At 62.2% G+C, this 57671-nt stretch carries 48 protein-coding genes and 3 pseudogenes (2 of these 51 only partly in view); 30 read left to right on the top strand and 21 right to left on the bottom strand.

Annotation, left to right across the window (positions count from 1 at the left end):
- From ACFXN1_RS21225 to ACFXN1_RS21210, 4 genes are all read left to right on the top strand, one after another.
- On the top strand, window positions 1–189 hold the 3' portion of the coding sequence (locus tag ACFXN1_RS21225) for an HAD-IIIC family phosphatase (protein ID WP_379442307.1). It extends 1737 nt beyond the left edge of the window; the window shows 189 of its 1926 coding nt (coding positions 1738–1926); its start codon lies beyond the left edge, outside the window; the stop codon is at window positions 187–189.
- Complete coding sequence (locus tag ACFXN1_RS21220; protein WP_379442306.1) at window positions 176–421, top strand: acyl carrier protein; 246 nt, start codon at window positions 176–178, stop codon at window positions 419–421. Before ACFXN1_RS21225 ends, ACFXN1_RS21220 begins: the two co-directional genes overlap by 14 nt.
- A 342-nt stretch (window positions 422–763) precedes the next feature.
- Window positions 764–1135, top strand: coding sequence for a hypothetical protein (locus ACFXN1_RS21215; protein ID WP_379442305.1), 372 nt, complete (start codon window positions 764–766; stop codon window positions 1133–1135).
- Between the two features lie 1058 nt (window positions 1136–2193).
- Window positions 2194–2454 (top strand): hypothetical protein, encoded by a 261-nt coding sequence (locus ACFXN1_RS21210; protein ID WP_379442303.1) that lies wholly within the window; start codon window positions 2194–2196, stop codon window positions 2452–2454.
- A gap of 167 nt (window positions 2455–2621) precedes the next feature.
- On the opposite strand, the gene ACFXN1_RS21205 is transcribed toward ACFXN1_RS21210, so the two are convergent.
- The 4 genes from ACFXN1_RS21205 to ACFXN1_RS21190 all read right to left on the bottom strand — a co-directional run bounded on the left by ACFXN1_RS21205 (window position 2622) and on the right by ACFXN1_RS21190 (window position 10336).
- Window positions 2622–3986 (bottom strand): flavin monoamine oxidase family protein, encoded by a 1365-nt coding sequence (locus ACFXN1_RS21205; RefSeq protein WP_379442302.1) that lies wholly within the window; start codon window positions 3984–3986, stop codon window positions 2622–2624.
- Window positions 3983–4459, bottom strand: a complete 477-nt coding sequence (locus ACFXN1_RS21200) for a TetR/AcrR family transcriptional regulator (RefSeq protein ID WP_379442301.1) — start codon at window positions 4457–4459, stop codon at window positions 3983–3985. Before ACFXN1_RS21200 ends, ACFXN1_RS21205 begins: the two co-directional genes overlap by 4 nt.
- A gap of 2159 nt (window positions 4460–6618) precedes the next feature.
- Entirely contained in the window at window positions 6619–7659 is a 1041-nt protein-coding gene (locus tag ACFXN1_RS21195; RefSeq protein WP_379442299.1) for an AraC family transcriptional regulator ligand-binding domain-containing protein, read from the bottom strand.
- A 2395-nt stretch (window positions 7660–10054) separates the two neighbouring features.
- Window positions 10055–10336 carry a hypothetical protein gene (locus tag ACFXN1_RS21190; RefSeq protein WP_379442298.1) on the bottom strand — a complete coding sequence of 94 codons (282 nt, stop codon included), beginning with the start codon at window positions 10334–10336 and terminating at the stop codon, window positions 10055–10057.
- 128 nt (window positions 10337–10464) lie between these two features.
- On the opposite strand from ACFXN1_RS21190, the gene ACFXN1_RS21185 reads away from it, so the two are divergent.
- Entirely contained in the window at window positions 10465–10755 is a 291-nt protein-coding gene (locus tag ACFXN1_RS21185; RefSeq protein WP_379442297.1) for a hypothetical protein, read from the top strand.
- A gap of 312 nt (window positions 10756–11067) precedes the next feature.
- Here the strand turns inward: ACFXN1_RS21185 and ACFXN1_RS21180 are convergent, their stop codons facing one another.
- From ACFXN1_RS21180 to ACFXN1_RS21140, 9 genes are read right to left on the bottom strand one after another with little or no spacing between them, the layout of a single operon-like run.
- Complete coding sequence (locus tag ACFXN1_RS21180) at window positions 11068–12030, bottom strand: NADPH:quinone oxidoreductase family protein (protein ID WP_379442295.1); 963 nt, start codon at window positions 12028–12030, stop codon at window positions 11068–11070.
- 57 nt (window positions 12031–12087) lie between these two features.
- The gene (locus tag ACFXN1_RS21175) at window positions 12088–12891 is read right to left on the bottom strand and encodes a maleylpyruvate isomerase N-terminal domain-containing protein (RefSeq protein ID WP_379442294.1); all 804 of its coding nucleotides are present in this window, start codon (window positions 12889–12891) and stop codon (window positions 12088–12090) included.
- Between the two features lie 41 nt (window positions 12892–12932).
- Complete coding sequence (locus ACFXN1_RS21170; protein WP_379442293.1) at window positions 12933–14327, bottom strand: aldehyde dehydrogenase family protein; 1395 nt, start codon at window positions 14325–14327, stop codon at window positions 12933–12935.
- Window positions 14324–15655, bottom strand: a complete 1332-nt coding sequence (locus ACFXN1_RS21165; RefSeq protein ID WP_379442291.1) for an acyl-CoA dehydrogenase family protein — start codon at window positions 15653–15655, stop codon at window positions 14324–14326. The genes ACFXN1_RS21170 and ACFXN1_RS21165 overlap by 4 nt, the downstream gene beginning before the upstream one ends.
- A 33-nt stretch (window positions 15656–15688) precedes the next feature.
- On the bottom strand, window positions 15689–16486 hold the full coding sequence (locus ACFXN1_RS21160) for an SDR family NAD(P)-dependent oxidoreductase (RefSeq protein WP_379442290.1): 798 nt from the start codon (window positions 16484–16486) through the stop codon (window positions 15689–15691).
- Window positions 16483–17529 carry a phosphotransferase family protein gene (locus ACFXN1_RS21155; protein ID WP_379442289.1) on the bottom strand — a complete coding sequence of 349 codons (1047 nt, stop codon included), beginning with the start codon at window positions 17527–17529 and terminating at the stop codon, window positions 16483–16485. The genes ACFXN1_RS21160 and ACFXN1_RS21155 overlap by 4 nt, the downstream gene beginning before the upstream one ends.
- Entirely contained in the window at window positions 17526–19196 is a 1671-nt protein-coding gene (locus tag ACFXN1_RS21150) for an acyl-CoA synthetase (protein ID WP_379442287.1), read from the bottom strand. The genes ACFXN1_RS21155 and ACFXN1_RS21150 overlap by 4 nt, the downstream gene beginning before the upstream one ends.
- A gap of 44 nt (window positions 19197–19240) precedes the next feature.
- On the bottom strand, window positions 19241–21139 hold the full coding sequence (locus tag ACFXN1_RS21145; protein ID WP_379442286.1) for a nitrilase-related carbon-nitrogen hydrolase: 1899 nt from the start codon (window positions 21137–21139) through the stop codon (window positions 19241–19243).
- Window positions 21136–22533 (bottom strand): NAD(P)/FAD-dependent oxidoreductase, encoded by a 1398-nt coding sequence (locus tag ACFXN1_RS21140; protein WP_379442285.1) that lies wholly within the window; start codon window positions 22531–22533, stop codon window positions 21136–21138. Before ACFXN1_RS21140 ends, ACFXN1_RS21145 begins: the two co-directional genes overlap by 4 nt.
- A 197-nt stretch (window positions 22534–22730) precedes the next feature.
- On the opposite strand from ACFXN1_RS21140, the gene ACFXN1_RS21135 reads away from it, so the two are divergent.
- Entirely contained in the window at window positions 22731–23963 is a 1233-nt protein-coding gene (locus ACFXN1_RS21135; protein ID WP_379442283.1) for a PucR family transcriptional regulator, read from the top strand.
- Window positions 23964–24018: 55 nt separating this feature from the next.
- On the opposite strand, the gene ACFXN1_RS21130 is transcribed toward ACFXN1_RS21135, so the two are convergent.
- Window positions 24019–25002 (bottom strand): winged helix-turn-helix transcriptional regulator, encoded by a 984-nt coding sequence (locus ACFXN1_RS21130; protein WP_379442282.1) that lies wholly within the window; start codon window positions 25000–25002, stop codon window positions 24019–24021.
- A 133-nt stretch (window positions 25003–25135) separates the two neighbouring features.
- On the opposite strand from ACFXN1_RS21130, the gene ACFXN1_RS21125 reads away from it, so the two are divergent.
- From ACFXN1_RS21125 to ACFXN1_RS21100, 6 genes and pseudogenes are all read left to right on the top strand, one after another.
- Window positions 25136–25930, top strand: coding sequence for an enoyl-CoA hydratase/isomerase family protein (locus ACFXN1_RS21125; protein WP_379442280.1), 795 nt, complete (start codon window positions 25136–25138; stop codon window positions 25928–25930).
- A 483-nt stretch (window positions 25931–26413) separates the two neighbouring features.
- A complete protein-coding gene (locus tag ACFXN1_RS21120; protein WP_379442279.1) occupies window positions 26414–27427 on the top strand; it encodes an SDR family oxidoreductase in 1014 nt (337 codons plus the stop codon).
- A 540-nt stretch (window positions 27428–27967) separates the two neighbouring features.
- A pseudogene (locus ACFXN1_RS21115) lies at window positions 27968–29142 on the top strand (acetyl-CoA C-acetyltransferase).
- Window positions 29143–29252: 110 nt separating this feature from the next.
- Window positions 29253–31586, top strand: a complete 2334-nt coding sequence (locus ACFXN1_RS21110) for a nitrate- and nitrite sensing domain-containing protein (RefSeq protein WP_379442277.1) — start codon at window positions 29253–29255, stop codon at window positions 31584–31586.
- Window positions 31587–31627: 41 nt separating this feature from the next.
- Window positions 31628–32032 (top strand): roadblock/LC7 domain-containing protein, encoded by a 405-nt coding sequence (locus tag ACFXN1_RS21105; protein ID WP_379442276.1) that lies wholly within the window; start codon window positions 31628–31630, stop codon window positions 32030–32032.
- Between the two features lie 269 nt (window positions 32033–32301).
- Window positions 32302–32940 carry a TetR/AcrR family transcriptional regulator gene (locus ACFXN1_RS21100; protein ID WP_379442275.1) on the top strand — a complete coding sequence of 213 codons (639 nt, stop codon included), beginning with the start codon at window positions 32302–32304 and terminating at the stop codon, window positions 32938–32940.
- Window positions 32941–33004: 64 nt separating this feature from the next.
- Here ACFXN1_RS21100 and ACFXN1_RS21095 read toward each other — a convergent pair whose 3' ends face one another.
- The gene (locus ACFXN1_RS21095) at window positions 33005–34552 is read right to left on the bottom strand and encodes a long-chain fatty acid--CoA ligase (protein ID WP_379442273.1); all 1548 of its coding nucleotides are present in this window, start codon (window positions 34550–34552) and stop codon (window positions 33005–33007) included.
- A gap of 367 nt (window positions 34553–34919) precedes the next feature.
- On the opposite strand from ACFXN1_RS21095, the gene ACFXN1_RS21090 reads away from it, so the two are divergent.
- The 12 genes and pseudogenes from ACFXN1_RS21090 to ACFXN1_RS21035 form a co-directional block, all read left to right on the top strand.
- Window positions 34920–35327 carry an SCP2 sterol-binding domain-containing protein gene (locus tag ACFXN1_RS21090; RefSeq protein ID WP_379442272.1) on the top strand — a complete coding sequence of 136 codons (408 nt, stop codon included), beginning with the start codon at window positions 34920–34922 and terminating at the stop codon, window positions 35325–35327.
- A 662-nt stretch (window positions 35328–35989) separates the two neighbouring features.
- Complete coding sequence (locus tag ACFXN1_RS21085) at window positions 35990–36670, top strand: MlaE family ABC transporter permease (RefSeq protein ID WP_379446138.1); 681 nt, start codon at window positions 35990–35992, stop codon at window positions 36668–36670.
- Between the two features lie 13 nt (window positions 36671–36683).
- Window positions 36684–37571 (top strand): MlaE family ABC transporter permease, encoded by an 888-nt coding sequence (locus ACFXN1_RS21080; protein WP_379446128.1) that lies wholly within the window; start codon window positions 36684–36686, stop codon window positions 37569–37571.
- Window positions 37568–38734: an MCE family protein gene (locus ACFXN1_RS21075; protein WP_379446129.1), complete on the top strand. Its 1167-nt coding sequence runs from the start codon at window positions 37568–37570 to the stop codon at window positions 38732–38734. Before ACFXN1_RS21080 ends, ACFXN1_RS21075 begins: the two co-directional genes overlap by 4 nt.
- A complete protein-coding gene (locus ACFXN1_RS21070; RefSeq protein ID WP_379446130.1) occupies window positions 38731–39753 on the top strand; it encodes an MCE family protein in 1023 nt (340 codons plus the stop codon). Before ACFXN1_RS21075 ends, ACFXN1_RS21070 begins: the two co-directional genes overlap by 4 nt.
- On the top strand, window positions 39662–40747 hold the full coding sequence (locus ACFXN1_RS21065) for an MCE family protein (RefSeq protein ID WP_379446132.1): 1086 nt from the start codon (window positions 39662–39664) through the stop codon (window positions 40745–40747). The genes ACFXN1_RS21070 and ACFXN1_RS21065 overlap by 92 nt, the downstream gene beginning before the upstream one ends.
- Window positions 40747–41952: an MCE family protein gene (locus ACFXN1_RS21060; protein WP_379446133.1), complete on the top strand. Its 1206-nt coding sequence runs from the start codon at window positions 40747–40749 to the stop codon at window positions 41950–41952. The genes ACFXN1_RS21065 and ACFXN1_RS21060 overlap by 1 nt, the downstream gene beginning before the upstream one ends.
- Entirely contained in the window at window positions 41949–43079 is a 1131-nt protein-coding gene (locus ACFXN1_RS21055) for an MCE family protein (protein ID WP_379446134.1), read from the top strand. Before ACFXN1_RS21060 ends, ACFXN1_RS21055 begins: the two co-directional genes overlap by 4 nt.
- Window positions 43076–44533, top strand: coding sequence for an MCE family protein (locus ACFXN1_RS21050; RefSeq protein WP_379446135.1), 1458 nt, complete (start codon window positions 43076–43078; stop codon window positions 44531–44533). The genes ACFXN1_RS21055 and ACFXN1_RS21050 overlap by 4 nt, the downstream gene beginning before the upstream one ends.
- Window positions 44509–45072 (top strand): hypothetical protein, encoded by a 564-nt coding sequence (locus ACFXN1_RS21045; protein ID WP_379446136.1) that lies wholly within the window; start codon window positions 44509–44511, stop codon window positions 45070–45072. Before ACFXN1_RS21050 ends, ACFXN1_RS21045 begins: the two co-directional genes overlap by 25 nt.
- Entirely contained in the window at window positions 45069–45710 is a 642-nt protein-coding gene (locus tag ACFXN1_RS21040; protein ID WP_379446137.1) for a hypothetical protein, read from the top strand. Before ACFXN1_RS21045 ends, ACFXN1_RS21040 begins: the two co-directional genes overlap by 4 nt.
- A 151-nt stretch (window positions 45711–45861) precedes the next feature.
- Window positions 45862–46053, top strand: a pseudogene (locus ACFXN1_RS21035) (AAA family ATPase); the annotation flags it as partial.
- Between the two features lie 142 nt (window positions 46054–46195).
- Here the strand turns inward: ACFXN1_RS21035 and ACFXN1_RS21030 are convergent.
- Complete coding sequence (locus tag ACFXN1_RS21030) at window positions 46196–46390, bottom strand: hypothetical protein (protein ID WP_379438048.1); 195 nt, start codon at window positions 46388–46390, stop codon at window positions 46196–46198.
- A 290-nt stretch (window positions 46391–46680) separates the two neighbouring features.
- On the opposite strand from ACFXN1_RS21030, the gene ACFXN1_RS21025 reads away from it, so the two are divergent.
- Complete coding sequence (locus ACFXN1_RS21025) at window positions 46681–48063, top strand: wax ester/triacylglycerol synthase family O-acyltransferase (protein WP_379437957.1); 1383 nt, start codon at window positions 46681–46683, stop codon at window positions 48061–48063.
- Here the strand turns inward: ACFXN1_RS21025 and ACFXN1_RS21020 are convergent.
- Together ACFXN1_RS21020 and ACFXN1_RS21015 are read right to left on the bottom strand one after the other, a co-directional pair.
- Complete coding sequence (locus ACFXN1_RS21020) at window positions 48057–48608, bottom strand: TetR/AcrR family transcriptional regulator (RefSeq protein WP_379437958.1); 552 nt, start codon at window positions 48606–48608, stop codon at window positions 48057–48059. The genes ACFXN1_RS21025 and ACFXN1_RS21020 overlap by 7 nt on opposite strands.
- 169 nt (window positions 48609–48777) lie before the next feature.
- Window positions 48778–50211 carry an aldehyde dehydrogenase family protein gene (locus ACFXN1_RS21015; protein WP_379437960.1) on the bottom strand — a complete coding sequence of 478 codons (1434 nt, stop codon included), beginning with the start codon at window positions 50209–50211 and terminating at the stop codon, window positions 48778–48780.
- 281 nt (window positions 50212–50492) lie between these two features.
- Here ACFXN1_RS21015 and ACFXN1_RS21010 point away from each other — a divergent pair, with 281 nt between their 5' ends.
- A complete protein-coding gene (locus tag ACFXN1_RS21010; RefSeq protein WP_379438039.1) occupies window positions 50493–51254 on the top strand; it encodes a 3-hydroxyacyl-CoA dehydrogenase in 762 nt (253 codons plus the stop codon).
- Between the two features lie 138 nt (window positions 51255–51392).
- A pseudogene (locus tag ACFXN1_RS21005) lies at window positions 51393–52043 on the top strand (thiolase family protein); the annotation flags it as partial.
- A gap of 317 nt (window positions 52044–52360) precedes the next feature.
- On the opposite strand, the gene ACFXN1_RS21000 reads toward ACFXN1_RS21005, so the two are convergent.
- Both ACFXN1_RS21000 and ACFXN1_RS20995 read right to left on the bottom strand, forming a co-directional pair.
- A complete protein-coding gene (locus ACFXN1_RS21000; protein WP_379437961.1) occupies window positions 52361–52720 on the bottom strand; it encodes a hypothetical protein in 360 nt (119 codons plus the stop codon).
- Between the two features lie 576 nt (window positions 52721–53296).
- The gene (locus ACFXN1_RS20995) at window positions 53297–54559 is read right to left on the bottom strand and encodes a cytochrome P450 (protein WP_379463653.1); all 1263 of its coding nucleotides are present in this window, start codon (window positions 54557–54559) and stop codon (window positions 53297–53299) included.
- A 126-nt stretch (window positions 54560–54685) separates the two neighbouring features.
- Here ACFXN1_RS20995 and ACFXN1_RS20990 point away from each other — a divergent pair, with 126 nt between their 5' ends.
- Both ACFXN1_RS20990 and ACFXN1_RS20985 read left to right on the top strand, forming a co-directional pair.
- The gene (locus ACFXN1_RS20990) at window positions 54686–55654 is read left to right on the top strand and encodes a PDR/VanB family oxidoreductase (protein ID WP_379437964.1); all 969 of its coding nucleotides are present in this window, start codon (window positions 54686–54688) and stop codon (window positions 55652–55654) included.
- 85 nt (window positions 55655–55739) lie between these two features.
- Window positions 55740–56567 (top strand): SDR family oxidoreductase, encoded by an 828-nt coding sequence (locus ACFXN1_RS20985; RefSeq protein WP_379437965.1) that lies wholly within the window; start codon window positions 55740–55742, stop codon window positions 56565–56567.
- 53 nt (window positions 56568–56620) lie between these two features.
- On the opposite strand, the gene ACFXN1_RS20980 is transcribed toward ACFXN1_RS20985, so the two are convergent.
- On the bottom strand, window positions 56621–57139 hold the full coding sequence (locus tag ACFXN1_RS20980; RefSeq protein WP_379438040.1) for a TetR/AcrR family transcriptional regulator: 519 nt from the start codon (window positions 57137–57139) through the stop codon (window positions 56621–56623).
- A gap of 315 nt (window positions 57140–57454) precedes the next feature.
- Here ACFXN1_RS20980 and ACFXN1_RS20975 point away from each other — a divergent pair, with 315 nt between their 5' ends.
- Window positions 57455–57671: the 5' end (the start) of an AraC family transcriptional regulator gene (locus ACFXN1_RS20975; RefSeq protein WP_379437967.1), read on the top strand. It continues 827 nt past the right edge of the window; the window shows 217 of its 1044 coding nt (coding positions 1–217); the start codon lies at window positions 57455–57457; the stop codon falls past the right edge of the window.

Raw genomic sequence — 57671 nt, 5'->3', positions numbered from 1 at the left:
GCCCGCTTCGTTCCCACCGCCAAGAACCGGGCGTTCCGGGACTTCTTCGGCAGCAACGGCTTCCAGCTCGTCGCCACCGACGACGATTCGGAGGCAACAACATGGCGGATTTCCGCGGCATCGGCCCTCGCCGTGCCCGCATGGATCGCAGTAACTCATACCAAGGAGGTTTTCGATGTCCGTCAATGATCTGGTGACCGAACTCGTATTACTACTTCTCGAGGTCGATGCCGACGACCTGGGTCCGGATACCATCCTCGAAGAGGTGGGCAACTGGGATTCGATCAATCAGCTGCGGCTGCTGACACGATTGGAGCAAAAGCTCAGCGCCACAATCGATATCGAGGAGTTCGCGGCCGTGGTGACCTTCGCGGATCTGGTGCGATTGGCCTCCCGCACGGCAGATGCGGCGGGTCGATAGCGCCGGTGTTCACCGCGCTGAACCGACCGGCCACCGAATCCTGAAGGTACCCGCACCCGCCTTTGGCGACTGCCCCAGTGGTGCGGCAGGATCTCCACACCGAGTCGTGCAGTACCACAGTTCTTTCTGTCATCGGACTCTTGGTTAGGACCCACAGTGCGCTTGTCCGCCATTCGCTCGCACCTCGTGACTCTCGGCACGTGCTCCGCGCTGAGTCTCGCCGTCACAGCGTCCGCGTCGGCGGACCTGCCGTCGATCACCGTTTCGGCCACTTTCGCTGCGCCGGAACAGTTTCGGGCGCAGCCGCTGGACACCGCCGCGGTGACGTACGATCCGGATGCGGTGCCGACCGCGAGTCGAATCGAGGTGACCGAATCACTCAACAAGTGGGGAGGGATGAGCGTCGGTCTCGATATCTGGGGAGTGCGGCCCGACCAGCACTATCGTGGCTACGTTCATGTCGGGCGGTGCACCGATCATCCGGCCGATGCCGGTGCTCGCTTGCAGAACGGGCCGTCGCATGACAGCTACGAAGCGAACGAGATCTGGCTCGACTTCACCACGGATCACAATGGGGATGCCACCACCATCACGAACAAGTACTGGGGAATAGGCGCCGGGCAGCAGGCGAACCTGGTCGTTCTCCACGTCGATGGAGTCACAGATCCGGCAGCATGCGTTGCGGTGCCATTCCAGCGGTTCGGCGGTTGGTAGGGGAGGCAAGCCGCCCAACTCCGCCCTTTGCGGTAGCGCATTTCCCAACGTACGGCCGACGGGCATGCCGAGTCAGTGGCCGATCGCCATGGTGCAAATCGTAGTGAGGCGTCCACGGTTTCTTTGATGGCAATCGCTCCGGTGAATCCGGCGAGCGCCTTCGACCAATTTTTCTGATTGACGCAGATAGGGTTTGCAAGTGTACGAAAACATGCCGATCGGGACGGATGTCCAGATGGCTAATGGCTTGTTTCCTTTTCGTTTCCAATGGCCGATCATTCGGCTACTCGTGCTATTCCTGAGCCTGTCTACTATCTGGACGGTAGGCGTGTCCGGTCGAGTACGGATTGTGGAAATACGTGGCGACTGTGCAGGCTCCGCCAGGTGGAAGCATGTACGCAAATGACGACGATCTTCTGGATCCGAACGGTGCCGGTGTTCCGAAGGCTAACCTGAGATTGCCTCCGCTGCCGGAGATCGCGAGCGTGCCGAGTGGTTCGAGCTGAGTAGCCAAAGGACCGTGATGAGATTTCTTCGAAAATTTATATCGAGAGAACAGATGGCCTGATACCCGCGGTCTGTAACTGCTTCGCTGCGAGAGTAGTCGCCGTTGGCGTGTGTTGGCAAAGAAGTTCGGTCTTGGTGATAAGGGGGGCTTTTCGGACATCTGCCAAGCGCGTGGCGGACAATTGGACGGGTCGTCTTGAAGACGGCGTCTTCCGATGGAAAGCTCATTTCCGGCCGGGTGACGCACTATCGATTCTGATCAAATCCATACTGCGTCCACCCGGCTGCTGAGACTTCGGTCCCGTGAGCGGACACGCGGGACCGAAGAGGCGCAACACTCCTCATCATGTGAGCGCCGAAGTGTCATTCGTTGTTGTGTAGTCAGCGGGACAGCGGATGCCTTGAAAGGTCGGCACCACCGGGCAGCGGCGCTCAATTTGTCGCACTCTGTTCGGTGGTGTCGGTTCGCTATCGCGCCGCCCTCTGTTACCACGCTGGGGTACGCCGCCTACCTGATCGAGGGCATAGTCGGTTTAGCATCCGGTTCTCTCGTGCCGATTGCCTTCGGCGCGGCGGGTCAGGTTCTGTCCGATCGCAGCGACGAGATCATCTCGCGAGTGGACCTGTTCAACTGCGGAGGCGGCGTCGTGGTCGCGGTGACGCTGGGTCTGGTCGCCAAGGGACCGACACTGGGCCTTGCCTTCTCGATCCCGGCGATAGTGCTTGACGCTACGGTGCCGTTGGTACAGCAGCTCGGCAGCATACGATCCGTATCTGTCGGGGCGGAGCACTTGGCTGTGTCCCCCCAATAATCTGGCCATTCGACGATGAGGGTCACGATGAAGTCGGCACGGTAGGTCGTTTGTAGCGGCCGGCGACCGCCTTCCAGTGAGCTGAGGGCTCGGTCGGTGTTCTCCAACGGAGGAACGCTCTGTAACCGGAAACTCGAGACCTCACTCTGATTGCGCACCAACCCGATTCAGAGGTAGGCGATCACCTGTCGGGCGGCATCTTCACCCGATCGCACAGCACCGTCCATGAATCCGTTCCAGTAGGGTGACAGCTCGGCACCTGCCCAGAACACCTGGCCGAATCGGCGGCCCAACCATCCGCCGTACTCACTCAGGACCCCGGGGGCCGCGACCGCGGTCGGTCCGCCCAGTGTCCAAGGTTCGGAAGTCCAGTCCTGCTCAAAGTAGATGTCCGGGCGGAGCGCGCGTCGACCGACGGCAGTCGCAAAAGCACGTAGCACCGCGTCTCGGCGTTCCCGATCCGGGCGATTTGACCACTGGGTCCACGCTCGCCCGCCGAGAAAGCCCATCAGGATTCCTGGCCGACCGGATGGGGGAGTGTTGTCGAACATCGAACATATGGGAGAACCATTGCGGAACACCGCGCAACCGTTGAGGTCGTTGTCCCGCCAGAACGGTTCGGGATATACCGCCTCGCACTTCATCAGCGTGCCGAACGGTAGTCGTTGAAGCAGTGCATGCTGTGGGGCAGGAAGTGCCGGCTCCCAATTGATTCGGGACGCGAGCACCGGTGGCACTGTGACGACGACGGCCTCGGACGTCCACTGTCGATCATTTGATGCGACGGTAACCTTCCCTGCGTCTTGCCGGATGTTTGTCACCGGAGCGGAGAGAACGACGCGTTCCTCGAGTTGTACTGCAAGCCGGTTGGAAAGTTCCTGCGACCCGCCGACGAACCGCAATTCCCGCGCACCGCCGGTGACGCCGATGCCACGCTTCAGGGTGCCCTGGTTGGCCTCGTTGCCGAATGTTGCGATGTACCACAGGCTGAACAGCAACGAGGCATCGCGTGCTGTGCCGCCGTAGGCGGATCCGAGGAAGGCATTGACCAGGTCGAGTGCACCGGAAGTGAGTGTGGTTGCACGCAGCCAGCTTTCGAAGGTCATGCTGTCCCACTCGGCGGCCTTGGGCGCAGTCCATGGCGCCTGAACAGGGATCTGTGCCGACAGCTTGTCTATCCGACGTATGGTCAGACCCAGATCGGGCAAGGCAAGCAGATCAGGTGGGACGTCCCCGTCGTATCGGCGTGCCTTGTCGTTCTTGACATAGACGCTATCGCCGATTGTGTTGGCAGGGAAGGTCTGTACGCCGAGGTCCGCGGCGAGGCGCAACACGTGACTCTGGGTAGGCCCGACGAACTGACCGCCCGCCTCCACAACCTGCCCATCCGGCAGCTGGTGGTTGAGCGTGCGCCCACCCACGCGGTCACGTGCTTCCAACACCACCACGTCCAGGCACGCTCTCGTCAACTCACGTGCAGCGGTGAGGCCGGCCAGGCCGGCGCCGACGATGATCACATCATGATCAGTCAATTCCCTGCCTCCGTAACGTATGTGTTCAGGTAGCCGCGCAATGCGGTTTTGGCTTCTTGCAGCAGGTTTCGATCACCGGAAGGGGCGATCTGGAAAGCCTCCCGCAACAGCGCATCTGTCATCAACTGTGCAGTCCTGGAAACCGCATCCACGCGGGCCGCCTCTTGGGAAGCCAGAAGCTGCGCGCACAGCACCGTCTTCCAATCTGCGGCAATCCACAGTTTGTGTGTGCGAGTCGCCTGCCGGACCGATTCGTCGTGGAAGCGGTTGTGCCACAGAGCGCGAAATCCCGGCTCGGAACGGTAAATATCGCCGATCGCCTCCACCAGGTGACTGATGGGGTCGTGCCAGCGCTCGGCATCCGACGCTGCAACGAGTTTGGACATCGAATTTTCGAACGTCTCGAGATACATAATCGTCAGAGCATGCATGATGGTTGCATGATCGGGCAGGTGCCGGCGCAGCGAACCCACCGAAATTCCCGCGGCCGCAGCGACTCTGGTGACCGTGAGAGCCTCGATCCGGAAACGGGTCAGGAGATGGTCTGCCGCAGCGAGGGCGCGGTCCAGTCCCTCTTCTCTGCAGGTGCGGGGGAGAACTCCCCGAAGCGTAGGCAATGCTGCGGGTGCATGTGCGAGCATAGGCATACCTCCAATTACGAACGCGAATTCGATTCAGGCGACGATATCTGCCCTTCTCGTTCATTGCTCTCTAGCGATCTGCGCGGACCGGTGCCGAGCGATGGCTTGATTTGTAGTGTCTGAAGCCTGGCTGATTCCATTGCGGGGGAATGTCGGACGGAGATCGGCGGACTGGCGGTCAATGTCACACGATCGGAGCAGTATGGACGGAATCGCTTAGTACACTGGTTGACCGCCGAGATGGCTTTCGTGGGATTCGGCGAATTGCTGTAGCCCACTGTGACTTCCCTGACAATGTGTTGGTTGTTATCGATCAGCCGCTTGCGAAAACCGAAGCGCAGCTCGTCGCTTGATCGCCGGCGGGCGTCCTGTCGACCCAGGATGCTCCTGAGCGTTGACTTCCTCGGTGCGCCAGTCGGCCGCTACATCGATCTGACTGGTGACCGGCAGCATCGATCTCATGTAAGCGTGTCAGCAGCACTTTGCCAGCCGTGTTGGATGGCAAAGGGTGTCGCTGGTCGAAGCGATTCTGATGGCGTGTGCCGCCAGCGGTGAATCCCGACCGGTGGCCCGAATCTGTAGTCCTACCGCGGGTGGATCATCCAAGGACCGTCAGGCGACGTACCTCACGGGTTCGGCGCGGACGCTTCCGCCCGAATCTCTGTGTGGCTCAGAAGATCTGGCCCGCAACAATCTGCGGCAACGGCTGTCTCGACAGGCGCGGGTTCGTCATACCCCAGTCGGCTGCTATTTCGGTTCGGTTGGAGGGAGGGCTGTAATCCGTTTGGCGACAGGAGCTTCACAGCAAGCTCTTAACTTCCGCCAATCGTCGACAGAGGTTCGGAGCCGATGATTGCGCGGTCGTCCCGATGGGCCGACGTTTGCGGATGGTGATTCGGTGACGAGGGGTCGTGTATGTGGCTGATGTCGAGATGGGCGGCATGATCGCTGCCTGCGGCGTTTCCCTGGGGCTGTTGGAGGCCGGTGCCGCGGTTGCGGTCGCTGATTCTGGGCAGCCGACAGTGAACGAGCCCAGTACCCGGTGCCTGGGAACGCGTCACAGTGTCCGCCGGCACTGCCTGCCCGTTGATCGAAACGAGGCGATCGAACTGGATCGGGACTGTCTCCGGCGTCGGAGACAGGGCGCCGGTATATCCGTAAGACCAAGTACGACAGGAGGGTTCGCATGTTCCGCTACTTGCTGCCGTTGACAGGCAGCTGGCTTCCGCCGGTCGGCCAATGGCTGCCACCACTGGTCGCATTACTGACAGCCAACAACAACAGCTAGGACTGCTAACCAGCGTGGCCCGGATGCCATCGCACGAAAGTGATGACTGAGCTGGTCGGCGGTGCGGGTATGCCGGGTGAACCGCTGGCTGCGGTTGACGTCCCTGAGATCAAGAGCCACCGAAGGCTGCGGCAAAGATGCTGAGGGTCACTTCGGATCGAGTGAGTCGGAGTCTGTGCGGGAAGCCGGGCTTGTGCAGTCTCCGACTCGTGCCCGATGGGTCCAAGGTAACCGGCTCGCTCAATTCGCTATGCCCCAAACATGTTTCGAGTGTAGTCGGAAGTGAACCCGTGGCTGGAAGGAGTTGACACAGTGTCTGCAGCTGCTCTGATGACAGGAACCTCGTCTGGATCGGCCGTGCGATTGCTCGCCGCTCAGAAGCCGAGCCCGCTCTCATGGTGTAAGACTCGTGATCCGTGGAGGATCACTGATCTCGGAGCGCTCGTGGTGCAGGTATTGAGCCGCGCTGTGACGGACGAGCGACCGACGCGAGCCGCAGCCGGAACGATATGTAGTCGGCATGGATCTGCTGGCATTCTCGTAAACAGTGCCTAACGATGACACCGAGTAGCTATCCCACTGAACGGTCGGGGTCCGGTCCCGGCACGTGATTCCAGCGTCCTCGGCGACGCCCGCGGGTCGTGTACCTAAGCACTGACCTTCCCACGTGCCGGTACGTGGGAAGGTCAGTGGGAAGATTGGTCTACCGGTTCCCGGCGAAGGCCCGCCGAACACTACTGGGTGTCATGCCAGTCCATCTGACATATGCACGTCGAAAGTCGCGCACCTCGTTGAAACCAACTTCGCGTGCAATGGAATCTATTTTTAGTGCCGATTCTTGAAGAAGGAATGTTGCACGTCGTTCGCGTGCTCGATCTCGAATTGTGCTGAAGCTTTCACCTGCATCGGAAAGTTGACGGCGCAGGGTGCGTTCGGTCATATGTAGGCATTGCGCGACTGATTCCATTGTTATTGAATTTCGAAGGTTTTTCAGGAGAAGCATCTCGACCGTCGTGACCACGTCCGATTTTCGGCTATCGAGGTTGAGTAGTCGCTGACACGCATCGATTGCGACTGCGCGAGTCTGTTCATTATGGTTTGGAAGAGCCCTCTTCTGCAGGTTGCTATGAAAAACAATACGGCAGGCGTTTGACTCGAACAGTATTGGGCAGCGAAAGAATCGCCTGTATTCTTCGCTATATGGTGGAGGTGTAAAGGGGAGCTCGACTCTGACTGGGGACTGTTCGGCTCCGAAAATTGAGCGTACAAATACCAGTGTAGTGCTAAGCGCTTCTTCGAATAGGAAGACTTCCAATTCTGGATCGGGTGCGCGTTCACTCAGCAGCAAAGAGATCTCATCTTCGTATTCTTCGAATTCGACATCCACCAGACTGCCCGAGGCCTGATGGAATTCCAGCGCGACGGCGACTGCATCCTGCAGGGTCGCGCAGGTACTCATCGCAACGCCGAGAATACCCATCGATAGCAGGATATCTCGCCCACCAACTTGCATTCCTAATGGCCGGCGTGGCATCGACCGGATCGCTCGCCGTAGTATTGTTGCCGTCTGCCCATATGAGACAAATACCGACTGTGAGGTCATCAGTTCCGCTGGATCCAGCCCTGTTCCCATGAACCATGACGTAATAGCTAGGCCATCGCGCAAACCTATTTCGACGAGGCCGGATAGTACTGTCGGAGGTATTGCTGCGCTCCTCAGTTCCGGATTCTTGATGGCGGTCATGAAACGCTCTGCAAAGGGTTGTCCGACACGCCACTCATTCTAGTCCTAATTTGCCCTCGTGCAACCTGGTGGCAAGCTGTTCTAATGGATATCCGAGATGAGTAGATCACACTGCGCGTACGTCGGATTCGCAGCTCGGATTCAAGAGAAGTTCATTCTTGGTTTGTACGCGATGTGATGTTCGGCACGGCTGCGAGGTGAAGGTGTGGAATTGGTGGATTTTGCTGCTGCAGGAGGGCTCCGAGAAGTGTCGGGCCCGGCGATAGGGTGTTACGTGTGTGTAATGTGCGGAAACGCCTATGCCACATTGAGAGAGTCGGGATTGAAGGGATTCGGAGTCGTTGAGTTTCATCCCATGGATGCAGAACCGGGTAATCTCCGCCCTTGTGTTGCGGTTGGGACTTGGGTGCGGATCGCTGACATGCGATGAGATGCAGCTCTCGGTTCCACGGCAAGCCAGAGGCTTGACATTCTCTGGTTCCAGTGGTCGTTCTACCGGAAATTGATGCACCTGATCCGCAGGCTGCAAAATTACTGGCCGTTTGATGGGTGGGCAACGTGCTCTTTGCGTCGGGCGCGAAAATGTAGGGGGGATATCCGGACGGAAATGACAGCAAAAGCGGTCGATTTTGCTGTCGGCCGTCCCGAGGCGGTCGAGTATCTGTAGATTGTCAGTCGTCCAGGAATGTGCTGGCTGGTTCTCACGCAAGCTTGGATGTGTTGAGCGCTACGCTGTATTTGAAATAGAATTCTCGAACCCGCTACCACAGTCCCGGTGGGTTCGAGGTGGTGCCGTCTTGAGCGGTGCCGAGTGGCTGTCTGTGTTCCTGCGCGCGGGCAGCGTATGCAGACGGCTGCGATGGTCGGCACCGTCGGTAAGCGTCCCCTCTTCGCTTTCCGGCGGTGCCGACCATTTCGATTCAACGAAGTGTGGGAGGGAGCCTTCAAGATAGCTAACGCATGAAATCGCTAATATATAAGTTGATTCGCGTTATTGAGACGAACTGACTCGATTTCGACTTTCATTTTCGGCTGGAATTACTATCGGATCCACAAGATGCGCAATCGGAAATGTTCCAATCCCGTGCTATTGGTCTGGAGTGCGGCCGAATACTCCCAGCAATCTATGCTTGGGCATGATTCTTTACTCCGTCACACGACTTTCTCGTGGTTCTTCAGCGGATTTCAGCGATCTTGATGTGCTCGGCTGTTCCGATTTGTCGGAGTGAATACTCGATGACCGCTTGGAGGCATAGCTAATTATTAGCTGCGGCTGGTTTTGGGAAAATTTACATGATCGATGACCATGGCTACCATGTCGAATGTGGTGGATGCGGTGTCGTTGCGCATTGTCGACACCGCATCCACTGTTTGGCCATCAGGCGACGAGCGCGGCGATTACGGTAATCAGTGCGGGTAGGGCGGCGATGAAGGCGACGAGGACGGCGGTGAGTAGTTGTTCTGAACCCATGTGTGTAACTCCTATGTTCTTCGAACTTTCGGTTGCATCGGGCCCCGCTTATGGCGAACGGCCCGCAACCTATTTAGGCACAACTCTGCTCCGAAGGTCACCCATACCCTGATGAATGACCGTTATTGCCCCGAAGTTCGCCGCGGTGCCCCCCTTGTCCGCTCATTCCGATGGCTATAGCCATTTAGTCCTGTTGTGATGTATTCAACCCCGCCTGGGTGGTATGGCCCGTTCCGGGGAGATTTTGTTCGGGATCACAGCATTGTAGCCTGTTCCCGCCAGCAGCGGCGTCGACCAGATCTTAATAGCTGCCCTTCAGCGGGCTTTGTCAACATAGATGATCGGGTCAGACAGCGTGGTTGGCGACTGGCCCAAGGCGAAAGGTAATCACGACTTTTAGACGGTCCATCTTCGACATACTTGATGGTAATCGGCTTCGAACTCGTCCGGTGATCGCCAACCAAGCTTCTTCTGGATGCGCTGGGAGTTGTACCAGCCGTCGATGTCGGCGAACGGGGCGTTCTCGGCTCCGCCAGGTCCGCCAGATACACCGGTAGACCAGTTCGTTCTTGAGTGTGGAGAAGAAATTCTCCATCAGCGCATTGTCGTAGTCACCGACCGACCCCATCGATTGCGCTATTCCATTGTCGGCCAACCGGTTTGCGAATCGGATAGCCGTGTAGGTCGCCCCGCGGTCGGAGCGGTGGATTAGCTCGCCATCACGGATACCTGGCCATCGAGAGGACAGTGTCCAAACGCCAGACCGTCCCCCCTGGGCTAAACAGAACGGGCTCATCGACGCCGAACACGGAGTCAGATGGACTACCGAATTCCACTGAGGTGGCCCGTCTTGGTGCGGCGGTTCGAGATCGTTCGCAAATCAGCGACAACGCGCAGCCATCTACACCACTCGGTGGCGGTGACTCACCAACTCACCGAGCGTGCATACGCGATACGCGACATGACCTCTGCGAATGTGCCGGGCCCGTTCACGGGAAGCGTTGTTTGGTGGTAGCGGCGTGCATTGGCGACGCTGACCTCGACATAGCCCGAAATGTCGGTCTCGGTGACCACCAGGAACAGCAGGCTGAAACCACATGTAAACGGGAACACTTTGCCGGTGCGCTTGGAACGACCGACCTTGCGGGCCCTGTCAGTCCATGCCACCTTGTCGACACCGGGATGCGCGACCAGGTAGGCGCCCACCTCACGGCCGTCCGGGACTACGCCACCCCGAGGTAATCGAACGCCTGCGCCACTACGACCGGACCACCCGGAACTGGCTGACCGCGGCGGTCACAGCGCACCTCGACCAAGCAAATCTTCGCCTGCCCGTGCCGCCCGACCAGGTCGGACTGCTGGTCCTCGCACTCGAAACCGGCTTCCCCACCCTGGCGCACACGGATCCGGACACCATCCCGGAGGAAGCCTTCCTCAACTCCCTCGACCTCCTCAACCAAGCCCGCACAGCCCTGGCACAACAGACGATGGTCCCGACTAGCCTCGGCGCCGACCAATCCCCATCTGGCGCCGCTGATTTCGCGGTGGTCGGCGCCGAGTTGGCGGGCCGAGTCTTCGATGACTCGGTGGCGACCGGCCAGCCCTGGGTCAAAGCCATTTCGTAACAGAGGAAACCGAGGTCAACGCGAACCGGACCGTCCGCCGCCCACCCGACACTTTTGCCGCAACGCTCGTTTCGATGTGACCACATGCGCATCCTGGCGGGCGGCCGCAACCAGATCGACCCTGGACAATGTCCGGCATCGGCCCTCCTCGACAGCGCCGGCATCTCGCCAGCGCTCCGTCACAGTGACGTTAACATTGGCAATGGTCTCGCCCCGCCGGACACTCTCGGGGACTCCTCGGCGACTACTCTCACGAGTGGCGCTTTCCCAAGCCAGCCACGCCGAGCACTGTCCAGAAGACCGGAATGGGCGCTATCGAACAGTGATAACAACCTTCCCGAGGACTCCTCCTGCCTCGAGCAGTTCGACGGCGGCGCGCCCCTTTGCGAGAGGGAACGTCTGTGTTACTGGTGGCCTCAGCCCGGCCTCGACGAGAAGATCGAGGGCGCCCGCGACCTGCGGGAGTACGGTGGGCTCGGCTGTGAAGTAGGCGCCCCACGCCGCGCCGATTGCCGACACATTGCGCAGGAGCAGGCGGTTCGCCGCGATAGTGGGGATGCCGCCGGCCGCGAATCCCACGATCACAAGGCGCCCCCCGATCCGCAATGACCGTAGAGCCGGCTCGAACTGCGGACCACCGACCGGATCAATGAGCAGATTCGCACCGCCATTCGACAGATCGTGGACTTCCTGGGCCCACCCCTCAGTCATCCGAACGACCGCGTAAGCACCGAGAGACCTCACGAAGTCGTCGGCACCTTCTCGATGCACCACCGCGATGACCCGTGCCCCCAGCGCGGATGCCACCTGTACGGCCGCGGATCCAACGCCTCCAGCGGCACCCAGCACGACCACGGTCTCACCAGGTTGCAGGCCTCCACGTGTGACGAGCGAGAAGTACGCCGTCTGGTGGTTGATCAGCAGGGCGGCCGCCTCGGTGTCTGACAGCTGCCACGGCGTGGGCAGGACCAGACCAGCTGGCACAGCTACCTGCTCGGCGTACCCACCGACGGTGGCGAGTGCTGAGACCCGATCACCGGGCGCCCAGCCACTGCCTTCCGGAGCGTGCATGACAGTGCCGCACACCTCGGAACCGGGAATGAAAGGTGGACGCTGCTTGTGCTGGTACTGCCCCTTCATCGTCAGAAGGTCGGGGAAGTTCACGCCGGCCGCGTGCACTTCGATGTGGACGAGCCCTTCGCCCACAGGGGCGGGGACGTCGACGTAGTCCAGCGCACCCGGGCCGTTGAGGTCCTCGAGAACAAGCGCCTTCACAGGTCCTCCTGCGGCTCCACCGCGAGTCTCGAACTGCCGTGCTCTGGAACACGAGCTTCAGACAACATTGATGCCATCCAGAATTCGTTGCGCGAGGTCGGAAGAGCCCTCGAGTGTGATGTCGTTGTCCCGCCATGCCGTCCGCTTAGTCGCCCATGAGACGAACGATTCGGCACTGGCCGAGATCGTGGCCGCATGCGACCACGACGATCCGTAACCGAGCAGCCCGCCCGAGCCGATGTGCCACGCCCCTCCGCCGGGGCCCGTCAGCTCGAGGTTCACCGGCGCGTCGACCCAGACCATGGGAGCACTGCGCAGCTGGTTCGCCAGCACCGCGATCATCCATGCGACCGTGACTTCCATCTGAGCGGCGCCGGCCTGCGGAGCCGGAATGCCCACCACAGGTGCGATGTCATGGTGCAGATGCGTGTGCTGGTCGAAGACCGGGCCGCAAGCCATGAGCGCACCAACGGCGAACCACCCGAGTTCCCCCACCGGCATACGTGCATGGCCGAGCGGTGTCGCCGAGAGAACCTTTCCCAACGTGATCGCGCGGCGGCTCCACGTCTCGAACTCATCGAGCACTTGCCAGGTCGGCCAGTCCCTTCGCTGCTCGACGCCCTTCTCGTTCCAGTGCTCGATGTCGTTGGTCGTGATCATCGAGACAGACGCTGGGGTGAAGATCACGCGACAGCAAGCTCCCAGGTGCGCGACGACATCCCTGACCAGCCAGCCTTCAGCCTTACTCGGCATCAACCAGTGCTCGGCGTCGAGAGAACGGCAGTATGTGATCAGGTCGGCCCGGGCGGTCCGGAGCGCTTCCTGCCGGACAGTCTTATCGGGGAAATGCTTCTGGCTCATCGTGGATCACCTTCGATTGAGTCGTGGGTGTAGGTCATGGCTCAAAAGAGCTTCCGGAGGAGACGCAGATCGCTGCGTGAGTACGGGGGGTACACCACACGTGGGTCCGGCTGCGTCCCTTTACGAAGGACAGCCTTTCGATGGCTGAATGTCTGGAAGCCCCACTCTCCGTGGTAGGCGCCCATGCCGCTGTCACCGACGCCTCCGAAGGGCAGCTGCGGCGCCAGACAGTGCATCGCAACATGATTGATGACGGCTCCGCCTGCGGGGATCCGGTCGATCAGCGACTGCTGGGTGGATGAAGACTCCGAGAACACGTACAGCGCCAACGGCTTTGGTCTCGAGGTCACGAAGGAGACCGCCTCGTCCAAGTTCCGGTACGACAGGACGGGAAGGATCGGTCCGAAGATCTCGTCGGTCATCACCGGGTCGGAGGGATCCGGATCGACGACGATGGAAGGCGCCATGCTGATCGAGGCACGATCGCTCTCCCCGCCGGTCACCGAACCCGTTGTCGTGGCAAGGTATCCGCACAGCCGATCGAAGTGCCGCTCGTTGACGATACGCATGAGCGATTCGCCAGGGTTACGGAGCTCGTCCATGGCATCGAGTAGCAGGTCGACGAGGGTGTCCTTGACCGTCTCGTCCACGAGCACGTAGTCCGGCGCCACGCATGTCTGGCCGGAGTTCATCAGCTTCGTCCAGGCGATGCGCCGGGCGGCTACCTCGAGTGACGCGTCCGATGTCACGAGCACCGGGCTTTTGCCGCCGAGCTCGAGCGTCACCGGCGTCAGCGTCCTGGCCGCGCCCGCCATCACATGCCGTCCGACCTCCGTCCCTCCCGTGAAGAGAGCGTGGTCGAATCCGAGAGACAACAGGTCCTGGGTTGTTTCGCCATCTCCCTCGACGACCTTCACGGCCTCAGGATCGACGTACCTGCCGAGCAGGTTCGCGAGCAACCGGGATGTCGCAGGCGCCAGCTCCGACGGTTTCACCACAGCGCAGTTACCCGCGGCGATGGCCGAGATCAACGGGGCAAGATTCAGCAGCACAGGATAGTTCCATGGCCCGATAACCAGCACCACGCCGAGAGGTTCGTACTGGATCCAGCCCGATCCTGGCATCTGAGTCAGTGGGAGGTTCATTCGACGGTGGCGGGTCCAGGACCGAAGGTGCTTGCGGGCGTACACGGCCTCGGTCTTGGCGCCGGCGAGATCCCCGAGCCAGGCATCCGTGGGGTTGCGGCCCAAGTCGGTCGCCAACGCCTCGGCGAAGTCCGCCTCGTGATCCGTGACAAGCGCCGCGATTCCGTCCAGCTGCTGAGCCCTCCAGGCGAGACTGCGAGTCCGCCCCGAGTTGTACACCCGCCGAAGATCAGCCATGACTGCCTGAAGAGCGTCACTGTTCCCAATCTCGACCTGGTATTCGACCGTCATCGCAGGCCTCCTGCCAATGCCCCGGCCGCGGTCGATTCGGAGAGAGCACCGTGGCGCAGAAGCACGTCTCGGTGCGTGAGCTCGGCCTGCTCGCGGAGCAGCGGAAGGTGGTAGTCCGGGAACACACCTTCGTAGGGCTCATAATTCCGGAGAACGGCTCTGGCGACGACACCCTCGTGGACCTCCGTGGGGCCATCCACCAAGCCCATGGTGAATGCCTCATAGATGTACTCCAGGAAGGGCAGCTCCGACGAGACGCCGATCGAGCCGTGCAGATGAAGAGCTCGCGAAGCAACGTCGTTCAGGAGCTTCGGCATCATCGCCTTGACTGCCGAGATGTCACCCCGGACCTGGTCGTAGTTCTGGAACCGATCGATCTTCCATGCGGTGCGCAACACCAGCAGCCGAAACGACTCCAACTCGGCCCACGACTGGGCGATTGCGTGCTGAGCGCTCTGCTTGTCGGCCAGCCGCTCTCCCTTCGTGACCCGGGAGAGTACGCGCCGGCACATGAGGTCGAGGCTGCGCTGGACCAGACCGACGGTCCGCATCGCGTGATGGATGCGTCCTCCACCCAGGCGCGTCTGCGCGATGGCGAACGCCTCTCCCTCCCCGCCGAGCACATGGTCGGCCGGGACGCGGACATCGGTGTACCGCACGTACCCGTGGCTTCCCTCGGTGCCCGGAGTATGACCCACGTGACGGACGATCTCGATCCCCGGCGTCTCTGCAGGGACGATGAACATCGAGAACCGACGATGCGAGTCCGCTTCTGGATTGGTGAGTGCCATCACGATCAAGAACGCCGCATGGCGTGCGTTGGACGAGTACCACTTCTCACCGTTGATCACCCAGCTGTCGCCATCCTTGACGGCGGTCGTGGTGAAGACCTGCGGGTCAGCGCCTCCTTGTGGTTCGGTCATCGAGAAGCACGACACAATGCGGCCGTCCAGCAGCGGTTCGAGGTAGCGTTCCTTCTGGGCGGCGGTACCGAAATGGGCCAAGATCTCCGCGTTGCCCGTGTCCGGGGCCTGCGTCCCGAACACCGTGGGGGCCGTGCGAGACCGACCGAGAATCTCGTTAAGGAGTGCGAGCTTCAGCTGTCCGTATCCGGGTCCGCCGAGCTCAGGCCCTAGGTGGCACGCCCACAGTCGGCGGTCCTTGACCTCCTGCTGCAGCGGTTTGATGAGGTCGTTGCGCACCGGATCGGCCACGTCATATGGATCTGCCACCAGCAGGTCGATCGGCTCGACCTTCTCGCGGACGAAAGTTTCGACCCACGCCAGCTCAGCGGCGAAATCGGGGTCGGTCTCAAAGCTCCAGCTCATGGAATGCTCCTAAGTTGTTGATGAATGTGAGCGTCAGCCGAGAGCGCCGTGCACGCCGCCGTCGACCTTGATGGTGGCCCCGGTCGTGTAGCTGCTCGCGTCGGACGCCAGGTACAGCGCAGCTCCCACGATCTCGTCCGGTAGGCCACCGCGCCCCAAGGCGATCGCGCGCTGGGCCGCAGCTGAGAACTGATCCATGTCCCATGCCTTGGAGATGTCGGTCAGGAATGGTCCCGGACTGATCGTGTTGACCCGTACCCGCGGACCGAATGCCCGGGAAAGGCCCAACGTTGTCGTGGCCAGCGCGGCCTTCGCTGCCGCGTACGGCACGGCTTGGGTTGACGGATTGTCGCTCTCGATGGATGTCACGTTGATGATCGATCCATGGCCCCGGGCCAGCATCGCCTCCCCGATCAGCGCCGCAAGACGGAAAGGGCCCTTCGCATTGATGCCGATGACCTTGTCGTAGAGGCTTTCGGTGATCTCTCCGAGACTTGGATAGAGCGGCGACAGACCGGCGTTGTTCACCAGGACATCGACGCCACCGGTGATCCGTTCAGCCTCCAGCGCAAGTGTCGTGCACTGGTCCCACGAGCTGACGTTGCATGGAAGAGCCCAGGCTTGGACACCGAAATCCGATCGCAGCGACTCGGCGGTCTGCTCGCAGGCCTCAGCCTTCCGGCTGGATACCACGACGTCGGCGCCTACCGAGGCGAACCCGCGGGCCATTGCCAAGCCGAGACCCCGAGTAGCCCCGGTGATGAGGGCCGTCCGACCCTCGAGTCCGAATCGCTCGAGCGCGGAGACGCCTTTCGGCAGGTGGTCGTTCATGCGGCGACTCCCGCGATTCGCACGGCTCGCTCGAACAGTCGGCAGGCTGCGCTATGAAGCATGAGCCCGACCTCGCGTGACGCTTTGCCGGCGCAGGCACGCACGTACGTTCCTTCCAAGACGATGCCGAGCTTGTAGCAGCCCAGCATGATGTACCAGTCGAGATGGTCGACACTGCGTCCAACCCGCGCCTCGTACAGACCCACGACTTCCTCCGCGGACATGGCGCCGGCAACGCTCGTGACCTCGGGCGAGTCGAAGATCGTCTCGTGGTCGTCAGGAAGCATCGCGAGATAGCGCCCAAGGTCGAGCAGTGGGTCACCGATCGTGCTCATCTCCCAATCGACGACAGCCTCCAGTTGGCCGTCGCGCTCGCCCATGATCAGATTCGCCAGGTGGTAGTCACCATGCATCAGTCCGGGCGTGAACACCGGCGGCACTCGCTCGGCCAGGTAGTCACGGACTCCTTCGAAGCCGGGCAACTGTGGACCCGCGTATTCGGGAACCTCGGCGTACCCCTCGTACTCGGCGGACCAACGGTCGACCTGACGGTGCAGAAACCCGTCGGGTCGACCGAAGTCCGCGAGTCCACATACCTCGTAGTCGACCATGGCGATATCGGCGAGCGTCGAGATCGACTGGGCGGCGATGGCGCGCAAGGCATCTGTGCTCTGATACGCCGCGGGAATGGATTCACCGGGGTTGAAACCATCGACTGCACGCATAACCAGGAAGGCTGTCGAGCCCATCACGGACTCGTCCTTGCAGACTGCGATCAGCTCGGGATGGGGTACAGCAGTTCGGTCCAGCGCACGAAGCACCTGTGCCTCTCTCAGGATCAGGCGACTCGCATTTTGACGCGGCCGAAGTCCCGGGCGGCGGAGCACCAGGTCGTCTTCACCCCGACGGAAACGGACCAGCACATTCTGTGTTCCGCCGGCCAAGGGACGCACTTCCGTCAGCTCGCCTTCACCCACATCCTGCTGGTCCAGCCAGCGTTCCAGTACGGCGAGGTCGACTGCCTCATCGAATACCGACGTCATGCAACACCCCCTTTGGTCTGGGCGCGCAAGACGTTCTTGCGGACCTTGCCCGTCTCGGTCCTCGGAAGCTCCTCGACATAGTCGATGACCTTGGGATAGGCGTGGCGTCCCAACTGTTCGCGCACAACCCGCTGGACCTGCTCGCTGATCTCGTCCTGAGCCACCGTCCCGTCGGCGACGATGACGGCTCGCACAATCGACCCGCGCTGCTCATCGGGGGCGGCCACCACGGCGACATCCGCCACGCCCGGTATTTCTTCGATGATGTTCTCGACCTCGGCGGGGCCGACGTTGTAGCCGGCAGTCACGATCAGGTCGTCAGCACGGCCGACGATCCGGTAACGGTCCTGGTCGTCTCTGGCAGCGAGATCACCTGTCGTCAGGTATGGACCAACGAATCTGCTCGCCCAGACTTCCTGCAGGTCCTTGTATCCCAGAATCGGCCACCGGGCATCGCGAAGCGCGATGATGCCCTCGGAGCGCTGGGACTCACCTGCAGCATCGATGAGGTCCACATCGAAACCCGGCACGACGCTCAATTTCCCGGAACCCGAGGAAATCTCGTCGAAAGCCAGGTCAGCCAACACCATGCCGAACTCGCTCGACCCGTAGCCATCTTGCAGATGCCCCCCGCCGATCTCACGCCAACCATCGGCAACGACGGGCAGGAGTTGCTCACCCGCGCTCATACCACCACGAACACAATCAGGAAGTGAGCCGCTGCTTCGGGCTTCGTCGATCAGGACGCGGAACGCACTCGGCGCCGAGGCCACGTAGGTGACCTGCTCCTCGCGAATGACCCGCAGCCACTGTGCGGCGTTGAAGACACCGGCATATACAACCCGGCGGATACCAAGCGACTGGACAATGAGTCCTGTCGTGTAGAGGCCGTAGGACCAGCCCGGGTTCGCACCGGCGAAGATCACGTCGCTGTCGTCCGCCGCCATCGTGTGGCGCAGGAAGCTCTGGAGCGGCAGCACCAGCGAGTGCGCTTGCATGCACCCCTTCGGCTTTCCCGTCGTGCCGCTGCTGAAGATCAGGGTTGCGCACTCGTCGTGCCTGGTCACAACCGTTTCGAACTTGGTGTCCGCACCGCGTACCCGCTCCCAGAAGTCGAGATCCCCGGCAATGGCGCCCGTGCCGGCCTCGTTCCCAACTGTGAGAACGCGAGGATCTCCGGTCAGCTGGGTGGCGACGCTCGTGTACCTCTCGCGGTAGCTGGCATCGACAACGACGGCAGAGACATCGGCCGTCTCGAGACGCTGGGCCAACGCATCGACGCCGAATCCAACGAACAACGGCACATACGCGAGGCCTGCCCGCCACGCCGCCAGCGCGCAGATGTAGGCCTCCGCTCCCTGATCGAGCAGTGCCGCGACCCGGTCCCCTCGTTCGAGACCAGCCTCACGCAGGACATTGGCCAGGGCGCAAGAGGTGTCCATCAGCTCGCGGTAGGTCCAGGACCTCGGCGTGCTGTCGGGCCGGTGAACCGTCAGCGCGATTTTCGAGGGATCATCTGCCCATCGATCGCAACACTCGTGCGCGAGGTTCAGTCCCTCTACTATCGGCCAGTCCAACCTGGACTCCATCAGTCGCTGGTACGCGTCGACGGGAAGCTCGCGCTCTGCTAGGAGCTCGTCGCGCAATTCAGCGCGCAGAGAATTCATATCGGGGTTTCCTGTCATGGTTCGAGTCGTCCGTTCGATCAAGGTCAGATATCGAGCGTGAGACTGGGCGTTCGCGCCCTGGAGACGCAGGGCATCATTCGGTCGGTGGGTTGCAGCTGCGCCAAGATGGAGTCGCGATGGTCCGGAAGGCCCTCGAGGACCGCCACCTCGCAACTGCCGCATACGCCCGTCTGGCAGGAGTAGTCGATATCGAGCTCGGCGTCCCGAAGGGCGCTGAGAATGCTGACACCCGCCGGCACCTGGATCACTCGACCCGTCGATCCAACTGTCACTTCAACCGGAGCATCAGTACCGTCGCCACGCGGAGCTGCAACGAAACGCTCGACGCGGAGGTGTACTTCGGGATGGTTTCGACACTCGGCCTCGACGGCGCGCAGCAGCGGCTCCGGACCACAGCAGTAGACCATCGTGCCGTCGAGCGCGTTCTTCAAACATTCTTCGAGGTCGAGCAGGCCATCACGGTCCTGGGCTCGAACGTGCACGTCGCCCGGGTACTGCTCTGCGAGCTCCGACCCGAACGCCATCGTGTCGTCGGACCGGCCGCCGTAGAACAGCTCGAATTTCCGCCCACGACTGTGTGCAACGCGCATCATGGCCCGGATAGGGGTGATGCCGATCCCGCCGGCAATGAACACGTACTGCTCGGCGTCTTCCAGCTCGAAGTGATTTCGCGGGAGGCTGGCGCGCACCTGCTCGCCGACCTTCAGGGTCTCGTGCACGAGTGCCGAACCGCCGCGGCCCTCATGCTCACGCAGCACGGCGATCTCGTAGAACGGATCGTTCGGGTTGCCGCACAACGAGTACTGGCGCACCAGCGAGTCGTCGAGGATGAGATCGATGTGCGCCCCCGGGCCCCACGGTGGCAGCGGCGCACCGGAGCTCGCCTTCAGTTTCAGGCGCACTACGTCCTTGGCGACCAGTTCCCGCTCGATGACGGTCAGCAGCAGCTGGTCGTTGTGTGTCGGCTTCGACTGGAGCGGGCGCGCATGCTGCTGTGCCTGGGGGCGCACTACATCAGGCAGATCGGAGTGGGCCGAATCCTGCCATGGAAAGTCTCGCTGGATCCAACGTGACCAATAGGCAGCCGAACCTACGAGGATTTCTGATCGGCGGCGGAGTCCTCGAGGCCGCATCGGGCCGTTCTTCCACACGGCCGAGGTCAGCGGCTCGACGCGGGAGCGCCCGATGGGCACGGTCGCGGCGATCACGCCCTCGACCTTGGCGAGTTCAGCGAGGACCGTGCCATCAGGTCCGCAAATGCGACTGTCGGCACCAGTGTGGGCATGGCACGCCATTACCGTCGTGACACCCAAGTATCGCGCCATCTGGATGCTCGTCTCCCGGCCACCGTTCCGGTCACCTGCACGACGTCCGATCCGTCCGCGGATGTCTGATGGGAAGAACAGGCCGCCGACCACCAGGCCGGCACGGCCCTCGTGGAGTGCCGCTGCCCGCTCTTGCGAAGCCCATTCGGGACCGGCGAGTACGCCTATCGATTGGTCGCCGAACGTGCTCGTCGTATAGACACTCGCCCCGTCGCCGGCGCGGCACAGCCGTTCCTCGTGGACCCCCAGGATTGTTCTGTTGTGCAGGTAGGTCGCACCATCCGGTTCGACAAGCATGTATGTCTGGAAGGCGTGGTGTCCCCGAACGGACATCGCGCCACCGGTCACGACGCAGCGTAGATCTTTGGCAAGTTGCCGCAGCAGGTTCAGTGGCGCTCCGTCGATGTGCCGCGGCACGTTGTCAGCGTCGGAATAGGCGCTGATCGGCGATGTCATCGAGTCCGGCAGGACAATGACGTCAGGTCCGAAGTCATGGTGGGCGCTGCGGGTCAGGTCCTCGAGCCGCTCGAGATTCGCTTCGACCTGCCCGGCCGCCAGTCGTGGCTGTACAGCGGCGACGACGATCTCGCGCGTCATGATCCTGCTCCGTTCCACGGACGGTCCACTATCTCGAGCTCCTTGACTTGTCGGGTGTCGCGGAACGCGCGGCGCCGCGAGGCGATCAAAAGCTTTGCGCCCAGACGCCCTTCGCGGATCAGGTCATGGACCAGCTCACCTCGGTGATCCGAGTCGCGGATGGTCGCGACGGCCGCGCGGGCCAAAGCTTGGGGCTTGATGGATCGGCCCAGTTCACGACCACGTGCACCGGCCGCTGCCACCAATGGAAGTTGAAGTTCGTTCACAGCCGGTACCAGCGACACGACTCCGTGTGACTCACGCAGGACTCGTGCTTGATGGATTCCGACGAGGTAGGCGAACTTGCAGTCCTGCTCTCGTTCGTGTTCCCACTTGCGCAGGGCGCGATCGAGTGCGGCAGGGTTGCCCAGGAGGTGGGCGGTGTGCTCTGCAACGGTTCGCCCTGCCCACAGCGCATCACGAATCCCTTGGCCCAGCACCGGGTCCTTGAAATGTCCGGCGTCACCGATCAGTGCCCAACCAGGGCCGGTCGCGCGACGGAAATAGGAAGCGAGGTTCTCCGTGATCCGAAGCTTGGTTCCGCCCTCAGCGCCTTTCAGACGTGCTGCCGCCTGAGGGTGGTCCGAAAGCTTCTGCCGCCAGAACTCCTCCGGATCGGTGCGTGCCAACGGGATTTCTGCACGATCGACAAGAAACACCACGATCAGGTCGCCGGGCGAGGAGGTCGGAAAGACGAAGCACAGCGAGGTTCCATCACGCCAGTGGTACATCGAGGTGGCCTCTGGGCCGCCTTGGACGGGATCCTTGACGTATCTATACACGGCACCGCGATTGCTATGGGCGAACCGATACGGAGTCTCAGCCCCGACGAGACTCGCGACGGTGGACTGCTGCCCATCCGCCCCGAGGACGAGGTTCGCTGCGATCTCGTGTTCCTGGCCGTCGACCGCGCGGTACGTCACACCGCAGGCACGCCCCCCACGCCAGCGAATGCCGGTGACCGTGCACTGCTCGCGCACGTCCGCACCGGCGCGCCTGGCCGACTTGACCAGGATTTCGTCGAGTTGGATTCGCGGCACCGAGATCGAGATGAAGTCATTTCTGGTCCGATCCAGCAATTCCTCGTACGTCACTCGCGCATCGGTGCCATTGTCGATTTCGGCGATCGCGCGATCGATTGGCGGGGGTCGCAGCCGCAACACATCGTCGAGAGCACCGATACTTTTCAGCTCATCGAGCACCGCCGTGAACATGGTGTGCGTCGAAAGGACGTCGGACGGGAACCGCACACGATCCAGCACCGTCACCTTGCGCCCCGCCTGTGCGTAGGTCGCAGCTGCAGCCGATCCAGCGCATCGGGATCCGACGATCACGACATCCGCACGCTCGATCATTCGTTCAACTCCTTTGTTGGCAGATGCCGGCCAGCTTCAGGCGTCCCATAACTCCATCGGAATGACACCGGCTGACCTCCCCGTTAACTCTCGTGAAACGTCGCTTGACCCCGCTTGTCACGCGTGCCCAAAATCACAGACGTAAGTTGTGCCTCATGAACTAACGAGCTGACGTTCGATGAGGAAGGGTGTCGGCAATGGTGCGTCCTCGTGATGAGCTCGAGCGGTGGTTGCAGGACTTCGTCGCCGCCGAGTTACAGCCGGCAACGGTCGTGATCCAGGTGAAGCGCTTCGCGACGTTCATCCTCGATCGGTGTCCTGAGCTGGCCTCGGATCCTCATCTGAGGCAACTGGTCTACACGACTGCGCAAGCGCATTGGACGAGGTTCCTCGGCAATCTGACCAACGCACCCCACGAGACGCAGCTGATCCAGCCTGCGGCAGAACTCGCCGCTGAGATCGCACGGCGAAGGATTCCGCTGGCAAGCATGTACACCGTGTACCGACTCGCCCTGGAGTCGACGTGGGAGTACATCACCGAGGTGCTGAACACGATCCCCGATGATGTCGAGCGCTTGGAGTTCCTCGTGTTCTTCTGGGGTCGCGCCAGTGAGTGGCTGAATGGATCCGTCGGTCCATCGGTAGAGGTGTACGAGGCAGAGCGAGACCGTCTCCAGCAAGGCGCGAAGGCGCGGCAGCTCGACCTCATTTTGAACGTGCTCGGCGGGAAGTCGATGACCGCAGCTCAGCTTTCCAGGGGGCTTGGTGGATACCCGATCTCGCGTGCCAACACGGCCCTCATCCTGTGTACCGAGGTGCGCGACTCCGTCGCGATCTTGGAGACTGCCGCTCTCCGGCTGGGCGGAGAGGTAGGAGCTCGCCAACCCCTCACTGTGTCGGTCGGTGACAATGAGCTCTGGTGCTGGTTCGGCACCAACTCCCAACCCGATGTCGACGCCTTCTCGCGGCTCGATGCCTGGCTGGGAGAACACCAGATCAGCGTGGGTGCCGGAGCGCCTGGCCTAGGAGTGCACGGGTTCATCCAATCGCACCAGGAAGCAAAAGCGGCCCAAGCACACCGCCTGCGTACAGGCCACCGACTTGGCGTGACGCTATATCAGGATGTAGAGCTTCTGATCCTGCTCAACAAGGACGAGGATGCTGCCGTGACTTTCGTGCGGCGAACGCTCGGCGGACTCGCCGAGGAGACAGTAGCCGCCGAACGGCTTCGAGAGACCGCGCTCGCCTTTTTGTCACGCGGGAACGTCGACGATACCGCCGCCGCGCTGTCGATCCACCGGAACACCGTGCGATACCGGTTGGCCAAGGTCGAGGAGATAATCGGCAACCCGGTAAGTCGCAAACCGGTCGAGCTTGCACTGGCCCTGCAGTACTTCGACACCTTCATACGCACGCCCGACGCCGGGTGAACTCTCCCTCCGGAACGCCCATCGAGGGTCCGCGCTCAGCGGCAGTCAGCGCGGCTCACGGATCGTGCTGCGGCCCGGTTCGAGGCTGGCGGGTGGGCCGATCGGCCACTGTCTTGAGGATTGGATATGCGATGTCCACATCCTTCCGGAACAGGTCCGCGCCGCACGTCCCGCAGCTGAGCTGCGCTCGCAGCGACTGCCCACACGTCAGATGGGTCAGGGGCACCAGCGGGCCGGTGGGTGACTTCCACCGGTCACCCCAACCAATGATCGCCAAAGCTACCGGGTAGAGGTCGAGCCCCTTGTCCGTCAAGTGGTATTCGTGGCGCACCGGGCGGGTCTGATAAGGGGTACGGCGCAGCACCCCGTGCTCGACCAGGCGCGAAAGTCTGGAGGTCAGGATGTTGGTGGCCACGTCGAGGTTGAACCGGAACTCGTCGAAACGATGTACATCGAAGAACGCCTCGCGAACCACCAGACAGCTCCACCAGTCGCCGAGCACCGTCTGAGTCCGCGCGATCGAACACGGCCGGAACCGTTCGAGCAACTCGTAATCCGGTGCCCGGTGAGTGTGGCCGGGCACCCGCGAAACCCCGAGGCGCAGCTCCGGACGTTCTGGCCGCACATCCTGGGCGAGAAGAACTTTCCGGCAAGCCTCGCACCGTAGCTGCGGCGATGCTTCCGAGCCACATGCCAAATGGGTCACGAGCAACGGTCGTGTCTCACGGTGTGCGTACCAACGATCCCCCCATGCCATTGCGGTCATCAGGCAATCGAAGAAGTCCTCGCCGGCCGGGGTCGGCAAGTAGTCCCCGGCCGCCTTCGATCCTTCGGGGCCTCGGGTGAGCAGGCCTCCATCCATCAACTGGGTCAGGCGCGCACTCAGTGTCGATCGGGCGATGCCGAGGTTCTTCTGGAAGTCCGCAAAGCGGCGCACCCCATGCAACAGCGCCTCCCGCATCAACAGCCATGACCAGGCATCACCCACTGCACGTGAGGTCTGGTAGACCGCATCGGGCATCGGCTCGACCTCGTCCACGCGGAGCCCGTCTCCCTTCCGATGATGACCGTCCAGGACCGAATTTAACACTTGCCGCACGCCGCCTCCCGTCATATGGTCTCTCTACGCAAGTAAGTCTCGATATGCAAGTAACTAGAGGGGAGACCTCGACATGAGTGCCGACGAGCCGAAGTTGATCGCAGAGAAATCCGGTCCGATTACCACCATCACGCTGAACCGGCCGCAGGTGAACAACGCACTGGACCGGGATCTGTCCGAGCAGCTCAATCGTGCGGTGCGGGAGGTCCGCGACGATGTCGACTGCCGTGTGGTCGTGTTTCAGGGCGCAGGAAACACCTTCTGCGCAGGCGATGACGTCACGGAGTTCAACGAGTGGCCTCAGGACGTCATCGGCCGTCAGATCCGGCTGTACCAGGAGACCGCGCAGATCATCGAGGACCTGCCGAAGATCACCATTGCCAAGGTGGACGGCATCGCTGTCGGGGGAGGGCTCGAACTCACCCTCGTCTGCGACTTCGTCGTTGCCACAGACCGCTCGCGGTGGGGCATGCCCGAAATCGACTGGGACATCACGCCCGGCTGGGGTGGCACGAACCGGCTCGGCCGATTCGCCGGTCGGCGGAAGGCCAAGGAATGGAACCTGATCGGCGCACTGTTCGACGCCCAGACTGCCGAGCGCTACAACCTGATCAACCGCATCACCACTCCGGAGAACCTCGACAGTGAGGTCGCTTCCTTGATCGAGGTGATGTTGGCCAAGGAGCCACGGGTCGTGGAGCGCACCAAGAAGTGCCTCAACTATGGCGCCGAGTTGCACATTTCCGCGGGTATGGCGCTGGAGTCGGAATGGATCGGGCGCGTCCTCACCCCGGGCATCGCCGACTTCACCGATCGCGACAAGCGCACCCAGCGGCGCAAGCTGTCCCAGACCTTCTGGCAGGACTGAGCGCAGGGTCGCGTTCACCCGGACAGATCCCGGAAAACCTGGCCGGATGGTCATCGGGATCCGGGTGAACGCGTCGCGTTGGTATGGCAACCGGCCCAAGTGCGGGCTGGCCGATCCGGAGCAATGCTGCAAGACCTGCGCCATCTCATGCGTCTATTGCCGTCGCGTTTTCGGCTCTGAATGGATATATGCAACGCGTTCGGCTACGCGAGTTATGAACGGATATCCCGCGTTCGTCAACTCGACGAGCATCGGCTGACAGGTCGCTTTGTCGTGCCCAGCGACCGGAATAGCTCCGGTGCGCCCGCACCCGCCCGATGCGGCGAGCATCTCGAGCGCGTGAATGAGGTGTGCGGTATAGAAGAAGCTCGAGAAGTGGTGGCACTATGCCACTATTGACTTGGCATATGCCCCCTTCTACGGTCCTTGTGTGTCGGCCATCACGTTGCCGAACGATTTAGCATCAGTACCGGAGGGTTATCTATGAGCACCAATCACCCGACGAAATTTCTCGTGTTCGGGGCCGGAAGTCATATTGGAGGCCCCGCTGCAAAGCACCTTGCGATGCGCCGTCCCGAAGCGGCTATCCGGCTCGTCACGAGTCAAGAGTCGAAGGTGGACGCGATTCGTGCCGAACACCCGGACGCCGAAGTCGTCGTGGCGAACTACCTGAATCCGGAGTCGCTGCGCGCTGCATTCGACGGCATCGAAGCTGCTTTCGTCATCACCCCGGACTTCAATCTCGACGAGACGACCGCCATGAGCAACGTCGTTCACGCCATCGAGCAAGCCCGCTCGCTTGTTCGAGTCGTGCGCTTGACTGGAGACCCGCCTGGGTTCCGCGACGAGTCGCAGGTGATCGACCTTTTTCCGCCGATGCAGAAGTGGGACACCGGCACGTGTGTCATTCACCTTCGAGGCCGGAAGGTGCTCTCAGCCTCTTCGGTCCCCGTCGTATACCTGAACGTATTGGCGTGGATGTTCCAGGATTTCTCGAACTACATGTGGCCCTCGATCGCCAAGCGGCGGACACTCATCATGCCGGTCGAGAGGGAAATGAACTTCATCGACGCGGGCGATGTCGGCCGTGCGGCCGCTGAGCTCATGCTGGACCCGTCACTGACCAAAGTCGGCGAGACCTATCACGTTGTCAATGGCATCGATCAGTCTCGTTTCGCGGATCTCGCCGCGCTGATGACCGAGGCGTTCGGAGAAAAGATCGAGTTCGAGACCAGCGAAGAGGCGTTTATCGCTGAGCTCGGCGAGGCCTGGCGCAGCTACTACGGATTCGGTCAAGCGGCCGAGTATTTCGCGGAGTACTGCAAGTTCGAGGAAGCGTTCATCAGCAGCATGGGGGACACGCCCTGGGAGACGATGCTCGGCAGCGAAGCCCTGATCACTCCCGAGCAGCTCGGATTCAAGCCGACGCCGTTCCGTGATTGGCTGATTGCCAACCGCGACTCGTTCATCCGATCTGCAGACGCCTCCGTCGGATAACAACCGTCTGCTGGCCAACGTCACTGGCCTACCAGTGGGGATTCGGTGGATCTATCCGATTCGCGATTCAACCGAATGACGGTACGGTTGGCGAGCTTGTGGGCCAGGCGCCGCATCCCGTCGACGAGCCGACGTCGCGTGCTTGACGGCTTTGCGGAGCGGACCAAGCGCATCGATCCGGGTGTGATCGATGCGCCTCGTTCGCGTCGGCGGCTAGCTCGTGGCGCCGACGGTCGGCTCGATTGCCGCGTCCAAGTGGATTGGCTGCGTTTGGGTGTACGGCTCGGGTGGGCGCGGGGACCACTGCGGGTTCGATCTGTGTCTCGACCGGCCAGCTTAAGTAAGATATGTTACGTTAGCATTGGCTATGTGATGCGGCGCATATGCCGATCGATAGCCGGCCGGCCAGGACGCCCGAGTCGGACGGTCCATGCGTGTAGCGAAGGTTGCCGGAACTTCGAAGGCGCCAATTTGACCCGCGTCCAGTCGACTACCGGTCACTGGCCAAGTGACCGTGGATTGCAGGAAAGGTTCACCCCCATGCGTACCTCCGTCATCGTCGCGGGAGCGCGAACTCCGATCGGCCGCTTGCGCGGCAGCCTGGCCGGGTTCTCGGCCACCGATCTCGCTGGGATCGCGATCAGCGCGGCGCTGACCAAGGCTGGGGTCGGAGCTGACCGGGTGCAGTACGTGATCATGGGTCAGGTGCTGACCGCTGGCGCGGGCCAGATGCCGGCTCGTCAAGCAGCCGTCAAAGCGGGTATCCCGATGACCGTTCCGGCGGTGAGCGTGAACAAGGTGTGCCTGTCGGGCATCGAATCGATCATTCTGGCCGACCAATTCATTCGTTCCGGTGCCTTCGACGTGGCTATCGCCGGTGGAATGGAATCACGCAGGCACCGCATCTGCTGCCGAATTCCCGCGGCGGGTTCAAATATGGCGACGTGACGCTGTTGGACCACATGGCCTACGACGGCTTGCACGACGCCTTCACCGACCAGCCGATGGGTCTGCTGACCGAGACTGGAAACGACATCCACGCTGTCACACGCGAGGACCAGGATGAGTTCTCTGCCCGTTCCCACCAGCTCGCTGCCAAGGCATGGGACAGCGGTGTTTTCGATGACGAAGTCGTGCCGATCGAGGTTCCAGGCAAGAGTGGGAGCACTCGAATGACGCGAGACGAAGGGATTCGGCCTGACACCACGGCCGAAACCCTGTCCCGGCTCCGTCCCGCCTTCCGCGACGGAGGGACGGTTACCGCGGGCAATGCCTCGACGATCAACGACGGCGCCTGCGCGGTCGTGTTGATGAGCAGGGAGCGGGCGGAGTCGGAGGGATTGCCATGGATTGCAGAGATCGGTGAGCACGGCATGGTTGCCGGCCCCGACTCTGGTCTGCAGTTGCAGCCGGCCAATGCCATCGCCGAGGCGTGCCGACGGGCCGGAATCACACCGTCGGACTTGGATCTGGTCGAGATCAATGAGGCATTCGCCGCAGTTGGCATCGCCTCCACCCGTGCGCTTGGCATCGGCGCCGAGCGAGTCAACGTCAATGGCGGCGCGATTGCTCTCGGCCATCCGATCGGCATGTCCGGTGCCCGCATCAGCCTGCATCTGGCGCTTGAACTACGGCGGCGCGGTGGCGGTTTGGGTGCTGCGGCCCTTTGCGGCGGTGGTGGCCAGGGTGACGCGTTGATCCTTCGGGTCCCCTGACCCTCGACACGGACGCCGACTGGAAAATCACCGAGTTCGGCCCAGCGGTCACCTAACCCTCCGGGTCGGTCGGGGACGTCGTAGAGCTTGGAAGATATTCGGAGATTGTGATGACTTGGTTGCGTCGGCATGCCGATGGCGTGTGGGTGCCCGATTGGAAGACAAACGCGCGGATCGGAGTGCGTGGCAGGCTGTTGGCGATCGTACTCGTCTCTAGTGTCACGCTGCTCGCCATCGGTGTGGGTGGTTCCGCCTATCTGGTGAAAACCGCTCGGGAAGCCAATAATTGGGCTGAAGTGGCCAGCAGTCTCACTGATCCGGCCCTGGCAATGATCGAGGCGTTCCAGGACGAGCGCTTGCAGTCACTGCGGTACCTGTCCGGCGAGACGAACATGCTCGCAGACTTGACGCCTATTCGTAAGCGCACCGATGCGGCAGTGGTGCAGGTGCAGCGACTGCTCGAGGTTGCGCAGGGGCTGAATCAGGATGATTCGGCCGGCGAGCTCTCCGGCTATGGTGCCCTGTACGAACAGCTTCCGGTGCTGCGGAGTGCGATCGATTCGCATCAAGTTTCAACGGAGCAGGTGTTCGAGCGCTTCGGAAAGGTCATCGATACTGCCTCCTCCGCATCCATGTTGGCGGCGCGGACGGCGCCCGACGCCGCCGTCGCCGTAGAACTGTATAAGGCTGTTCCACCGCTGCGCGGCGCCGAGGCGCTCTCGCATGCCGTGGCGCTGGGTTCCTTGTTCTTGGTTGGTGGGCGTCCGGATGCGCGGCAGCTCACCGAATTCGCCCACTACGTCGGCGAATATCGAGGTGAGGCAGCCTACTCGGTCTCGGTGCTCCGCGGAGAGCGGCTCGCGCAGTTGCAGAGCATCACCGCCGGCTCCGACTGGCAGCTGCTGGCCGCCATGGAAGAAACCATTATGCAACGTGGTGCTGCCTCTGCGGACTCCCGCGATACACCGAGAGCGCCCCGCGCGGAGGACAGCCACCCGGCGGACACCGCCCTGCCCACCGATGCGGCGGGGTGGCAGGACGCCGGGACACGAATGCGGTCGGCCTTGATGAAGCTCTGGCAGGATCAGATTCGGGACGCGCACGCACAGGCTCGTGTTCAGGGAGAGCGCAAAGCCACCAATTCGCTGTATGCGGGTATTGCTGTGCTGCTCGTGGCGGTCCTGGCGTTCCTTATCGCGCTCGCCATGGCCAATCGCGTTGTTGCACGTATGCACCGTCTGCACCGACATACACTCGACTTGGCTGACCACCGTCTCCCTGACCTCATGCGACGCCTCGGCGCGGGCGAAACGGTCGATCCTGCGGAAGAGGTGACCGGGCCGGAATTCGGAACCGACGAAATCGGCCACGTGGCAGCGGCTTTCAACCGTGCCCATCTGGCTGCTCTCTCCGCCGCGGTCTCGGAGTCGAAGACCCGTGCGGGAGTGAACGCGGTCTTCCTCAATATCGCCCATCGCAGCCAGATAGTTGTGCACCAGCAGCTGGCGCTGCTCGACGAAGCCGAACGGGGGGAAGAGGATCCGGCCCATCTCGACCTGCTTTTCAACCTCGACCATTTGGCCACCCGAGCCCGGCGCAATGCTGAGAACTTGATCGTCCTTGGCGGCGGACAACCTGGCCGTCGCTGGCGCAATCCGGTGCCGCTGGTGGACGTCGTGCGTGGAGCGCTCGCGGAATCCTTGGACTACACCAGGATTCGAACCGACCGCATGCCCGAGGTGCGTGTAGTCGGAAAAGCTGTTGCCGACCTTATTCATGCGATGGCCGAGCTGATGGACAACGCCACCGCCTTTTCGCCGCCGCACACGCCGGTCGCCGTGTCGGGAACGGTGGTCGGCCGCGGTGTGGTGATCGAAATCGAGGACCAGGGCCTCGGAATGGGGGCCGAAGAGCTGGTCGAGCGCAATCGTGCGCTGACGGAGCCCCCGGACTTCAGCGTGGCAGCACTGTCCGGCGATGTCCGCCTCGGATTGTTTGTTGTCGCGAAACTGGCTGTAAAGCATGGTATTTCGGTCCGCCTGGGGGAGTCGATGTATGGCGGTGTTCGAGCGGTTTTGCTGATTCCGTCCACACTTCTCGCGGATTTCGATGAAGCGGACTCCGTCACAACCGACTCAACGGCCGATTCCGCGAAGGTCGGCGCGGTACTGACGCCCCTGCTGCTACCGGAGGCCACGTCTTCGGTCATTGAACCAGTCGAGCATCAACTCCCGATCCCGATTTTGCCCGCGCCCGATGTCGCTCAGGTGTTCTCGGACAACCAGCGTCCGGCGCTGCCACGACGCGGCCGTCACTCCGGGCCTGTTGAGGCCGGGCACCGGCAGGTCGAACCTCTACGGCAGAGGTCGGCCGACGAGGCCCATGACCGGATCGCGGCGGTGCTGAACGCCAGCCGCAAGGGCCGTGCGCGCCCTGGCCGATGAGATCTGCACGTATACGACACTCCACTCAACGAAAGGTGACGATGGCCGCCTCCCAAAACCTGGACTGGCTGCTCGACGACATGATTGCGCGCCTCCCCGGTGTCCACTGTGCGGTGGTGCTGTCCACCGATGGCTTGCCGCTGGGCCGTTCCGCCGCACTGTCTCGCGATGATGCGGAACGCTTCTGCGCCATGGCATCGGCCATGCACTCGCTGGCTCGTGGCGCCGGTCTCCATTTCGCGGTCGGCGGCGTCTGCCAAACCATGATCGAACTCGACCACGCAGCGCTCTTCATCACCGCGGCAGGGGACAACGCCTGTCTTGCGCTTCTTGCCGGGGAAAACGCGGACCTCGCGATGGCGGCGTATGAGCTCAACCGCACCGTGGATCGGGTAGGTGCACACCTGTCGGTACCTGTGCGACTCGCAGACAGCGGGGAAGCCTGATCGCCCGCCGCCGGCGCGCTACGACTGGCGATGCGCAGCCCCCGGATTACGTGTGGAATCGCCGCCGACGATGTGGGGCGCGATTCCTCACTCACCGCCCCGTGCACAGGGTGTTTCCAGATCCCCGGCCGCGATTCGAACCTGCCCATGCGATGCGGTCTCCGATTCGTGCTAGATGTGGTGGGAAATCCCACAGACCGGCTCATAGCCGGCAAATATAACATAAGTTATCCTCGCTGTGATCGCGTGGATCCATTGGAGGATGACCTATGAGCGTCGACTATGGCGACGTGGTGGAGTACCACGCATTGCCGCTCCGTGAACGACGTGAGCGGCGCCGCGCGCAAATACGCGAGGCCGCGGGCGCGGAGTTCGTTGCGAACGGCTATTACGCGTCGCGCATGGACGATATCGCGGAGCGGGCCGGAATCTCCAAACCCGTTCTATACCAGCATTTCTCGAGCAAGCTCGAGCTGTATCTGGCAGTGCTGCAGACCTATATCGACGCTCTTGTGGGCGATGTTCGGGAAGCACTGCGCTCCACCGATGACAACATGCAGCGAGTTCATGCTGCGGTGCAGGCGTACTTCGACTTCGTCGATCATGAGACACAGGAGTATCGCCTGGTCTTCGAATCCGCTCTCACAAGTGAGCCGTCTGTACAGCTGCGGGTTGCGCGCGGTGTGGATGCGTGCATCAACGCGGTATTCGAGATGGTCTCTCGTGATTCCGAGCTGGATGCTTTCAGCGCTCGCGCCATGGCTGTGGGCTTGGTCGGCGCCAGTCAGCTCGCCGCACAATACTGGCTGGAGGCGGGCCGCCCCGTCCCCAAGAAACAAGCGATCGACGCGACGGTCGCGCTCTGCTGGGGCGGGCTGTCGCGGGTGCCGCGACGGACCGCCGACTGACTACGTGCTGGCAGCAGCGGCGCTGATGGGCGATGGCCATCAGCGACGCTGCTGTTCCGCGGCTCTATCGAGATTCGCGGTTCGTCTCGTAAGCCTCCCTCAGCGCTCGCTTGAGGATCTTGCCGGCGCCGGACACGGGCAGCTCAGTGACGAAATCGATGGACCGGGGAACCTTGTAGCCGGCGATCAGTGACTTGACGTGACCTTGCAGTTCGTCGGTCGTGACCGACCAGTGTGGCTTCAGCACGACTACGGCGTGCACGGTCTCACCCCACTGGGTGTCCGGTATCCCGATCACGGCCGACGCCGCCACGGCTGGATGCTGGGCAAGTGCGTTTTCGACCTCGGTGGAATACACGTTCTCGCCGCCGCTGATGATCATGTCCTTGAAACGGTCGACGATATACAGATATCCCTCGCTGTCGAGATAACCGGCATCACCGGTGTGCAACCAGCCGTTACGAAGGGCCGCGGCGGTCTCGGCGGGCTTCCGCCAGTACCCAGGCATCACCTGGCCTCCCCGCACCGTGATTTCTCCGACCGTGCCAACGGATACCTCGCCATCGGATTCGTCGACGATGCGAATTTCCGAACTCGGCATCGCCCGTCCAGCGGAGCGGCGTCGGTCCGGGTCGTGGTGGTCGGATGCCTGGAGCATCGTCGCCGCCGCAGCGAGTTCCGTCATTCCGTAGACCTGGAAGAAGTCAGCATCGGGAAACGCCTTCGTTGCTCGGCTCAGCAGTGCGGGGGAGATGGGGGAGGCGCCGTAGATGAGTGACCGCAGCGAACTCAGGTCGTGGCACTCGATCGCGGGATTGTCGACGAGCATCTGAATCATTGTCGGCACGAGTACCGTGTCTGTGACCCTGTGCTGCTCGATGGTCGCGGCGACCTTGTCAGGGATGAAGGTCGGCAATGCGATGTTTGTACCGCCGATGATCGTGGTCATCATCAGGAAGGCAAAATCGGCCAGGTGGAACATCGGCGCCACGTGCAAAGCTCGCGGGCTGTTGGAGTGCAGGATGTTATTGCGCCAGGCCAGGCCTCCGAATGCGGCGGCCAGGAGATTGGTGTGGGTAAGCATGACTCCCTTGGGTGCCCCAGTTGTTCCTCCCGTATAGAACACGCCGGCCAGGCTGTCTCCGGAACGGCGCGCGTCCGGGATGCGCTCGGATTCAACGATGAGTCGTTCGTAGCCGACGAGACCGTCTGGTGTCGGGTTGTCGCCGGCGTGAACAACAGTGGTCAAGCCCGGTGCCAGCTCTCGCAGCTGGGGCACGATCGAGACGAACACATCGTCGACGATGAGAACCTTGGTCTCGGAATCCTGTAGGGAGTAGGCGATCTCGGCAGCGCTCCACCGGGTATTTACGGGGTTGAGCACCGCGTCTGCCCACGGGATCGCGAACAAGGCCTCGATGTAGCGGTCGGTGTTCAGTGACAGAATGCCCACCCGGTCGCCGGCTCGGACTCCCAGCCCGCGCAAGCCGCCGGCGAGGCGGGCCACGCGGTCGACATGCTCGCTGAACGTACGTACCCGTTCGCCACAGATGGTCGCGGGCTGGTCGGGTGTATGCGCCGCCGATCGATGAAGGGCTTGTGTCATGTACACGGAGGTCTCCTCATACTGCACTGGATGTGACCAAAGATAAACTAGCTTATGTATGAGGGAGTGTTGTGTGCAATGCTCCAAACCTAAGATTGTTTATGTTACGCTTCGGCGGCCATCGGCTTGCCGGTGGCGTCGTCGCAAGAGCTCGCCGTGATCGCGGAATCGGCTATGCCACGCCCCGTTGTGTCGACGGCGCGTCGATCTCGCCGGGGAACCTGGATCGCCGCGGGCGTTGAGGGGTCGGCTGTGCGTGCCGGGCTCGCGACTCGCCCGCGGCTGGGGGTTCGTGGGCTCGGTGAGTGACAGTTGGTGGAACCAACGAACCTCGCCATGTCGGCGGGAAATATCAGATTGCCAGGGAGAAACCGTGACTGCATTCAAGACTGAAGACGACCTGTATCGGTATGTCGGCGGGATTTTCGAGGCCGCGTTCGCGGATCCAGACCTGGGCCCTAGGTTGACCAGTACTGGCCTAGTTCTCGGCGTCCGTTGCACGGAGCCGGATTGTGCCCTGGTGATCGACACCGTCAACAACAAGGTGTACGGATATGCTGCCGACGCGCCTCTGGATGCGGAAATGGCGATGACGGCGGAAACGGCCAATCGGTACTGGCAGGGAAAGGTTAGTCTGCCTGTCGCCCTCGCGAGGGGGCAGATCAAGATCGAGGGTTCGTTGGGACTGTTGCTGAAGCTGGCTCCGCTGTCGAGCCGGTTGTTCCCTCTCTACCTCGAGCGTCTTCGCGCCGACGGTCGTGAGGACTTGATCGTTTCCTGACCGAAACCAGCTCTGGGCCAAGGCAATACCTCGGCTCCGGTACATCGGCCGATGTGCCGGAGCCGAGGTATTTGCTGGGTACAGCAGCTCATTGGCAAACATGGTGTGGCGGGAAATATGTTCGCTTCGCATATCCGATTTCGGCTGCGGTCGATCATTTGCAGGAAGCCCACTGCTGCGCCCTGGGAGGGCTGCGGCATGGATTCTCATTGTTTGCTGAATCGACTCGTCATCGCAGCTGAGGCTCGAACATCCCTGGCTAGTGGGTCATTCGACCAATTTATGCGCGGCGCGACAGGTTTTCTGCGGCTCTGCACGGGGTGCGCGGATGGCCGGCCTCCGGACTTGAATGTGAGATGAGTTATGTTATGCTTCCGCGTGTGATGCAGGGCACATGGCCCTGGATGGACGTCTCTCGGATCAGAAGAGCCTGTGCGCTCGCATGTAGCTAATCGGCCGGGTATCGAGTGAAGCGGCTCGGGGCGTCCCAGGGTCGGCTCCCTTGTCGATCAATGGATTTCAGATGCGCGGAAGGTTCGATAATGGTGGACACCGCTGGCGGGGTTTCGTCGCAGGCGCGCCGGGGCAAGATCATGGAGGCGGCCACGGGCGCCTCACGCGTGCTGGGGGAGTTCTTCGCGACCGCGCTGGATACCCTGCGGATGCTGCCGCGTCGGCCGTTTCAGGTGCGTGAGTTCATTCATCAGACCTGGTTCATCGCGAGCGTCTCGATCGTGCCGACCTTGCTGATCGCCATCCCCTTCTGCGTGATGGTGATCTTTCAGCTCAATGTGCTGCTCAACGAAATCGGCGCCATCGACTTGTCCGGCGCCGGTGCCGGCATTGCCGTGATTCGTGAGATCGGTCCTGTTGCAACAGTTTTGGTAGTGGCGGGTGCTGGTGCGACAGCGATCTGCGCGGATCTGGGTGCTCGCACCATTCGAGAGGAGATCGATGCGATGCGTGTGCTGGGCATCGATCCGATACAGCGGCTGGTCGTCCCGCGCATTCTCGCCTCCACGACCGTTGCGTTGTTTCTCAACGGGCTGGTGACAGCTGTGGGTCTGACCGGCGGCTACCTGTACGCGGTCTATCTCCAGGGTGCGACGCCGGGGCAGTTCATCACGGCGATCCCCATTCTGACCGGGATACCGGATCTGCTCGTGAGCGAGCTCAAGGCCGGCGTCTTCGGTCTGTTGGCCGGTCTGGTCGCGTGTCACCTGGGTTTGCGTGCCAAGGGCGGGCCGAAAGGCGTCGGGGACGCGGTCAATCAGACGGTTGTCTTCAGCTTCGTCCTGCTGTTCCTGGCCAACTCCATCATCACCACGCTGTGGCTTCGTTGAAACGGATACGGAAATGAGCACGATCAGAAATCAGCCGGGAGTTCTCGAGCTGTTACAGCAGAAGTCGTGGGGACGTAGGGCTGCGAGAGCGGCAGTGCGTCCCGTCGATGCGATCGGCGAACTCGGCGATCAGCTGTCATTTCATCTGCACGGCATCGGCTGGATTCCCCGCACACTACGCCGTTATCGCGGTGAGGTCGTACGTATCATCGCCGAGGTAAGTCTCGGAAGCGGCGCGCTCGCGGTGATCGGCGGCACCGTTGTCATCGTCGGATTCCTCACCGCGGCAGCCGGTTACGAGGTCGGTCAGCAAGGCAGTAGCTCGCTCGGGCGGGTCGGTGTCGAGGCGATGTCCGGTTTCATCTCCGCATTCTTCAATACTCGCGAAGCTATTCCGGTGGTGGCGGGGGTCGCGTTGACGGCTACTGTCGGCGCGGGTTTCACCGCGCAACTGGGTGCCATGCGAGTCAGTGAGGAGATCGACGCGCTCGAAGTGATGTCGATTCCGGCCGTGCCCTATCTGGTGACGACCCGGATTCTGGCAGGCTTGACCGCCATCGTGCCTCTGTATGGCATCGCCTTGTTCATGGGATATGCATCGACCCAATTCGTCAGTGTGGTGCTCGCCGGGCAGTCACCGGGTACATACCAGCATTACTTCAATGTCTTTCTCGTGCCGAGCGATGTGCTGTGGTCACTGGTGAAGGTCATCGTGTTCTCGGTCGTGATCATGTCCGTGCACTGCTACTACGGCTACCACGCCTCGGGCGGTCCCGCCGGTGTCGGAGTCGCGGTGGGACGGGCGGTGCGGACCTCGCTGATCGCGATCATGATCGTCGATTTGATCATCGGCGTCGCCGTCTACGGCGGTATCCACTCGACGGTGCGGGTGTCCGGATGACGATCGAGGTTTCCCGTCGCCGCGCATTGCTGCTCGGCATCAGCGCTCTGATCGCGTTCGTCCTGGCATGGACAGGCGCAATCGCCTCCTGCAGTGGAGAATTCGTCTCGAGCACGCCCGTCTATCTGTACGCGGACCGGGCCGGCCTACTGCTGGTACCCGGGTCTGATGTCAAGGTGCACGGCGTTGTTGTCGGGCGGGTCCGTGCCGTCGAGTTCGACAACGATCGCGCAAAGCTGACTCTTGACATGAATCCTGGTCGGGCACAAGGGATTCCATCCAATGTGGGTGCCGAGATCGCACCCACCACCCTGTTCGGGCGGAAGTTCGTGACCCTCGTGTGGCCTGATCAGCCTGCCGCGAGCACCCTCAGGGCGGGATCGGTGATCGACGGCGCCAAGGTCCCAGTCGAGATCAACGATGTCTTCCAGGCATTGCTCACGGTCCTGAAAACCATTGAGCCGCAAAAACTGAACGCCACTCTGACCGCCCTCGGGACCGCACTGGACGGGCATGGTACCCGTTTCGGCGACCTGATGGTGACCACCGATCGCTATCTCTCGCAGTTCAACGATTCGATTCCTGTACTGCAGCGCGACATCCCACTGCTTGCCGACAACCTCGATACCTTCGCGGCCGCCACTCCTGACTTCATGGCAACTGTGCAGAATCTGACGACGACGAGTAACACCATCGTCGAGAAGCAGGCGAGCCTGAGCGCGTTCCTCCTGTCCTTCACCAAGTTCGGCGGAACCGGCGCCACATTCCTGGATGCGTCTTCGACGCCGTTCATCGGCGCCGTCCAGGCGCTGGATCCGGTTGTGCGAGTGTTCGCCGAGCAGTCGCCCTCCTTCCCATGCTTCCTGTCGGCCCTCAATCAGGATCGCCAGCTGCTCGAACGCGCATTCGGAGGCGGCCGGCCCGGACTGAATGTCTTGGGCACCACGTTGCTGGGCGACGCTCCCTACTCATATCCGAAGGATTTGCCCGTGAACGGTGCCGACAATTCACCCGGTTGCTACGGATACCCATACACGCAGAGCAGCCCGCCGGTTGGGCACGCCGACTTCAACGTTGGCACAACAGTTTACGGTCCGATCCGCGGACCGGAGGACCTGCTCGGCAACCCCTTCGCCGCCTTGATTTACGGACTGACACGATGACCGCCCCGCACGCTGGAATCAAACTGGTGATCTTTATTGCGATCACCTCCGTGATCTCGGCCATGCTGGTCATCGTCGTGGGCGACTTGCGCTTTGTTCCCACGTACACCTACCGCGCTTTGTTCACCTCGGCGTCGGGTATGAAGTCAGGTGACGATGTGAAGGTTGCCGGTGTGCCTGTAGGAAAGGTGAAATCGGTAGATTTCGCCTCGAACCATCTTGTTGAGGTGGAATTCACCGTCGACCGCGATGTCCAGATCCTCAATAGTTCTACGGCGGCCATCAGGTACAAGAACCTGATTGGTGACCGGTTCCTCGAGATGACCGTCAAGCGCGACGGTTCCGGTGCGCGGTCCGGAGGTGAGCCGATTCCGGTCACCCAAACCACACCTGCGCTCGATATCGACAGCCTCGTCAATGGGTTCAAGCCCCTGCTGCAAGGCCTGGATCCGGACCAGACGAACAAGCTCTCGGCCTCGCTGATCGCTGTGCTCAACGGTCAGGAGCAGAATATTGCTGCCCTGATCGAACAGATCGGTGACCTGGGCAATACGCTGGCCGACCGCGACCAGATCATCGGCGAAACGATCGATAATCTGGGTGCCGCACTCTCCGTGATTCATCAGCACGGCCAGCAGTTCGACGGACTGGTTGTCGGCCTGCAACAAGTTGTCACCGGACTGAACAACGATCGTGACACTCTCACACGGGGTTTGGAGCAGATCGATGCCGGCACAGCCGAGGTCGCGCAGGTTTTGCAGGACAATCGGCCGGCTGTGAGCGCCGATGTAGCACAGCTGCAGCAACTGGCAGGAAATCTCAACACCAACTCCGATACCTTGTCGCTGCTACTGGCGAAGTTGCCGAACACCTTCAGCCTGCTCGGGCGCATCACCGGTTACGGCAGCTTCGTGAACTTCTTCGTCTGTGGCCTCGCCATCCGCTATCCGGCGGTTGGAAACAGCGGCTATCAGGACACACCGATGTTCACCGCTCCCGCTGCAAGGTGCAAGGGATAGTGCTATGAAGACATTCTCCGAACGTAATCCCGTCCGTCTCGGGCTGATAGGAACCGGCGTCGTCGTCGCTCTGCTCGTCGGGGTGTTCAACTACGACAAGATTCCGGGCTGGCCGGGCCGGACGACGATCGTTGCCGAATTCGCCGATGCCAGCGGGTTGAACGCCGGTGACGCCGTGCAGATCTCAGGCATCAAGGTAGGCAAGGTCGACCGCATCGCACTCGGCGGTGATCATGTCGATGTCGCGCTGCAGTTCGACGCCCACGGGCAGCACCTCGGCACCAGGACAACCGCCGCGATCAAGGTGGAGACAGCGCTGGGGCGCCGGTACGTCGAGCTCCGCCCCGATGGTGACGGCAATATCGGCGGCCGAATTCGCGTGGACCACACCACCTCCGGCTATGACCTCACTCAATCCGTGAACCAGCTCACCAGCCGATTGGCCGACACCGACAAGAAACAACTCGCCGATGCCGTCGACGAGGTATCGAAGGTTCTCGACAACCTGCCGCCGAATTTGCGCTCCTCGCTCGATGGGGTGTCGCGGTTGTCGCAGACGATCGCCTCACGCGACAGTGCGGTGCGGGACCTGCTCGATCAGACCCAGTCGGTGACTGGCATTCTCGCTCAGCGCAATCGGAACCTCACCGCGCTGATGACGGACGGCGGCTCCCTTTTCGCTTCCCTCAACGATCGCGCGACGATGATCCGTTCGCTACTGGTCAACGTGCAAGCGGTCAGCGATCAACTGCATGGACTGGTCCGAGACAACAAACAAGCGTTCGCGCCGATGCTGGCCGAGCTCGACCGGATTCTCGGGCTGCTGAACACCAACTACGACAATATCAATGCCGCGATCTCAGGCTTGCGGCCGTTCGTGAGCCAGGTGGGCGAGGTCGTCGGCAGTGGACCGTTCTTCGGCGTCCTGCTGCACAATATTGCCCCCGCCAACCTCAATGGTCAGCAGCCTGGCAGTCCCGGAGGAGGAAAGTGATGGCTTCGCTGCGGACGGGCTGGTCCCGCGTCCCGGTGCCGGGACGGATCCTCGCCGTCCTTCTCGTAGCGGCGCTGATCGCCAGCGGCGTGACATTCTGGCTGAGCCGGGCCGGAACGGTGCGGGTGACCGCGTACTTCACCAGCTCGGTTGGTCTGTACGCAGGCGACCGCGTCGCACTGCGGGGGGTGCCGGTCGGTGAGATCGACGAAGTCAGCCCGGCGGGTGACCGTGTCCGTGTCTCCATGCATTTCGATGCGGCACATCCGGTGAGTGCCGACACCCAGGCCGTGATCGTGGCTCCCACGTTGGTATCCGGACGCTACGTCCAACTCACTCCGAGAAAGGGTTCCGAACCCGAACTCCGTAACGGCGCGGTGATTCCACTGGAGCGGACTGCTGTTCCCGTCGAGTACGACGAGATCAAGAAGCAGGTCACCGACTTGGCAACGCAGCTGGCCCCGAAGCCCGGTGACCCCACCGGAACCTTCGGCCGGTTCACCGACGCCACTGCCAAGGCTCTCGGAGGAAATGGCGCGACACTGAAAGACACGCTGGTAAACCTGTCGAAGGCGATGCAGACGCTTGCCGACGGTGGGCCGGACCTGTTCGCGACCGTGCGCAACCTGCAAACGGTGATTTCGGCTCTGGAAGCCAACGACGTTCAGGTACGCAATTTCGTCGGACAGCTCGCCGGCGTGTCGAACTTGTTGAACGACAACCGCACTGAGCTCGACGCGGCTCTGCAGTCGATGCAGGCGATGCTGCCCGAGCTGCGCAGTTTTGTGGCCGACAACCGCACCGCCCTGAATACCGATGTGTCCTCGCTGATCCGGATCACGTCTTTGCTGGTGAACCGTGAAGACGATATCGCCCAGATCCTGCACAACGTGCCAACCGCACTGGTCGACCTCTACAACATCTACGACCCGGCGTCGAGGTCGATGACCGGCAACCTGAATATCCCGGACTTCCCGGATCCCATGTCGCTGATCTGTGCCCTCCTCACCACCGTCGATGCTCCGCAGCAGGAATGCTCTCGGGCGAGTACGCAATTCGGCGATCTCTTCGGCGCCGCTGCGCGCGCTGCGATGGGCGGAAACGTGCCATCGGCGACCAATCCGTCGGTCGGTATCCCGGGCCTCCCCGGCCTGCCGCCCATCCCTGGACTGACCGATCTCCTCATCCCCGGAGCCGGACGATGAAATCTTCTCCATGGCTTCGAGCCGGCGTGATTCTGGCGTTGAGCGCACTGGTGACGGCTGGCTGCCGCTTCGACGGTCCCAACTCGATACCGTTGCCGGGCATCGCGATTCACCACGGTTCTTACACCGTGCGGGTTGAACTGCGTGACACACAGAACCTCGTTGCCAACTCGCTGGTGAAGGCCGACAACGTCACTGTCGGCACGATCACCTCGATCGCCGTCCACGACTACATCGCGGAGATCACGGTCGAGATCGACAAGAGCGTTCGCCTGCCCGCGAATGTCACCGCCCGGCTCGCGCAGACGAGCGTCCTCGGCGCTCAGTATTTGGAACTGACGTCGCCGAAGGATGGTGTGCCCGCCCGGCCGCTGAGGGCGGGTGATGTGATCCCGCTTTCCGCAACTTCGGAGTACCCCGCGACCGAGGATGTACTGGCTGCGTTGTCGCTGGTTCTCAATGGCAGTGGGCTGGAACAGATTCGGACCATCATGACGGAACTCAACGATGCGTTCGGCGGTCGTGAGGGCGCGATCAATCAGTCCTTCGCGCGGCTTGCCACCTTCGTGAACGGGCTCGACACTCAGCGCGACAATATCGTCCGGGCCATCGGCAGCTTGGATTCCTTCGCGAAAGAGCTTGCTGTGCAAAAGGACACCCTGGGCAAGGGGATCGAAGAGATCCAGCCGGCGCTCGCGGTGGTCGATGAACAGAAGACCCAGCTCACAACCATGCTCGACAGCGTCGGAAAGCTCGGTGCACAGGCGGAACGGGTGCTCACGAGCAGCCGCGACGACCTCACGGCCGATCTGCACAACTTGCAGCCGACCCTGACCCAGCTCGCGGCGGCCGGCTCGGACCTTGCGGGGTCGCTGCTGCTGGCCACCACGTTCCCGTTCCCGGTCACGGTGGCGGACAGGGCAATCAAGGGTGATTACGTCAACCTGTTCCTCACTCTTGATCTCAGTGTTCAGGGCATCCAGAACAAGATCATCAGCAGCATTCCGCTCAACCGGCTGGCGCCGATGTCCAACCGCGCGGTCAACCCACTCACAGCACCGACCGAGCCCGCGCCAGGCGATGTACCGGGTGCTGGTGCCGGAGACCCGAACGGAGGACAACGATGAAAACCCGTTTGGTCAAGGTTCAGCTGTCGGTTTTCGCGATTCTGGCAGTTGTCAGTCTTGTGTACGGTCTCATCCACTACATCGGCATCCAACGTCTCACCGGTATCGGAACCTATACGGTGACAGCGGATTTCGCAGACTCGGGCGGGCTCTACGAGAACGCGGTTGTCACCTACCGGGGTGTCGAGGTCGGGCGAGTGACCGGCATCGACCTGAGCGGTCAGACGGTCCGGGTCAGTCTGCAACTCCGCGACGGCCGCGACATTCCAGCCGGATCCGCGGCCGCAATCAAGAGCGTATCCGCGATCGGTGAGCAATACGTCGATCTGATTCCCGCCGACGATAGGAAGCCCTATCTCACCAACGGCAGCTCCATTCCGCTGTCGAAGACCAGCGTGCCGGTGCCGACCGGGCAGGTCCTCGACAAGACACAGGCTCTGTTGCAGAGCGTATCCACGCAGACGCTGCGAACGGCCATCGACGAGACTTTCCAGGCCGTCAATGGCACTGGGCCTGAGCTGGCATCTCTCATTCAATCGTCGGCCAAGCTCCTCGACCTCGCACAAGCAGATGTCGGCCCCACCGTTACGCTGCTCGACGACGCGGAACCCCTGCTTCGCACCGGAAACGCGGTGCGGACCGAAATACGCTCCGCAACGCACGATCTGGCGTCCTTTACTACGCAGTTGTCGATGAACGACGCGCAGGTGCGTGCGCTCCTGGATCAGGGGCCGTCCACCGCCGATATGGTGTCGGGGACCCTGGCCGATCTCAGTACCCCGATTCCTGTGTTGCTCGCGGATCTGCAGACCGGAGGGCAGGTGTTGAAGGTCAATGTTCCGGGGCTGCGTCAGATCCTCGTCGTGTACCCGGCTTTGGCGACTGCTGTGAACTACAGCATCGTCGGCGGTGGATTCCAGACCAACGGTGACACCATGGCGCCGCAGGCACCACTCGACGTGAAACTCGGCAACACCGACAACTCGCCACCATGCACGGAGGGCTATCAAGCCAATCAGCGTCGCGACCCCTCGGATACTGGGCCTGCGCCGGTAGCGGGGAACACCTACTGCAAGATCTCTCCGGACGACCCGAAAGTCATTCGTGGTGCCCGCAATCTCCCCTGTGCGACGGATCCCTCGGTTCGCACTGCCGAGGTGGCGAACTGTCCGCAGGGTCTGCCCTCGACATGGCCGGAAATGCTTGCGCATCCTGGCGATCCAACCCCCGCAGCGGTTCCGCCCCACGCGGAGCCCGTCGCGCCGCCGCCTGCTGACAACCTGCCACCGTCGGCACCACCGGTTTCTGCGCCCGCGGCTGTCGTCGCTCCGTACGCCGAGCAGGACGGAACCTTCAGAGGACCGGACGGTGTCGCCTACGTACTGGGACAACTTGTCCAGCCGGCCACCCATAGAGAGGAGTACCAGGGATGGCAAGCACTACTGATCAAATAGCCGCGGTGGAGTCCGAACAGGAGTCCGAGCGGACCGACTCCCCGATCAGTCCCGGGGCGAGGTGGCGAGCAGGGGCGATGATCGCCGCAGCGGTCACCGTCCTGGCCCTGGGCGCGGTGAACGTGAAGCTCGGTTTGGACGTTGATCACGACCATCATGACGACGACCGTCAGCATTCGGCTCTCGAATCGGCCCGCCGTATCGCAGTCCAGCTGGTCACGCTCAACCACGATTCGGCGAAGCAGAATCTCGACACCATCGCGGCGGATTCGACTGGATCGTTCCGGGACCAGTGGGACAAGATCTCTGCGAATTTCGTGAACGTTCTGCAGAACGGCAAGGTCGAATCCACCGGCACGGTCAAGGAAGCGGGCGTCGTTTCGATCGATGCCGACCACGCCACCGTGCTGACCGCGGTCACGTCCACGGTCAAGAACACCGAAGCTCCCGAGGGTCAGCAGCGGGTCTACCGCATGAAGATGACCCTCGACAATACCGACGGCCGTTGGCTCGTCTCGAACGTGGAGTTCGTCGCATGACCATCAGCACCACCGATCCCGCAGCCGACACCGAGGAGCCCAACGCGGACCACGATGTCGCGGACGCTGTCGACACCGCAACCGACGAGAAAACACCGACCCCGGCGAACCGAGGTGGTCCGCGCCGATGGTTTCTGCGACTTGCCTCCCTCGGTAAACGGGCTACCATCTTCAATGCCGTTGTGCTGGCATTACTCTTGTCTGCGGCGTTGCTGACGATGGTCCTGCTCGGCAACAGTATTTCGGAGCACAGGGCAACCGCCGCCTCGGCGCAGGCTGCTCGCGACGCTGCGCAATCGAGGCTTCCCGCAGTGTTGTCCTACGACTTCAACTCCATCGATACCGATTTTCCGAAGGTTACCGATAACCTCACCGGATCCTTCCGCGACGACTTCGCCAAACTCAGTTCGAGCGTCATCATCCCTGCGGCACACCGGGATTCGATTGTCACCAAGGCGAAGGTGGTCGAAAGCTCGGTGGTTTCGGCCACAACCGACAAAGTCGACCTGCTGCTGTTCGTGAACCAAGAAACCAACAGCGGTAAATATCAGGGGCCACGCCTGGATGGCAGTCGGGTCCGCGTGACCATGACACATACCGGCGGCCAATGGCTGATCTCGGAGATCACGCCAGTCTGAAATACCTCAACAGCACAACAGAATTCGGGTTCCGGCATCAGTTTGGTCACTTCGAGACCGAGTGGTGACGAGAGCTCATTGCGGGCCCATATGCCGTTTGCATCGAAGTAGCACGGCACGCCGGTCAGCCGCACTCAAAAGTGCGCACCATGGTATGCGCAAGCGTGCCGGCCTGGCCCGTGCGCTGGTGCTGGACCCGCAGATCATCCTGGTCGACGAGCCGGACTCGGGTCTGGATCCGGTTCGCACCACCTATCTTTCGCAGCTGTTGATCGATATCAACGCGCAGATCGACGCGACGATCCTGATCGTCACGCACAACATCAACCTGGCCCGTAGTGTGGAATCCTCTGCCCGGCACCGCCACCACCGCCCTCGCCAGACGATAGGTCGGCGGCATGATCGACATGTGAGCCGATGCGGTCGGTATCCGCACCCAACCGAATCAGGTTGGTGCCGAACCGCATTCGCGTCATCGAGTGTCGTCAGTTCTTTCCCGCAGCGGCCGAGATGGCATCCCGTAACGGAGCCGAGCCGCCCAACGGGCGAATCATGATGGTGAGTGTGGTGATCTGATCATCAGCGTCACATTCGAGCAGGTCGATCCGCTGGAGATCGCGGTCGCCGACCCTGATGCTCGAGAGCAGCGCGTAGACGCTGCTCGAGCAGTCGATGACCATGCCGATGGTAGCGAGAGAGCGAAGAGCCTGAGGTCGGGCCTCAGCGGCGCCATAACTGGTTCAAGCTCTCCAGCGATCAATGCGTCTCGGAAGCGGTGCGCTGTTGTGGTTCTCGGTCTCCGTCTCCTCGCAACTATCAGACTTGCCCGAATCGGGCGACTCGATCGCCGTAGGTGTGGATGTTCTCACTCGGCGTGAAAGATATGAGATGTAACGTAAACTCTCTTATGTATAGAGGGTGGCCCCGACCACTTCGTGGTTGGGGTGAAATACGTTGCAGGGGAGACGGTATGACAAGAGATCGTTTGAGTCCGATGGATGTGGCCTTCCTCGACGTGGAGGATTCGGCAAATCGTGCACATCTGTTCGCGCTCTTGGTATTCGACGGACCAGCGCTCGACTTCGATGAGTTCGCTCTGGCGATCGAGCGGCGCCTACCCGACATCCCTAGGTTTGGCCAGCGAATCGCGTTCGTGCCGGGAGCGCTGCACCGTCCAGAATGGGTCTACGCGACCAACTTTCGGCTGAGGGACCATGTCGGTGTCATCGAAGTACCGCAACCGGGGGACGCCGTAGCGCTGAACGAACTCGGGGACAAGCTGTCCTCGATCGCAATGGACATGACCAAGCCGCTGTGGCAGATGCACCTGGTGACCGGGCTGCCGGATGATAAGTTCGCCATTGCGATCAAGCTGCATCACAGCATGGTCGACGGCATCTCCATCATGGATGTTGTGAGCACTCTGTTCTCGTCGGACCCGGATGCGACGATGCCTGCGGCCCGTACTTGGAACGTGCAGGCCGCTCCAAGATCAATCGGACTGATCGGCCGGGGCCTCCTTGATGCTGTCGAAGACCTGGTTACGGCCTTGGTCTCCTCGGTGCGGCATCTCGGTCGCACCGTGCGGAACGCAGGCGGAGTCATCCGTATCGGGCGGCTGATCGGGCAGTCGCCGGCGAGTTCGCTCAACCGCGGCGAGTCGAGTGCATATCGCCACAACAGCTGGCTCTCGATCCCGTTGGACGAGTTCAAACAGGTCAAGTCGGCGTGCGACACAACGATCAACAACGTGATGTTGGCCGTTATCACAGGGGCGCTGCGACGGTTCACGGAGCGGAGGGGTGAACAGCCGACGCCGATGTTCGCATTCGTGCCGGTCTCGATTCGTGAAGCGAGTGAACGGGGAACGCTGGGCAATCGGATCGGACTTACCTTTCCCCGGCTCCCCATCGATGCGGACAGCGCGATCGGTCGGCTGGCATCGGTCGGTTCGGTGACCAACCGCAGCGAGCAATGGCGTCAGGCGAACGACACCGCGGCGCTGCTGGCGCTCGGCGGGTTGATCCCGCCGTTTCTCTCCAGGCACGTGAACCGCTATGTCCAACTTCGGTCGGGGCTGTTCAACTTGACGTGCACCAACGTTCCAGGGCCGGCCACGCCGATGTACTTCTGTGGTCGGCGCTTGCGGAGCCTGCTCGGTTCCGCCCCCCTCACCTCGACTCACGCGCTGACCATCGCCGCGTTGAGCTACAACGGCACCATGTTCGTTTCAGTCACGGCGGATCCTGCCCGAGTGCCCGACTCGGACGGGTTGATTCAGGACATGCGTGCCGAGCTCGACGAATTGCTGATCGTGGCGGGTCGGAAGGAAGGACGCGCCGCGAATCAGTGATCGGCGTTGTCGGCGCAGCTGTTGATGATCGCCTCGTAATCGTCGAACAAGCGTTGCAGCTCCCCGGTGTCCACCGGGGAGCGCCACGATTGGATCCCGATCAGCAAGCTCATTCCCATGATCGAGAGTGATTCGGCCCGTGCCTCGTCGTGGACCCTGCCTCGAACCGTGTTCCGCAGGGCTTCGAATCGTGCTTCGTCGACACGGCGCTGAAACTCAGCCACAACGGGATCCCCGTTGCTGCGAGCGCGGATCGCCGCTTCGGCGTCGTGCGGGATCTGAACGGTCAGCTCCTTCAGCAGGCGGATCCGTCCGCCGGGATCCACTGGCCTGGATGACAGTTCGACGATTCGCGCAGTGCGTTCCACCTCCCAGTGCGTCAACAAGGCGGGTACGAAACTCGCCCAGTTTCCGAAATAGTTGTAGAACGAACCGGTGGTGATGCCCAGATGTTTGCAGAGGGTCGACATCTTCAGCGCGCGGTGACCCTCGGTCGCGAGAATGTGCATCGCGGCCTCGAAGTAGTCCTCTCGTGTTACCGACATACGCAAAGGAACTCAGACCCCTCAATGGTGCTGTTCGCTGTCCGGCGTGGCTGGGTTGCGGTGTAAGCGTGGTCAACGTGGAAGGGTTGGTCCGCGACCGGGTATCCCGCAGTTCGGAACCCGGCCGCGCGGTAATGGAACACGTGCTGTGTCGGTCCGGAGAAGCCGATCAGAACACGCGTCGCAGCAACCACTCCTTGAACGAGGTATACGGGGGATAGAGAATATCCGGATCGGGGTGGAAAGGCTTGCGTACCACAGATTTACGGTGGCTGAATGTCTCGAATCCCCAGCGGCCGTGATACGTGCCCATTCCACTGTTCCCGACGCCACCGAAGGGCAACTGGTGCACCAGAACCTGGAACATGAGGTGATTGATCACTGTGCTGCCATTACTGATTTCGTTCAGAACGCGCTGCTGCGCAGTGCGATTCGAGCTGAACAGATAGACCGCCAGCGGCTTGGGGCCGCGCCGGACGTGAGTGATTGCAGCGTCGAGAGATTCGACGGTGATCACGGGGAGCAACGGGCCGAAGATCTCCTCGGTCATCAGCGGAGAGTCGATCGCTGGATCGACGATAACCGTCAACTCCGCGCGTGCGCCGCTCGTATCGACAGTCCCGCCGAACGCGATCTCGCCGCCGCAATCGCTCAGAAGCCTCTCGATGCGGGTTGCGTGGCGAGTGTTGACCAACGGCAGCAAGGTGTCCTGACCTGCACCGAATGTCGTGATCGCCGTGCGCAGTTCCGTCAGGAATCGCTCTCGCATCTTGGCGGTGACGAGAACGTAATCGGGGGCGACACAGGTCTGCCCGGAATTCATCGCCTTGGTCCACGCGATCCGGCGGGCAGCCACCCTGACGTCCGCATCCTCGGCCACGATCACTGGACTCTTGCCGCCCAGTTCCAGGGTGACGGGGGTGAGATGCTTTGCGGCACCTGCCATTACAGCCTTGGCGATCTCCGGACCACCGGTGAAGAACGCGTGGTCGAGGCCTTGGTCGAGCAGCTCCTGGGTCTCCATGGCACCGCCCTCGACCACGGCTATCGCATCGGCGTCCAGGTAGCGCGGCAGTAGTTCGGCAAGCAGGGTGGACACGGTCGGCGTGTGCTCCGATGGTTTCACGATGGCGCAGTTGCCCGCGGCGAGTGCGCCGACCAGTGGGGCGAGAGCGAGGAATACGGGATAGTTCCACGGCCCGATCACCAGCGTGACGCCGAGCGGCTCGTACTGGTACCAGGCGCTTCCCGGCATCACGCTCACCGGAACGCGTGTTCGCTGTTTACGCATCCATGACGTCAAATGCTTTCGGGCGTAGCGGGATTCGGCTGCCACGGGAGCCAGATCCGCCATCCACGCCTCGGTCTTCGGCCGGCCCAGGTCCTTGTCGAGCGCGGCGACCAGCTCGTCCTCGCGTTCGCTGAGCATGCGTTCCAGGGCGAGCAGCTGTTCTTTGCGCCACTTCGCAGGACGTGTCCGGCCCGAATCGAAGGTGGCGCGCAGGCGACTCACCACTGCGGGGATCGGCGTCGGCGGCGCATCGTCTACGACGGGGTTCGAAGTGGTCGCTCCTGGTGGGTGCTGCGTGGCTGACTGGGACATATCTGTCTCCTCCGCTGGAGCCGATTGGGAAGACCCGGTAGCGCCAGTGGGCTGCCGCGTCTTGTAAAGATAGTATGACTTATGTTATGTTTCTCTGCAATCGAAATAGCGACTCCCGAGCCCAATGGCGGGGTTGCTGCGGTTTGCCCTGCCGTCGTGAATCGTCCGACCGAAGGCTTGCGCCTGGTGAAGGAGTGACGGGGCTGGTGGCTGATCGTCGAGCGGTTGCGAGAGTCGCTGACGGCCGACTCTCCAGTGTTTCTGTCCAGGAGGAGATTCAGATGGAACTCAACAATGCGGTTGCTCTGGTGACCGGTGGCGCATCGGGACTCGGGCTCGCCACCGTTCGTGAGCTGCACTCACAAGGCGCGAAGGTCGTCATCGTCGACCTTCCGTCCTCCGACGGTGAGGCGATCGCAAAAGAACTGGGTGACGGGGTGGTGTTCGCCGCCGCTGACGTGACCAGTGAGTCCGACGTCGCTGAGGCCGTCGCGGCAGCAGATCAGTTGGGATCGCTCCGCATCGTGGTCAACTGCGCGGGTATCGGCACCTCGAGCAAGACCGTCAGCAAGAAGGGCGCATTCCCGCTGGCGGACTTCGCCAAGGTCGTCAACATCAACCTCATCGGCACCTTCAATGTGATTCGCCTTGCGGCCGAGCGTATTTCGGTGAACGAGCAGCTCGGTGAAGAACGCGGCGTGATCATCAATACCGCGTCGGTGGCCGCGTTCGACGGACAGATCGGGCAGGCCGCATACTCGGCGTCCAAGGGCGGCATCGTCGGTATGACCCTGCCGATCGCACGCGACCTGGCGGATCTGAAGATTCGTGTGGTCACCATTGCTCCGGGCCTGTTTCACACCCCGCTGTTCAATTCTCTGCCGGAGGAGGCGGTAGCGTCCCTGAGCAACCAGGTGCCGCACCCGTCCCGGCTCGGAGACCCGGCGGAGTACGCCGCGCTGGCGCGCCACATCGTCGAGAACCCGATGCTCAACGGCGAGACGATCCGTCTCGACGGCGCCATCCGCATGGCCCCCCGCTGAATGATGCGGCGGCGGTGCTGACCTGCCCTTGGTTTGTCGGCACCGTCGTCGTACCCCTCTATCGGTCGAATCTCGACCGGTACCGCCGCAGCCCCCTTGGAGACACACCAACTGCCGGGACTCGAACCTTTCGCGTTACACGCCCGGGCGTCCGCCACTCAGAATTCGGGCGGTTTCGGCGCCGAGATCTTGCCGATCTTGCACAACGGCGTGGCGCGAACCGTCGACGAGACTGTGCGTCCCGATACCACCGCAGACGGGTTGGCCCGGCTTGCCGTTTCGTTCCGGGACGAGGCGATCGCCGCACGCTTCCCGGAGATCGACTGGCGGATCACACCAGGTAACTCCTCTCCGCTGGCCGACGGGGCCTCAGCCGTCCTGATAATGAGCGAAGCGAAGGCGAATGAGCTTGGGCTGCAGCCCAAGGCACGTTTCCACACCTTCGCCGTGACCGGCAGTGATCCGCTACTGATGCTGACGGGTGTGATCCCGGCGACCGAGCGAGTGCTGGCACGTTCAGGGCTGTCGCTGGACCAGATCGACGCCTACGAGGTCAACGAGGCGTTCGCACCCGTACCGCTGGTATGGCAGCACGAATTCGGAGCCGACCCTGAGCGTCTGAACCCGCGTGGTGGCGCGATCGCGCTCGGCCACCCGCTGGGTGGGTCCGGTACGAGGCTGCTCACGACGCTCGTGAACCATCTGCAGGCCACCGGCGGCCGGTACGGCTTGCAGACAATGTGCGAGGGCAACGGTATGGCCAACGCAACCATCATCGAGCGGCTCTAGGGAACGAGAAGGGCTTGATAGCGCCATGCCCTGATGTAGAACCTCGCTGAAAGAACCCGCGCTACCGAGCCCGGTATCGCGTCTGCGCTCCCGCCGCGTAGGCAACCACCCGGCCCTCGCTGTAGGCGCGCCGCAGAGCACGCGTCACGACTTACCCCTTGGTGGCGCGTCGTGCCGCCATCGCGATTACCCGCGCGATGGCGGCACATCTGTTTGGTCGGCGAGATGCTCTGGGCACAGCACGGTGCGCTCCGCCAGCCGACTATCAGCAGATGCTGATAATCCGGGCCTTTCACCCTGGAGGCGCAGCGGGGAGATCAGCGGCCCACATACCAGTAGCGGGCGCCGTTGTTGAGTGCGCCCATGAGCTCGCGCCATTCGGTGACCGGGTGCGGTGCGCTGGCGATGATGATGCGGGGCCGGTGGAATCCCTCGACGACGACGGTTTCCAGTGAGTGCCAGGACTCTTGGTGCCCGCATCGTCCGCAGATGTTCGGATTGAACCCGTGCCCGCGTTCGCGGCGCTGCCCGAGCAGGGCCGCGGCCTCTGGATGGGCCGCCGCGGTCAGCACTCCGCGCGCGATGTCCACCGGGAGCTCCTGGTCGGCGGCGATGGCCTCGACCATGCCGCCTCGGCCCAGCGCTCGCGCTTCCACTGCCCACACCCAGTTCTGCATCGCACCACACCCCCGGCACAGGTGCGGATAACCCATCACGTCGATCAGCAGGGTTTCCTTCGCCGTGCCTGCGAGATTGCCACGGCCACAGGCAGTTGCGGAACCGAATCGTCCAGAGCTGGACCGCCGACCGGGGTGGTTGTATCGGTGTCGTCGGATAAGGTCACTTGTCCTCGCAGTACCCGTAGAACGAGCCTGGTGTTACATTGAGCGCTCGGCACATGGCGTGATCTCGAGTCGTTCGCCGCCCTCCGCAGCCAGGAGCGTTATCGCCGCTTCGAAGTAGTCGGTGCGGGTCGCCACGATGTACATGCCCTGGACTCCCTGTTCGTAGGTCCTCGGATCCCGTCGGAGACAAGCGAACTCATACGGCGGAACCCGCGGCGGGCGGCGGTGCTCCCGAGGCCGCGAGTGGGTGAGGCGGTAGCGCTGTAGGTCCTGGCGTCTGTGATGATCTGCGCGGAGAGACCATTGGTGGGTTCTAACCTGTCGTGCAGTTGGACGACGCCCTGGATCTGCTGACCCATCGCGGCCGGGACACCGATCAAGGCGCTCGGGTCATGGACCTGTGAGCGCTCACAGCGAACATGGCATCCGTTTGATGGCGTGCATGAAGTGACCGGTGACGTACTCCGGCTCGCCGAGCTGGAGGTCTGGCGCGCGGGTGATCAATTCCCGGAACAGTGCGCGCATCTGCATGCGTGCGACGTGGTTGCCGAGGCAGAAGTGCACGCCGCCGCCACCGAAAGCGACGTGGGGGTTCGGGTTGCGGGTGATGTCGAACCGCCAGGGGTCTTCGAAGACCCGCTCGTCGCGGTTGGCCGACGGATAGAACATGACGACCTTGTCTCCGGCCGCGATCTTCTGCCCGCCGATGATGGTTTCCTCCAATGCAGTCCTGCGAAAGGTCATCACGGCGGTACCCCAGCGCAGGAATTCCTCGACGGCGGTCGGGATGTAGCGATCGAAGTCGCTGACCAGCAGCGCCTTCTGTTCCGGGTGGTCCAAAAGGGCCTTCATGCCATGGCTGGTGGTGTTGCGGGTGGTGTCGTTGCCGGCGATCGCGAGCAGGGTGAAATACGACATGATGTCTTCGTCGGTGAGCTGATGTCCATCGACCTCGGCCGCCACCAGCGCGGTCATCAGGTCCTCGGCCGGCGCCGAGCGCCGAGCTTCGATCAGGTGCTGGGCGATGTCGTACAGCTCCATGAGGCCGCCCATAACGCATTCGAACGGATTCCGGTCGCCGATGTACTCAGGGTCGTTGTAGCCGACCATATCGTCGACCGCCTTGACCATCCGCGCTCGTTGGTTCTCGGGGACGCCGAGCATCTCGGAGATCGTCCACATCGGAAGTCGCATCGAGACTTGTTCGACGAAGTCGCGGGGGCCTTCCTCGAGGAACTCGTCGATGATCGCCGTGGCCTGTTTGGTGATCTGCTGCTGGATGACGCGGATTTGTCGCGGACTGAACGCTGACGAGACCAGCTTCCGAGTGATTGCATGCTGCGGCTCGTCCATCGTCAGGATGGACTGACTCGCCCTGAGCAGGTCGGCCGGCATGTTCTCGAACATGACGCCACCCATCTCGGGCGCGGAGGAGAAGATCGTGTTGGCCTTGCTGACGGCGACGACATCCGCGTGGCAAACCACCGCCCAGTAACCGGGATCGTCCGGATCCGGCATCAGCGAACCGTAAGCCGGAGGCTGCCAGGAGATTGGCCGCTCCCGGCGCAACACCGCGAACGACTTGTCGCGCTCCCGTGCGGACTGTGCCCAGAACGCCTCACTCGAGACCTCGATGTCGTCGTAGGTGCGCTTGCTGGTGTCTGTCGTCATGACGTGATCCTCCGTTCATATGTAACGTAGCTTATATTACATCTGAACAAGTGATCGGGAACAAGTCCTTGAAATTAATCATAACTCAGCTTATGTTTCACTGGATGGTCTGGATGGAGGAGAAACATGAACCCGCTGCCCGTTGCTCGAGTCCCTGCGGTCGAGGTCGAGCGGACGCTGACCGTGGAATCCAAACGACTCGTCTCGGACGGCGTCGTTGAACTGGTGCTGAGATCCTCCAGCCAGCTGCCGGCATGGGAGCCCGGAGCGCACATCGATCTGGTCTTGGCCGGTGATCTGATCCGGCAGTACTCGCTGTGTGGTGACGCGGACGACCGCTTCCGGTTCCGGGTTGCGATCCTGCGCGAGCCAGACGGAAGCGGCGGATCGGCCTATGCCCACGACACACTGGCCGAGGGCGACCGAGTCCGGGTGGGAGGTCCGCGCAATCACTTCCGTCTCGATCCAGCACCGCGGTACCAGTTCATCGCCGGCGGAATCGGAATCACGCCGATCAGGGCGATGATCCGTGCAGTTGCGGCCGTCGGCGCAGACTGGCAGCTGCTTTACGGTGGGCGCACGCGTTCATCGATGGCCTTCCTCGACGAGCTCGCGGTCTACGGCGACCGCGTTCGCGTGCAGCCGGAGGACACCGAAGGCAGGCTCGACCTGGCGTCGGTCCTGACGACTCCTGCCCCCGGCACGTTGGTGTATTGCTGCGGGCCGGAGCCGTTGCTGCGGGCCGTCGAGGACGGGTCTGTGCACTGGCCGAAGGACAGCCTGCATATCGAGCGGTTCGCTCCCAAGCAGACCGAGGGCCAGGGCGACGATACCGAGTTCGAAGTCGAATTCGCGCGGTCCAACGTGACGGCGATGGTCCCCAAGGGGGTATCGATTCTCGATGTGGCCACCGAGAACGGCGTGTTCGTTCTCCGCTCGTGCAGTGAAGGAATCTGCGGTACCTGCGAGACGGTGGCACTCGACGGCGAACCGGATCACCGGGATTCGGTGCTGACCGACGACGACCGTGCAGACGGATGCTTCATGCCATGTGTGTCGCGAAGTCGATCCGCCCGTCTGGTTCTTGACCTCTGACCACCTTCCAGCCGGCCGGTAATCCCACCGACCGGTGAACCCCTCGTCCGTAGCGGCCATCGCCGCCCGCAACCAAGGACAACTCATGAAAAACAAAAGTCTCCAGAATCGTCGAATCGCGATCACCGGAGGGGCGCGCGGAATCGGCCTCGCCACCGCGGCATTGCTGCATCGTCTGGGTGCGACCGTCATCATCGGGGATCTGGACGCAGCGTCGGCGATCGAGGCCGCAGCCGCGATCGGCCCCGACGTCCAGGCATACCCACTCGACGTTTCCGACCGCGAGTCATTCGCAGCATTCATCAAGCAGGCCACCGCATCCGGGCCCCTGGATGTACTCGTCAACAACGCCGGGATCATGCCCATCGGTGCGTTTCTCGAGCAGTCGGCCGATGTCCACCGGCGTGCCGTCGAGATCAATGTCCTGGGTTGCTTGTACGGCATGTACCTTGCGCTCCCGGCCATGGTTGGGAGCGGATCCGGCCATATCATCAACGTCGCATCCACCGCGGGAAAGACACCGGTGCCCGGTGGGCTCACGTACTGCGGTACGAAGGCGGCCGTGGTCGCGCTGACCGAGACGGCCAGGGTCGAATACAGCGGTAGCGGTGTGCGATTCACCTGCATCTTGCCGCATTTCACCAACACCGAGCTCATCGCCGGTACTACCGCCACGAAACTGATCCCCGTGGTCGAACCCGATGACGTCGCCGCCGCGATCGCCGATGCGATCGTCAAGCCGCGCGCGGACGTCTACGTGCCGGGGATCGTCGGCTTGGTCATCAGCGTCAATTCTCTGATCGGTCGGCGACTCCGCGACTTCCTCAGCCGACGTCTCGGGGCGTACGACACGTTCCTGAAATTTGACAAGAGCGCCCGCGCTTCGTACACCCGCCGAATCACGCAGTCATGAGCCGATGTAGTACGTACTGACCGGTGCCGTGCGCAGCGGTGCCGACGCGATGCTCATCGGTGAGCGGTCGTGTCGGCGCCGTTGCCGATGAGAACCTCGAACTCGTCGAACAGGCGCCGCAGCTCCTCGGTATCGACGGGGGAGCGCCACGACTGAGTCCCGATGAGCAGGGTCATCCCCATTGATGAGAGCAGGTCGGCCCGTTCAGGATTCTGGACCACTGCGCTGATAACCCACCGCAACGCCTGTAGCCGACCCGCGTCGACGCGCCGCTGAAATTCGGCCACGACTGGATCGCCATTGCTCCAGGCGCGAATCGCCGCTTCGGCATCATGCGGAATCGCGATCACGAGTTCTTTCATTAGATGGACTCGCTCGGTCGGATTCGCGGGATGGGTGGACAATTCGACGATGCGTCGAGTTCGTTCTTCCTCCCAGTGCGTCAACAATGCTGGGATGAACTTTGCCCAGTTGCCGAAATAATTGTAGAAGGAGCCGGTGGTGACGCCGAGCTCCTTGCACAGGCTGGACATCTTCAATGCGTGGTGTCCTTGGGACGCGAGTATCTGCATCGCGGCCTCGAAATAGTCTTCGCGTGTTACCGACAAACGCAACGGAACTCAGGCCCCTAATTCTGTTCATCAACCATTGACAGGGTCGCAGGTAGTATACGCGCGAGTGTCGCCGATCCGTTCGAACGCTGGTCGCTCGCGGCCGGTCCGAGTCGTCGGCCTGCACAAAGGTCTCATGGCGCCGCGAGCGTGGCCGACTCGCCGGTGGTCTGGTCATGGTCGTCACCGCGTGGCAGTGCCGGCTGACGGTTTGTTCCGGCCCGGTCTCGACCCGCTATCTTTGTTGTACAGCCCAGCGGTCCGAGAGCGGGAGCAATGCCGACGTCTTGTGCGCACTATTTCCAGGCGACCCTCAGAGGCGCTGAACGTTGCGGGCTCGATGCCGACGTGCTCCTCGCCAATGTCGGACTCGACCGTGACAGTGTCTTCGACCCCGCCTGGCGCGGCGATGTGGAACTGCTGGCGCGACTTGTGCAATTGGTGTGGTATGCGCTGGACGACGAGTTCATGGGATTCTTGGCCAGTCCGGCCC

It is taken from the genome of Nocardia sp. NPDC059154 (genome assembly GCF_042755705.1).
In the GTDB taxonomy this organism is placed as follows: Bacteria; Actinomycetota; Actinomycetes; order Mycobacteriales; family Mycobacteriaceae; genus Nocardia.
Note: the sequence above shows the minus strand (reverse complement) of the source record. Positions and strands in the feature narration are given on the sequence as shown.

What these genes read in the sequence shown, in the direction of transcription:
- ACFXN1_RS21220 (WP_379442306.1), top strand. Translation starts at nt 176, where the DNA reads ATGTCCGTCAATGATCTGGTGACCGAACTCGTATTACTACTTCTCGAG.
- ACFXN1_RS21195 (WP_379442299.1), bottom strand. Translation starts at nt 7,659, where the DNA reads ATGACCGCCATCAAGAATCCGGAACTGAGGAGCGCAGCAATACCTCCG.
- ACFXN1_RS21175 (WP_379442294.1), bottom strand. Translation starts at nt 12,891, where the DNA reads ATGAGCCAGAAGCATTTCCCCGATAAGACTGTCCGGCAGGAAGCGCTC.
- ACFXN1_RS21170 (WP_379442293.1), bottom strand. Translation starts at nt 14,327, where the DNA reads ATGACGGTCGAATACCAGGTCGAGATTGGGAACAGTGACGCTCTTCAG.
- ACFXN1_RS21165 (WP_379442291.1), bottom strand. Translation starts at nt 15,655, where the DNA reads ATGAGCTGGAGCTTTGAGACCGACCCCGATTTCGCCGCTGAGCTGGCG.
- ACFXN1_RS21160 (WP_379442290.1), bottom strand. Translation starts at nt 16,486, where the DNA reads ATGAACGACCACCTGCCGAAAGGCGTCTCCGCGCTCGAGCGATTCGGA.
- ACFXN1_RS21155 (WP_379442289.1), bottom strand. Translation starts at nt 17,529, where the DNA reads ATGACGTCGGTATTCGATGAGGCAGTCGACCTCGCCGTACTGGAACGC.
- ACFXN1_RS21150 (WP_379442287.1), bottom strand. Translation starts at nt 19,196, where the DNA reads ATGAATTCTCTGCGCGCTGAATTGCGCGACGAGCTCCTAGCAGAGCGC.
- ACFXN1_RS21145 (WP_379442286.1), bottom strand. Translation starts at nt 21,139, where the DNA reads ATGACGCGCGAGATCGTCGTCGCCGCTGTACAGCCACGACTGGCGGCC.
- ACFXN1_RS21140 (WP_379442285.1), bottom strand. Translation starts at nt 22,533, where the DNA reads ATGATCGAGCGTGCGGATGTCGTGATCGTCGGATCCCGATGCGCTGGA.
- ACFXN1_RS21135 (WP_379442283.1), top strand. Translation starts at nt 22,731, where the DNA reads ATGGTGCGTCCTCGTGATGAGCTCGAGCGGTGGTTGCAGGACTTCGTC.
- ACFXN1_RS21125 (WP_379442280.1), top strand. Translation starts at nt 25,136, where the DNA reads ATGAGTGCCGACGAGCCGAAGTTGATCGCAGAGAAATCCGGTCCGATT.
- ACFXN1_RS21120 (WP_379442279.1), top strand. Translation starts at nt 26,414, where the DNA reads ATGAGCACCAATCACCCGACGAAATTTCTCGTGTTCGGGGCCGGAAGT.
- ACFXN1_RS21110 (WP_379442277.1), top strand. Translation starts at nt 29,253, where the DNA reads ATGACTTGGTTGCGTCGGCATGCCGATGGCGTGTGGGTGCCCGATTGG.
- ACFXN1_RS21105 (WP_379442276.1), top strand. Translation starts at nt 31,628, where the DNA reads ATGGCCGCCTCCCAAAACCTGGACTGGCTGCTCGACGACATGATTGCG.
- ACFXN1_RS21100 (WP_379442275.1), top strand. Translation starts at nt 32,302, where the DNA reads ATGAGCGTCGACTATGGCGACGTGGTGGAGTACCACGCATTGCCGCTC.
- ACFXN1_RS21085 (WP_379446138.1), top strand. Translation starts at nt 35,990, where the DNA reads ATGCTGCCGCGTCGGCCGTTTCAGGTGCGTGAGTTCATTCATCAGACC.
- ACFXN1_RS21080 (WP_379446128.1), top strand. Translation starts at nt 36,684, where the DNA reads ATGAGCACGATCAGAAATCAGCCGGGAGTTCTCGAGCTGTTACAGCAG.
- ACFXN1_RS21075 (WP_379446129.1), top strand. Translation starts at nt 37,568, where the DNA reads ATGACGATCGAGGTTTCCCGTCGCCGCGCATTGCTGCTCGGCATCAGC.
- ACFXN1_RS21070 (WP_379446130.1), top strand. Translation starts at nt 38,731, where the DNA reads ATGACCGCCCCGCACGCTGGAATCAAACTGGTGATCTTTATTGCGATC.
- ACFXN1_RS21060 (WP_379446133.1), top strand. Translation starts at nt 40,747, where the DNA reads ATGGCTTCGCTGCGGACGGGCTGGTCCCGCGTCCCGGTGCCGGGACGG.
- ACFXN1_RS21055 (WP_379446134.1), top strand. Translation starts at nt 41,949, where the DNA reads ATGAAATCTTCTCCATGGCTTCGAGCCGGCGTGATTCTGGCGTTGAGC.
- ACFXN1_RS21050 (WP_379446135.1), top strand. Translation starts at nt 43,076, where the DNA reads ATGAAAACCCGTTTGGTCAAGGTTCAGCTGTCGGTTTTCGCGATTCTG.
- ACFXN1_RS21045 (WP_379446136.1), top strand. Translation starts at nt 44,509, where the DNA reads ATGGCAAGCACTACTGATCAAATAGCCGCGGTGGAGTCCGAACAGGAG.
- ACFXN1_RS21040 (WP_379446137.1), top strand. Translation starts at nt 45,069, where the DNA reads ATGACCATCAGCACCACCGATCCCGCAGCCGACACCGAGGAGCCCAAC.
- ACFXN1_RS21030 (WP_379438048.1), bottom strand. Translation starts at nt 46,390, where the DNA reads ATGGTCATCGACTGCTCGAGCAGCGTCTACGCGCTGCTCTCGAGCATC.
- ACFXN1_RS21025 (WP_379437957.1), top strand. Translation starts at nt 46,681, where the DNA reads ATGACAAGAGATCGTTTGAGTCCGATGGATGTGGCCTTCCTCGACGTG.
- ACFXN1_RS21020 (WP_379437958.1), bottom strand. Translation starts at nt 48,608, where the DNA reads ATGTCGGTAACACGAGAGGACTACTTCGAGGCCGCGATGCACATTCTC.
- ACFXN1_RS21015 (WP_379437960.1), bottom strand. Translation starts at nt 50,211, where the DNA reads ATGTCCCAGTCAGCCACGCAGCACCCACCAGGAGCGACCACTTCGAAC.
- ACFXN1_RS21010 (WP_379438039.1), top strand. Translation starts at nt 50,493, where the DNA reads ATGGAACTCAACAATGCGGTTGCTCTGGTGACCGGTGGCGCATCGGGA.
- ACFXN1_RS21000 (WP_379437961.1), bottom strand. Translation starts at nt 52,720, where the DNA reads ATGCAGAACTGGGTGTGGGCAGTGGAAGCGCGAGCGCTGGGCCGAGGC.
- ACFXN1_RS20995 (WP_379463653.1), bottom strand. Translation starts at nt 54,559, where the DNA reads ATGACGACAGACACCAGCAAGCGCACCTACGACGACATCGAGGTCTCG.
- ACFXN1_RS20990 (WP_379437964.1), top strand. Translation starts at nt 54,686, where the DNA reads ATGAACCCGCTGCCCGTTGCTCGAGTCCCTGCGGTCGAGGTCGAGCGG.
- ACFXN1_RS20985 (WP_379437965.1), top strand. Translation starts at nt 55,740, where the DNA reads ATGAAAAACAAAAGTCTCCAGAATCGTCGAATCGCGATCACCGGAGGG.
- ACFXN1_RS20980 (WP_379438040.1), bottom strand. Translation starts at nt 57,139, where the DNA reads ATGCAGATACTCGCGTCCCAAGGACACCACGCATTGAAGATGTCCAGC.